Source organism: Murinocardiopsis flavida (assembly GCF_003014485.1).
Taxonomy (GTDB): Bacteria; Actinomycetota; Actinomycetes; order Streptosporangiales; family Streptosporangiaceae; genus Murinocardiopsis; species Murinocardiopsis flavida.
Window position 1 is genome coordinate 171,445 of the sequence record NZ_PYGA01000010.1, and the last position, 56,323, is coordinate 227,767.

The window sequence follows — 56,323 nt, forward strand, 5'->3', positions numbered from 1 at the left end:
CCGAGGGGACCGAGCGGGCGCTGCTGCGGGTGCCCCGGGGCGACGCCCGCGCGCTCACCGCCGCGCTGAAGGCCGCCGCGGTGGCCCGCACCGCGCGCAGGCAGGAGCACCTCGCCCAGGTGCGGGTCGACCCCACGGCGCTCATGTGAGCCCGCCGCCGTAGGGTGTGGCTGTCCCGGGGCCGCCGGCCCCTCGACCACGGCGGGCGCGCCCCGCCGGCGCTCCAGAGAGGGCACGATGCGCCACTCCTCCCCCGAGTTCGCCGCGCTGGCGGAGAACGGGACGATCCTGCGCTGCCTGGTCGGCTCCACCGTGCACGGCACGGCGGTCGACGACCAGGGCGACCGCGACGAGATGGGGATCTGCGTCGAGCCCAAGGAGTACGTGGTGGGGCTGCGCCGGTTCGACCAGTACATCCACCGCACCCGGCCCGACGGGGTCCGTTCCGGGCCCGGCGACCTCGACCTCACCGTCTACTCGCTGCGCAAGTGGATGCGGCTCGCCCTCGACGGCAACCCGACGGTGCTGCTGCCGCTGTTCGTGCCCGACTCCCAGGTCGTGCGCCGCACGCCCCTCGCCGACGAGCTGCGCGCGCAGGCGCACCGGTTCGCGACCCGCGCCGCTGGCCGGCGGTTCATCGGGTACCTGCGGTCGCAGCGCGAGAGCATGCTCGGGCTGCGCGGCGGGCGCAAGGCCAACCGGCCGGAGCTGATCGAGCGGTTCGGCTTCGATGTCAAGTTCGCCCACCACATGGTCCGGCTCGGGATCCGGGGCGTCGAGCTCATGGAGACCGGCCGCATCACCCTGCCCATGGCGGAGCCGTGGCGGTCCTGGCTGGTCGCGCTGCGCACGGGCGGGCACACCCGGGAGGAGGCGCTCGACGAGGCGCGCGCACTGGAGGACCGGCTGCTGGCCCTCGTGGCGGCCGTCGACCTGCCGGATGCGGCCGACCGCGAGTGGGCCGACCGCTGGCTGGTCGACGCCTACGAGCGGGTGTGGAGCGGCGGGGAACCCGGCGCGGGCGTCACTCCGCGACCGGCCGCGCGGGGTCCGGCCCGCTGAGGCCCGCCCGGTACAGGTCGCGCAGCAGGGCGACCTCCGCGCCGTGGTGGATCAGCTCCCTGTTGATGTGCAGGGCGAGCATCGCGAAGGGGAACTCGGCCCACTGCTCCGGCTCGGCGGCGCCCACGGGCGCGGCGAGCGCCTCGGGGCCCAGTTCGCGCACGCCCGCGCACCAGGCGCGGTAGGCGTCGCCCAGGCGGGTGAGGGCTTCGTCGGCGCTACCCGGCCACGACACGGTGTCGAGGCGCATGGACCGGTCGCCGAAGTGGTGGTCGACCCGCAGTTCGAGCACTCCCACGGCCATGTGGCCAAGCCGCCAGCCGATGGTGGTGACGGGCGGCGGCGACGGCTCCGGCCACGTCCAGTCGACGGTGTGGCCGCCGTCGCCGCGCGGCCGCACGGTCCAGCAGCCCTCGACCGGCTCCCAGTAGAACTCGCGGTCGCCGAGGCCGCGCAGCCGCGGCCACAGCGACACATCCCAGTAGAACTCCAACTGCCCCAGCAGCTCATCGGTCCAGTTCAGCGCCATGGCCCCCCGCTATTCGCACCGTCAGGCCCGGCCGGCGACACCGGCCAGCACCCCCACGCCGGAGCCGGTGACCTCGGCGTCGGGGTACGGCCACCATGCCATGTCGGCGAGGCCGGGATCGAGCACCGTGAACGGCGCGAACAGGCGCGTTGCGGCACGGGCGCCCGCGCCGTCGCCGGGAGCGGGGCGGCAGATGACGACGTGGCTGCCCGGCGCGGTCGCCGCGTGGGCGTCGCGCACCAGCGCCGCGACGGCGGTGTCGGTGAGGTCGCCGGTGTCGACCAGCAGCAGCGCGATGGGCGCGGCGGGGTCGAGCGCGCCGCTGCGCAGGACGGTGCCGAGCGGGCCGCCGGACAGGTGGACGGCCGACGCCTCCGGCCGGTGCTCGCGCGCCGCAGTGTGGACCGCCTCGGCGGTGGCCGGGCGGGCGCCGACGTTGACGAACTGGCGGACGCCGAGGTCGGCGGCGAGGTAGCCGACGACCCGGCGGACGAAGCCGCGCCGCGCGCGGGCCAGCGCGAGCGCCTCGGGCGGGGCCGCGCGGGGCCGCGGCGCGCGGGGCGGTGCCGCCCCGAACCGCAGGACGTGCGGGCCGCCGGTCTCGGGCGCGCCGACCGGCCGAGGGCCGCTGAGTTCCTGCTCCTCGGACAACCGCGCTCCCCATTCACCGCCGGCTCGCGCGGGTGCGCCGGCGGCAGCACCGCACCGCCGTGACCCGCGTCACTGCGGGTCGATGCTACCGCCCGTCGCGCGGCGCGGGTCGGGGACCGGGGCGATCCGGCCGTCTTCGAGCTCGTAGTCCCACCGGGGGCCGCGCTCGGCGAGTTCGGCGACCGCGGCGACGAGGCGGTCGACGTGCGCCGCCGTGGTGCCCAGTCCGAGGCTGGCCCGCACCGCCTGGGCGTGGCCCGGCGGCAGGAGTTCGCGGGTCAGCAGGTGCGCGCAGAACAGTCCGTCGCGCACCCCGATGCCGTACTCGGCGGACAGGGCCGCGGCGAGCAGGTCGGCGGCGATGCCGTCGACAACGAACGACACGATCCCCACACGCGGCCCGCCGGCGTCCCACAGGCTCAGATCGTGGACGCCGGGGATCGCGGCGAGACCCGCGCGCAGCCGGTCCAGCAGCGCCTGCTCCTCGGCGTGCAGCAGCTCCTGGCCCGCCGCGCGGAGCGTGTCGCAGGCCGCGGCGAGGCCGACGGCGCCCAGGACGTTGGGGCTGCCGGCCTCGTGCCGGGCGGGCAGGTCGTTCCAGCGCACGTCGTCCTCTGTGACGGAGGCGGTGGCGCCGCCCCCGGCGAGGTAGGGCACCGCGGCGCGCAGCCAGTCGGTGCGCCCGGCGAGCACGCCCGCGCCGAACGGGGCGTACAGCTTGTGCCCGGAGAAGGCGACGTAGTCGACGCCGCTGCGGCTCAGGCTGAACGCCTGGTGCGGCACCAGCTGGGCTGCGTCCACCACGATGCGCGCCCCCGCGGAGTGCGCGACGGCGGTGAGCTCGTCGACGGGCCAGATCTCCCCGGTGACGTTGGAGGCCGCGGTCACGCACAGCAGCCGCGGCCCCTCGGGGGCGTCGAGCAGCGCGGCCCGCGCGGCGGCCACGGCGTCCTCGGGCCCGGCGGGCAGCGGCAGCCGCACGACGCGGCCGGCCCGGGCGCCCCGGTGCTGCCACGGCAGCAGCGCGGCGTGGTGCTCACCGGCGAACACGACAACGGTGCAGCCGTCGGGCACGGACCGGGCGAGCAGGTTCAGGGCGTCGGTGGTGCTGCGGACGAACAGCACCGCGTCGTTGCCGCGCGCGCCCACGAACCGCGCCACCGAGCGGCGGGCCGCCTCGTAGGCGTCGGTGCTCACCTGCGAGTGGTAGCCCGCCCCGCGGTGGACGCTCGCGTAGTAGGGCAGCGCCTCCTCCAGCCGCCGCCGCACGGCGCCGAGGCAGGGCGCGCTCGCGGCGTAGTCGAAGTTGGCGTACTCGACCTGCTCCCCGGTGACGAGCGGGATGCGGACGTCGGCACCGACGATGCCGACGTCGACGGCGGAGGGGGTGGCGGCGGGGTTCGCGGCGACAGTGGTCACAGTGCACCTCTCATGGGTCTCGGGGGACCCCATGGGACGCACACGCAGTGCTGCCGTGGCCGGATAGGGTCCGCGCTTGCCTGACACGTAGCTGATAGACGGTCGTGTCTCGACCTGGTCCTCACCCGGGGCACCCCACCGCGGAACAGAGGGTTGCCGGCCAGCAAGCCGGGGCTTCGCGCTGGCACTCATGACCTGGGGACGACTGTAGCGCACTCGCCGACGCCGCTGCCGCCCGGCCCGCCTCCCGCGAACCGGTGGGCCGCGCTGGCCGGTGCCCGGCGGGGGTGCCTAGAGTCGCCCCTAGGGCGTTCTCCGCGGACCGTTCCTGGCTCGCGCCCGGACGCGGCCACGTGACACGCCCCGGTAGGTCCGCGGCAATCGCGCGACCGGCGACCACTGCCACGGAAAGGACCCAATGAGCGAGCGACGCAAGGCAGCACCGCCCGACCCGCACGACTTCCTCGCCGTCGACGCCGAGCTGGCCGCGGAGGAGCGCGACATCCGCGACTCCGTGCGGGCCTTCGCGGCCCGCGAGCTGGCGCCGTCGGTCGCCGACTGGTTCGAGGCCGGCACCATCCCCGACCCCCGCGCCCTGGCGAAGGCGTTCGGGGAACTCGGCGTGTTCGGCATGCACCTCGACGGGTACGGCTGCGCCGGGGTCAGCGCCACCGCCTACGGGGTCGCCTGCCGCGAGCTCGAAGCGGTCGACTCCGGGCTGCGCAGCTTCGTGTCCGTCCAGGGCTCCCTGGCGATGGCGGCGATCCACAAGTTCGGGTCGGCGGAGCAGAAGCAGGAGTGGCTGCCGCGCATGGCGTCCGGCGACGCCATCGGCTGCTTCGGGCTGACCGAGCCCGACTCCGGCAGCGACCCCGGGTCGATGCACACCCGGGCCCGGCGCGACGGCGCCGACTGGGTCCTCGACGGCACCAAGATGTGGATCACCAACGGCACCGTCGCCGACGCCGCGGTCGTGTGGGCGGCCACCGACGACGGCATCCGCGGCTTCCTGGTGCCCACCGCGACCCCCGGGTTCGCGGCGAACACCATCCACCGCAAGCTGTCGCTGCGCGCGTCCATCACCGCCGAACTGGTCCTCGACGGGGTGCGGCTGCCCGATTCGGCCCGGCTGCCCGGCGCAGCCGGGCTCGGCGCCCCCCTGGCGTGCCTGAACGAGGCCCGTTACGGCATCGTGTGGGGCGCCGTTGGGGCCGCGCGCACCTGCTACGAGGCGGCGCTCGACTACGCAGGCACCCGGGTGCAGTTCGACCGGCCCATCGCGGGGTTCCAGCTCACCCAGCGCAAGCTGGCGGACATGCTGGTCGACGTCAACAACGCGCAGCTGGCGGCGCTGCGCATCGGCCGGTTGAAGGACGCGGGCGCGTGCCACCACACCCACGTCAGCTACGGCAAGTTCGCCAACGTCGCCGCAGCCCAGCGGGTCGCGGCCGCGGCGCGCGCGATCCACGGCGCCAACGGCATCACCCTGGAGTACCCGGTGCTGCGGCACATGCTGAACCTGGAGACGGTCGCCACCTACGAGGGCACCGAGGACGTGCACGCGCTCAGCCTCGGCCAGGCCGTGACGGGGGTCTCGGCGTTCCGGTAGGCCCGTGTACCTGCGCACGCGCGCGAGCCGCCAGAATGGAAGGGACCGGACTTAGGGAGATGGCGATGGCGAACGGCACGGGCCGATTCCCGACCACCAGGGTGCGGCGGACCCTCAACACCGTCCTCGGCGGGCTCGTCAAGTACGGTGTCGCCGCCCCGCAGCTCCACCTGCTCACGACCAGGGGGCGTACGTCGGGCTTCCTGCGCAGCACGCCCATCATCCTGGTCGAGAACGCGCAGGGCCGGTTCCTCGTCGCCCCCTACGGCCCCGTCGGCTGGGTGCGCAACATCCGCGGCGACGGGTTCGGCACGCTGCGCCGGGGCGGCTGGATCGAGCTCATCAGCGTGACCGAGGTCGGCCCCGAGCGCGCGGCCCCGGTCCTGCGCGAGTACCTCGATCACCCCCGCGCGGCCTGCGTCGGCGACCACTTCGAGGTCTCCCCGCACGACCCGATCGGCGCCTTCGAGAAGATCGCCGCCAACCACCCCGTGTTCGAGATCGTGCGCAGCACGACCGTCCGGCTGTAGCCGGGCGCCGCCGGGCCGCCGCCCGCCGTTGGGCGCGGGCCCGGGCGGCCCGGTGACGCCTGCCGCCACCGATCCCGGCCTCGTCCCCTGGGGGCGCGGCCGTCCGCGTGCCGTCCTTCCAAAGCACCATGCCGGGCTCCGCACAGCGCAGGATCCGCGGACGGCCTCTGACCGGCCACGATGGTCGTAGCCGCCGGAACCGGCGGCCGCGACGCCGATCAGGGGAGCCCGCACCCATGGACGCCATCCGCGCGCCCGCGACCGAGACCGACGCGCCGCCCGCGCCGCGGCGCCTGCCGCTCCTCGACGTCCTGCGGGGTGTCGCGATCCTCGGCACGCTCGGCACCAACATCTGGATCTTCACCCACCCGGGCGGCGAGCTGGGTTTCTTCGCCGACGCGTCCGCAGTCTCGCCGCTGCCGGACCCCGGCGCCCCCGTGACCGCGGCCGCGCTGGTCGAGGCGGCGGTGCGCTTCGCCGCCAACGGCAAGTTCCTGGCCCTGCTCACCGTGCTGTTCGGGGTGGGGGTCGCCATCCAGTACCGGTCGGCGGCCAAGCGCGGGCTGCCGTGGCCGGGACCCTACAAGTGGCGGGCGCTGCTGCTGTTCGCCGAGGGCACCGTGCACTTCGTGTTCGTCTTCGCGTTCGACGTGCTCATGGGCTACGCGGTGGTGGCACTGGTGGTCGCCTGGCTCCTCGGCCGCTCCGACCGGGCCCAGCGGGTCGTGATGTACACCGCCGGCGCGGCCCACGTGGCGCTGATGGCGCTGCTCTCCGCCGGCGCGGTGGCAACGGGCGCCATCAGCGGGAGCCCCGAGCCCGACCCCTCCGTCAACGCGCTGTTCGCGTCGGCGGACTACCCGGGTCAGATCATGTCCCGGCTGGACAACGTGGTCGGGCTGCGCACCGAACCGGTGCTCTGCTTCCTGCTGCTGCTCTTCCTGTTCCTGCTCGGCACCCGGCTGCTGCGCGCGGGGGCGTTCGAGCCGGGCGAGCGGGGCCGGGCGCTGCGCGCGCGGATGGCGCTGATCGGTATCGGCGCGGGCCTGCCGCTGAACATCGCGACCACACTGGCAGGGCCCGACATGATGGTCCTGGACCGCTGGGCCGCCGCACCGGTACTCGCGGTGGGCTACATCGGGGTCGTCGGCCTGGTGCTGGACCGCGTCCGCACACCCGGCCCGGCGAGCCGCGCGCTGGCGTCCCTCGGCCGGTGCGCGCTGAGCGGCTACGTCCTCCAGAACGTGCTGGGCGCGGTGCTGTGCTACGGGATCGGGTTCGGCCTGGCGACGACCTTCGCCGGGAGCGGGCCGTGGTGGGTGCTGGCGCTGCTGGCCGGGATGTGCGCGGCGCTGCTCGCCGGGGCCACACTCTGGCTGCGGTTCTTCGAGCAGGGCCCGCTGGAGGCCGGCCAGAAGTGGCTGCTGGCGCGGGTCCCGCGGCGCGGGTCCCGGGCCTGACACGAGACCGGGCCCCGGCGCCCCCTCGCGGGGACGGCCGGGGCCCGGTCGTGCGCGTGTATCCGGGTCAGGCGCCCACGGCCGCCTTGAGCGCGGCGGCGCGGTCGGTCTGCTCCCAGGTGAACTCGGGGATCTCGCGGCCGAAGTGGCCGAAGGCCGAGGTCAGCGAGTAGATGGGCCGCAGCAGGTCGAGGTCGCGGATGATCGCGGCCGGGCGCAGGTCGAAGACGTCCTGGACGGCCTTCTCGATGTTCTCCGGCGCGACGGCCTCGGTGCCGAAGGTCTCGATGAACACGCCCACCGGGTGCGCCTTGCCGATGGCGTAGGCCACCTGGACCTCGCAGCGGTCGGCGAGCCCGGCGGCCACGATGTTCTTGGCGACCCAGCGGGTGGCGTACGCGGCGGAGCGGTCGACCTTGGACGGGTCCTTGCCGGAGAACGCGCCGCCGCCGTGGCGCGCGTACCCGCCGTAGGTGTCGACGATGATCTTGCGCCCGGTGAGCCCGGCGTCGCCCATGGGCCCGCCGATCTCGAAGCGGCCGGTGGGGTTGACCAGCAGCCGGTAGTTGTCGGACTCCAGGCCGTAGCTCGCCACCACCGGGGCGATGACGTGCTCCTTGACATCGGGGGTCAGGAGTTCGAGCAGGTCGATGTCAGGCGCGTGCTGGCTGGAGACCACCACGGTGTCGAGGCGGACCGGGGTGTTGTTCTCGTACTCGACCGTGACCTGGGTCTTGCCGTCGGGACGCAGGTAGGGGACGGTGCCGTCGCGGCGGACCTCGGAGAGACGCTGGGAGAGCGCGTGCGCCAGCTTGATCGGCAGCGGCATGAGCTCGGGGGTCTCGCGGTTGGCGTAGCCGAACATCAGGCCCTGGTCGCCGGCGCCCTGCCGGTCGAGGTCGTCGGTGCCGGCCTCGGCGCGGGTCTCGTAGGCGGTGTCGACACCCTGGGCGATGTCGGGCGACTGGGCGCCGATGGACACCGAGACTCCGCAGGACCCGCCGTCGAATCCCTTCGCCGAGGAGTCGTAGCCGATCTCCAGGATCTTGGCGCGGATCAGGCTGGGGATGTCGACGTAGGTCTGGGTGGTGACCTCACCGGCGACGTGCACCTGCCCGGTGGTGATCAGGGTCTCGACGGCGACCCTGCTCTTCGGGTCATCCTTGAGCATCGCGTCGAGTACGGCGTCACTGATCTGGTCGGCCATCTTGTCGGGGTGGCCTTCGGTGACCGACTCGGAGGTGAAAAGGCGACGGGACACGTTGAGCGACTCCTTGCAGCGGCTGCTGGCTGACAGATGCGCGTGCGGCGGCCGGAGGAACGGTGGGGAAGTCCTCCTCGAATACCGACCTGCACGGTGGGTTTACGGGTCCACTGTAGGGGACCAGGGTGTTGCGGGGACGGCGGTGTCCCCGGGGTTCGATCGTGGGTAGCGTACCCACATTATCCGCGCGTCACCTTATCGCGGGCGCTGATCAGCTCAGACGCTCCGCCACCAGGTCCCACACCCGGTCGGCGAGATCCTCCTTGGGCCCGGTGGGGATGTCGGTGCTGGAGCCGTCGGCGCCGAGCACCACCGCCTGGTTGTCGGCGGTGCCGAACGCCAGCCCGTCGCCGACCTGGTTGACCACGAGGAGGTCGCACCCCTTGCGGGCGAGCTTGGCCCGCCCGTTCTCGACGACGTGGTCGGTCTCCGCCGCGAATCCCACGACGACCTGCCCGTCGTGGGCGCGCCCGCGGGTCAGCTCCAGCAGGATGTCGGGGTTCTCGACCAGTGCGATGGGCGCGGGGGCGCCCCCGGTCTTCTTGATCTTGCCGGGGGTGGTGGTCGCGGGCCGGAAGTCGGCGACGGCCGCCGCCATCACCACGGCGTCGGCGGCGCCGCTCTCCTCGTGCATGGCGTCGCGCAGTTCGGCGGTCGACCCGACGCGGCGCACCGCGGCGCCGGCGGGGTCGGGCAGCGCGGTGTTCGCCGAGACGAGCACGACCTCGGCGCCGCGGGCGAGCGCGGTGACGGCGAGGGCATAACCCTGGCGGCCGGAGGAGCGGTTGCCGATGAAGCGCACCGGGTCGATGGGTTCGCGGGTGCCGCCGGCGGAGACGACGACGCGCCGCCCCGCGAGGTCGCCGGGCCCCGAGCCGCGGCGCAGGACCCGGGTCGCCGCCGCGAACAGCGCGTCGGGGTCGGGCAGCCGGCCGCGCCCGGTGTCGGCCCCGGTGAGGCGGCCGACGGCGGGGTCGAGGACGACGGCGCCGCGCGCGCGCAGCGTCGCGACGTTCGCCCGGGTCGCGGGGTGCTCCCACATCTCGGTGTGCATCGCCGGAGCGAACACGACGGGGCACCGGGCGGTGAGCAGCGTATTGGTCAGGAGGTCGTCGGCCAGGCCGTTGGCGGCCCGCGCGAGGAGGTCGGCGGTCGCCGGGGCGACGAACACCAGGTCGGCGTGTTGGCCGATGCGGACGTGCGGGACGGCGTGCACGGCGTCCCACACACCGGTGGCGACCGGGCGGCCCGACAGCGCTGCCCACGTGGGCTCGCCCACGAACCGCAGGGCGTCGGCGGTGGGGACGACCTGGACGCCGTGGCCGGTCTCGGTGAAGCGGCGCAGCAGCTCGCAGACCTTGTAGGCGGCGATACCGGCGCCGACGCCGAGGACGATCTCGGGTGCTCGTGGCGTTTCCGTCATGCTCACTCGGCGGGCGCGCGGCGCGCCGGTCCCTTCCTGGAGATCGGATCGGCGGTCGCGGCCCTCAGGCGCGCGTCACGGCCGCGCGGCGGCCGGGAACGGGTGCCATGGGCGCGCCCGGAACGGAGTCGTCAGGGCGCGCGTGCGGATGCTCCGGGGGCGCCCGGAGCGGTCCGCGTGCGGCGGGGTGGGGCTCAGGCGCCTTCGAACGGCTCTGCGTGCAGCAGGCCCTCGTTGACCTCGCGCAGCGCGATGGACAGCGCCTTCTCCTGCACCTGGGTCTCGACGAGCGGGCCGACGTATTCGAGCAGGCCCTCGCCGAGCTGGGCGTAGTAGGCGTTGATCTGCCGGGCGCGCTTGGAGGCCATGGTGACCAGGCTGTACTTGCTCTCGACGGTGCTGAGCAGTTCGTCGATCGGCGGGTTGGTGATGCCTTCGGCGACGGGAAGCGTGCCAGCCACGTTGCGTACCTCTAGACCTTGGGCCGACCCCCTGGCGGGGCCGATGCTGTGCGGGTTCTGCCGCGCCCGCTATCACATCGTGGGCGCGGCCATCAACGCTAGCAGTTCACGGCAGACGTCGCGCACAGAGGTGTTGGTGAGCGTGACGTCGAACTCCTTCTCGGCGGCGAGCTCGATGCGCGCCGTGTCGAGCCTGCGCTGCACGACGTCGGGCGGTTCGGTACCGCGGCCGTTGAGCCGGCGCACCAGCTCCTCCCACGTGGGCGGGGCGAGGAACACGAGCAGGGCGTCGTCGAGGTTCGCGCGGACCTGGCGGGCCCCTTGCAGGTCGATCTCCAGCAGGACGGGGAGGCCCTTCTCGAGCCGCTCCAGGACCGGGGCGCTGGGGGTGCCGTAGCGGTTGCCGGCGAACTCCGCCCATTCGAGGAGCGCGCCGGAGGCGGCCATGTGGTCGAACTCGTCGGCGGTGAGGAAGTGGTACTCGACGCCGTCGGTCTCACCGGGGCGCGGGGCGCGGGTGGTGGCCGAGATCGACAGCCAGATCTCCGGGTGCGCCCTGCGCAACTCCTTGACCACCGTGCTCTTGCCCACACCGGACGGTCCGGACAGGACCGTGAGCCGTTTCGACGTGCTGGCGTCGGGTGCGGACTCGGCAGGCACTGAAGATCAGACCCTCGTTCTGGTCGGGGACTCGGCCGGCTGCACCGGACACTGGGCACCGCACCGGCGGAACGGACCCGCCGGCACACTGCCGGGCGGAGAGGCGGTCGCTGCGGCCGCGGCGCTCGGCGCGTGCAGGGAAACGCTGGTGGTGTGGGTCAGTTATACCACCACGGGCGGGCGCGCCTCCGCGCTGCCGAGGGGACGGCCGTCCGCCCCTCGCCGCCCGGCGCGTACGCCGGGCGGCGAGGGGACAAGGGCGTGTTCGGAAAGCCATTTCGGGTTCGCTGGCCCGAAAGCCCTTCCCGAACACGCCCAGGCGCGTTCAGCCTGCCGGGCGGGTGCGGCGTGGGGGCGGCGCCCACCCGGCGGTGTCGCGTGCTGCTACTGCTCGATGCCCCCGAACTCGCGCTCCAGCGCCGCGCGCTGGTTCGCGCCCAAGCCCCGGACGCGCCGGGACTCGGCGATGTTCAGACGCTCCATGATCTGCTTGGCGCGGACCTTGCCCACGCCGGGCAGCGACTCGAGCAGCGCCGACACCTTCATCTTGCCGATGACGTCGTCGGACTGGCCGTCGTTGAGTACCTCGGACAGCGAGACGCCGCCGTGCTTAAGCCGATTCTTGACTTCCGCGCGTTCTTTTCTGGCCTTGGCGGCTTTCTCCAGAGCCGCGGCGCGCTGTTCGGGTGTGAGGGGAGGAAGGGCCACGCCGGGTCACCTCGGTTTTCTCTCGTTTACGGAGGGCGGACGCTTGCGCAAGTTAGTAGGTTCCGACCCTGTTCGGCAACGCAAAGTGGCTTTTCAAGCGCTATTTCATTGAAGGAACTACACTCTGTTTCCGAATGGTTGCACTGTGATGATCAAATCGGGACTTTAGGCACGTTGCGGCGGCCGGACCCGCCGCCCACCTCCGCGGGCGGAAATGAAGCGGCGCAGGCCCTGGCACTGCATCCTCCCCCAGTTTCGGCCCGCCACCTACTCGAAGCCGCTTCTGTCCCAAATCTGCCCTATGGGTGGTGTTGGGCCGATCGCCCTGGGTGCTCCCGGCCCGGACCGCTACGCCGAAGCGGCCTCGGCGCGGCGCAGCGCGGCGGCGATCGACGCCGCAGCGGCACCCGGGTCGGCGGCCCTGGTGATGGGCCGCCCGATCACCAGGAGGTCGGCGCCCGCCGACACGGCCTCCTCGGGGGTCGCCACCCGCGCCTGGTCGCCGCGGTCGGCGCCCGCCGGACGCACACCGGGGGTGATCAAGGTGATGTCGGGGCCCACCTCGGCCCGCAGCGACGACACCTCGTGCGGGGAGCACACCAGAGCCGTGGCCCCCGACTCCACGCTGAGCACCGCCAGGCGCCGCGCGGCGTCGGCCGTGGTCCCGCGCATGCCGACGTCGTCGAGGGTGTCCTCGTCCAGCGAGGTGAGCACCGTGACGGCGGCGATCATGGTGTCGGGCGACGCCTCCACGGCCGCCTTGATCATGTCGCGCCCCCCGACCGCGTGCACGGTCAGGATGGAGGGCCGCAGCCGCGCCACCGCCCGGCAGGCTCCGGCGACGGTCGCGGGGATGTCGTGCAGCTTCAGGTCGAGGAACACCGAGACCCGGTTCGCCCCGCGCATGGTGCTGATGACCTCGGGCCCGTACCGCAGGTACAGCTCCAGCCCGACCTTGACCGTGCTGACGTGGGGGGCGACCGACGAGGCCCAGCGGGCGGCGGTCTCGATGTCGGGTGCGTCGATGGCGACGGCGATAGGCGCGGCCACGCTCTTCTCCTCAAATTCGGGTTTCCCGGCGAGGCGCCGAGATGCGGGTCATGTGCCCCGGGCGCTGTAGCGCGCTCGCGCACGGTGCTTGGCCGGCCTGATGCGGCCGGGCTGGTTGTCCGGGGCTGCGCCGACCCGGTGTGCCGCGGACAGTGCGGCGGTGACCGGCCCCAACAGCCTGCCATTGCAGCCTGCCATTGACCCCGGCGCCGCCCCGCCGCTGCCCCTTCGGCCTTGTCGGCCGACAACCCTGTGTTCCCCCTGCTATGCCCGGTATGCGTGCGGCGGCGGGGACGGCGCCGCTTCGTTATCCACCGGCGCGCCACCGGAGCGCAGTCCCGGCTACTCATCGTCACAAGACGCTCAGATGGATTCTGACGGGTGCGAAACCCGCTGGGGTGGTCCTGTGCACCCCCGCGCAATTCGGGGGCCGCACAGCGCGCCTGACCGGTTCGATGATCATCGTCCCAGCGCAGCGCCGATTGGACGGTGCGCGCCGCCCACGAGGTCGGCGGCGCGGGCGATCCCGTGCTCGTCCAGTGCCTCGGTGAACTCGCGCAGGATGCGCACGCAGGCGGACGGATCGTGGAAGTTCGCCGTGCCCACGGCCACGGCCGACGCGCCGGCGAGCATGAACTCCAGGACGTCGGTCCCCGCGTGCACCCCGCCCATGCCGATGAGCGGGACGTCGGGCAGCGCGGCGTGCACGTCGTACACGCACCCCAGCGCGATGGGCCGGATCGCCGGGCCGGACACCCCGCCCCCGCCGCCGGCCACGGCCGGGCGCATCGTGGCGGTGTCGATGGCCATGCCGCGCACCGTGTTGATGAGCGCCAGGCCGTCGGCCCCGGCCTGCACGCACGCCTTCGCCAGCGCCACGATGTCGGCGGTGTCGGGAGAGAGCTTCGCGAACACCGGGACGCCGCCGGACAGCCGGGCGCGGACCGCCGCCACCACCCCGGCGGCGGCGTCGGGGTCCACGGCGAAGTGCCGCCCCTGGTCGGCGGGGTTGGCGCACGACAGGTTCAGCTCGATCAGCGACGCCCCGCCCGCCTCCTCGACGCGGTGCGCGACCTCGGCGTACTCGGCGGGGGTGCCGCCGGCCACCGAGACGGCGGCCCTGCCGCCGCGCGAGATCAGCCAGGGGAGGTCGCGTTGCAGGAAGACGTCGACGCCCGGCCCTTGGAGCCCCACGGCGCTGAGCATCCCGCTCGGGGTCTCGGCCATGCGGGGCGCCGGCCGCCCGGCGCGCGCCTCCAGCATCACCGACTTGGTGGTCACGGCGCCGAGCCGCGCGATGTCGAAGAACTGCGCGAGCTCGCGCCCGCTGCCCGCGCAGCCCGCCGCCGTCAGGACCGGGTTGGGGAGGTCGGCGCCGCCGAGCGCGGTGCGCAGGTCGGGTGCTGCCCCGGGCATGCTCAGCTCACCTCCCGCTCGGCGACCGCGTCGTCCTGCGCGCCCTGCTCGACGGACTTCCAGCCGGGCGCGCCGAGCGCGTCGAAGGGGATCGCGCCGACGTCGTCGAAGCGCACCCGCTCGCCGCGGAACACCGGGCCGTCCACGCAGGAGCGCGCCATGCGCGTGATGCCGTCATCGCCCACGACCGGCAGCACGCACGACATGCACACGCCGACCCCGCACGCCATGGCCTCCTCCACCGACACCTGGACGGGCACCCCGAAGTTCGCCGCCAGGGCGCTGACCTCCCGGAGCATGGGCATCGGGCCGCACGCGTAGACCACGTCGGAGCGGGCGTCCTCGATCACCCCAGGCAGCGCGTCGACGACCGTCCCGCGCACCCCGAACGAGCCGTCGTCGGTGGTGAAGGTCGCGGTCTCGGCGACCCGGCGCGCGCCGATCGCGCCGAACACCCGGTCGGCCGACGCGGCGCCGATCACGAAGTCGACCCGGCACCCCCTCCGGCGCAGCGCCTGCGCCAGGGGGAACAGCGGGGCGCTGCCCGACCCGCCGCCGACCAGGACGCAGTTCACGGGGTCCCGGGGCAGCGGGAACGGGCGGCCGAGCGGACCGACGATGTCGAGCAGGTCGCGGGACCGGCGGTCGGCCAGCCAGGCGGTGCCCTGGCCGCGCACCGCGAACCGGAACTCCACGGTGCCCCCGTGGTCGGGCTTCACGTCGTGCACGGCGAACGGCCGCCGCAGCAGCATCGAGGACTGGTCGCCGCCGACGGCGACCGACACGAACTGGCCGGAGCGGAACCGCTCGGCGACGCCCGGGGCGACCACGGTGATGGCGACGTAGGCGTCCACCCGCCGCACCGTGAGCACCGGGCTGCGCATCTGCACGGGGCCGAGGTCGCTCACCGCCGGCCCCTGGACCCGCCCCGGCGCGCCGCACGGCCGCGCGCCGCCCTGTGCTGCCCACTCACCCGCGAGGCCCCCCTCTGACCGGGACCGGCGCCGCCCGTCCCGTGCCCTCGTCCCGACTTCGTCCTACCCGGCCCGCAGCGCCGCCTCGTGCTCCTGGAGTGAGCGCACACCGATGTCGCCGCGCACCAGCGCCTCGATGCCCTGGACGGCGGCAGCCAAGCCCTGCACCGTGGTGACACTCGGCACGCCCCGCACCACGGCGGCCGTGCGGATCTCGTAGCCGTCCAGGCGCGGGCCCGACTGCCCCGCGCTGCCGAACGGCGTGTTGACGATGAGCCCCACGGCGCCGTCGTGGATGAGTTGCACGATAGTGGGTTCGCCGCCCGTACCGGGACCTTCACTGTGTTTCCGGACGACCTCGGCCCGCACCCCGTTGCGGCGCAGGACCTGCGCCGTGCCCTCCGTCGCGAGGATGTCGAACCCCAGGTCGGCGAGCCGCTTGATGGGGAAGACCATGGTGCGCTTGTCGCGGTTGGCGACCGAGACGAACACCGCCCCCGACACCGGCAGCGACCCGTACGCGGCGAGCTGCGACTTGGCGTAGGCCGCGCCGAAGTCCGCGTCGAGGCCCATGACCTCGCCCGTGGAGCGCATCTCGGGGCCGAGCACGGTGTCGACGCCCTCGCCGTCCCTGTCGATGAACCGGTTGAACGGCAGCACGGCCTCCTTGACCGCGATGGGCGCGTCGAACGGCAGCGTCCCGCCGTCGCCGTGCGCCGGCAGCATCCCCTCGGCGCGCAGGTCCGCCACCGAGGCGCCCAGCATCACCCGCGCCGCGGCCTTGGCGAGCGGCACGGCGGTCGCCTTCGACACGAACGGCACCGTGCGCGACGCGCGGGGGTTCGCCTCCAGCACGTACAGCACGCCGGACGCGAGGGCGTACTGGACGTTGAGCAGGCCGCGCACCCCCGTCCCGCGGGCGATCGCCTCGGTGGAGTAGCGGATGCGCTCGATGTCCTCGCTGCCGAGGGTCACCGCCGGGAGCGCGCAGGCGGAGTCGCCGGAGTGGATCCCGGCCTCCTCGATGTGCTCCATGACGCCGCCGAGGTACAGCTCGGTGCCGTCGTAGAGCGCGTCGACGTCGATCTCGATGGCGTCGTCGAGGAACCGGTCGATGAGCACGGGGTGCTTGGTGGACACGTCGGCGTAGCGCTCGATGTAGTCGGCGAGCATCGCCTCGTTGTAGACGATCTCCATGCCGCGCCCGCCCAGCACGTAGGAGGGCCGCACGAGCACGGGGTAGCCGATCTCGTCGGCGACGCCCTTCGCCTCCTCGAACGACAGCGCCATGCCGCTCTTGGGCGCCGGCAGCCCGGCGCCGTCGAGGACCCGGCCGAACTCGCCGCGGTCCTCGGCGAGGTCGATCGCCTCGGGGCTGGTCCCGACGATGGGGACCCCGGCCGCCTTCAGCTCCCGCGCGAGTCCGAGCGGGGTCTGCCCGCCGAGCTGCACGATGACGCCGACGACCTCGCCGACGGCCTGCTCGGCGCGCACGACCTCGAGGACGTCCTCCAGGGTGAGGGGCTCGAAGTACAGGCGGTCGCTGGTGTCGTAGTCGGTGGAGACGGTCTCGGGGTTGCAGTTGACCATGACGGTCTCGTAGCCGGCCTCGGCGAGCGCGAACGAGGCGTGCACGCAGCTGTAGTCGAACTCCACGCCCTGCCCGATGCGGTTCGGCCCGGAGCCCAGGATGACCACCTTGGGCTTGGTCCCGGCGGGGACCTCGGTCTCCTCGTCGTAGCTGGAGTACAGGTACGGCGTCGTGGCGGCGAACTCCGCCGCGCAGGTGTCGACCGTGAGGTACACCGGGTGGATGCCGAGGGCGTGCCGCAGTTCGCGCACGACCTCCTCGCGCTTGCCGACGATCTCGCCGATCTGCCGGTCGGAGAAGCCGAGGCCCTTCGCCGAGCGCAGCACGCCGGCCTCCAGCTTCGGGGCCGCGGCGATGGCGCGGGCCGACTCCTCCAGCAGCATCATCTGGTCGGCGAACCACGGGTCGATCCGGGTCGCCTCGTGGACCTCGGCGACGGTCGCGCCGGCCCGCAGCGCCTGCTGGACCTGGCGCAGCCGGTGCTCGGTGGGGGTCGCCGCGGCGTCCAGCAGCTCCTTGGCGTCGCCCGGCTCCCCCTCCCAGGTGAAGCCGACGCCCTTCTTCTCCAGCGACCGCATGGCCTTCTGGAGCGCCTCGGGGAAGGACCGGCCGATGGCCATGGCCTCGCCGACCGACTTCATGGTGGTGGTCAGGCCGGGGTCGGCGCCGGGGAACTTCTCGAAGGCGAAGCGGGGCACCTTCACGACGACGTAGTCGAGGCTCGGCTCGAAGCTGGCCGGGGTCTCGGCGGTGATGTCGTTGGGGATCTCGTCCAGGGTGTAGCCCACGGCGAGCTTCGCCGCGATCTTGGCGATGGGGAAGCCGGTGGCCTTGGACGCCAGCGCGGAGGAGCGCGAGACGCGCGGGTTCATCTCGATGACGATGATCCGCCCGGACTGCGGGTGGACGGCGAACTGGATGTTGCAGCCCCCGGTGTCGACCCCGACCTCGCGGATGACCGCGATGCCGATGTCGCGCAGCTCCTGGTACTCCCGGTCGGTGAGGGTCATGGCCGGGGCGACCGTGATGGAGTCCCCGGTGTGCACGCCCATCGGGTCCAGGTTCTCGATGGAGCAGACGACGACCACGTTGTCGTTGCCGTCGCGCATCAGCTCCAGCTCGTACTCCTTCCAGCCGAGGATGGACTCCTCCAGGAGGACCTCGGTGGTCGGCGACAGCGCGAGCCCCTGCCCGGCGATGCGGCGCAGCTCGCCGGGGTCGTGGGCGAAGCCGGAGCCCGCGCCGCCCATGGTGAAGGACGGCCGCACGACCACCGGGTAGTCGAGCTCCTCGGCCGCGGCCAGGCACTCGTCGAGTGTGTGGCAGATCTGGGAGCGCGCGGACTCGCCGCCGATGCGCTCCACGATGCCCTTGAAGGTCTCGCGGTCCTCACCGGACTGGATGGCGTCGATGTTGGCGCCGATGAGCTCCACGTTGTACTTGGCGAGCACACCGGCGTCGTGCAGCGCCACCGCGGTGTTCAGCGCGGTCTGCCCGCCCAGGGTGGGCAGCAGCGCGTCGGGGCGCTCCTTGGCGATGATCTTCTCGACCATCTCGGTCGTGATGGGCTCGACGTAGGTGGCGTCGGCGAACTCCGGGTCGGTCATGATCGTGGCCGGGTTGGAGTTCACCAGGATGACGCGCAGGCCCTCGTCCTTGAGGACGCGGCACGCCTGCGTGCCCGAGTAGTCGAACTCGCACGCTTGGCCGATGACGATCGGCCCGGAGCCGATCACGAGGACGGATGACAGGTCAGTGCGGCGCGGCATTGGGACTTCCTTGCACGAAAGCGGTACTGGGAGCTGGTCAGGGCCTGGCGGCGCGCGCGGCCATGAGGTCGCAGAACGCGTCGAACAGCTCGGCGGCGTCGTGCGGGCCGGCGGCGGCCTCCGGGTGGAACTGGGCGCTGAACGCGGGCCGCTCCAGCAGCCGCAGCCCTTCGACCACGTTGTCGTTGAGGCCGACGTAGCTGACCTCGGCGGGCCCGTAGGCGGTGTCGAACGGGCCGTCGAGCGGCGCCTCGACGGCGAAGCCGTGGTTCTGGCTGGTGATGTAGACCCGGCCGGTGTGGACGTCGCGGACGGGCTGGTTGGCGCCGCGGTGCCCGAACGGGAGCTTGTAGGTGCCCAGGTCGAGCGCGCGGCCGAGGATCTGGTTGCCGAAGCAGATGCCGAACAGCGGGACGCCGGCGTCCAGGACGCCGCGCATGGCGGCGACGGGACCGTCGGCCGTGGCGGGGTCGCCCGGCCCGTTGCTGAAGAACACCCCGTCGGTGCCCAGGGCAAGGATCTCCTCTGCGGTCGCCGAGGACGGCAGGACGGTGACCTCGCAGCCGCGTTCGGCCAGCCGCTGCGGGGTCATGGCCTTGATGCCGAGGTCGACGGCGGCGACCGTGAACCGGCTCGGCACGCCCTCGGGCGGCGACACCGTGTAGGGCGCGTCGGTGCTCACCTCGGCCGCGAGGTCGGCGCCCGCCATCTCGGGGCTGGCGAGGACCCGCTCCAGCAGGCGCGCCGGGTCGTCCTCGACGGTGCTGACGGCGGCCCGCATCGCCCCGCGGTCGCGCAGGTGGCGGGTGAGGGCGCGGGTCCCCTGCATCGCGATCCCCACGACGCCCTGGCGGCGCAGTTCGTCGTCGAGTGTGCGCTCGGCGCGCCAGTTCGAGGGGATGCGGGCGGGTTCGCGCACCACGTAGCCGGCGACCCAGATCCGGCCCGATTCGGGGTCGTCGTCGTTCACCCCGGTGTTGCCGATGTGCGGCGCGGTCATCGCCACGATCTGCCGGTGGTACGACGGGTCGGTGAGGGTCTCCTGGTAACCGGTCATCCCGGTCTGGAACACCATCTCGCCGAACGTCTCCCCCTCGGCGCCGAACGAGGTGCCGCGGAACGTGCGGCCGTCCTCCAGTACCAACATCGCCGGAACCTGCACCGCGGACTCCCCCTCCGTAGGACGGCCGCCACCCATCTGGTCGCTCACCGCTCCTCACACCCAACTGCCGAATTGCCGCTCACTGCCGACACGTCCCCCACTGCTGACTCGTCACTCACTGCCGTACCCGCTGCCGCACCCACTGCCGCCCCGTCCGGCATGCGCCCCCCGCTCATTGCACCTTGCCGTCCAGGACGGTCGGCGTGCCGCGCAGGAACGTCGCCGCGACCCTGCCGGGCAGGGTGCGCCCCCGGAACGGCGAGTTGGCGCTCTTGGACGCCATGGCCGCCGGGTCGACCTCCCGCGACACCGACGGGTCGAACAGGACCACGTTGGCGGGCTCGCCCACAGCGAGCGGGCGCCCGTGCCCCGACAGGCGTCCGATGCGCGCCGGGGCCGCCGACATGCGCTCGGCGACCTGCGCCCAGTCCAGCAGACCGGTCTCGACCATGGCGGACTGGACCACGCTCAACGCGGTCTCCAGGCCGGTCATGCCCATGGCCGCGTTGGACCACTCGGTCTCCTTGGCCTCGATCGGGTGCGGCGCGTGGTCGGTAGCGACGATGTCGATCGTGCCGTCGGCGAGCCCGGCGCGCAGCGCCTCGACGTCGTCGGCGGTGCGCAGGGGCGGGTTGACCTTGAAGATCGGGTCGTAGCTCTCGGCGAGGTCGTCGGTGAGCACCAGGTGGTGCGGGGTGACCTCGGCGGTGACGTCGCAGCCGCGCCGCTTCGCCTCGCGGATGATCTGCACCGAGCCCTTGGTGGACACGTGGCAGATGTGCAGGCGGGAGCCGACGTGCTCGGCGAGCAGGCAGTCGCGGGCGATGATCGCCTCCTCGGCGACGGCCGGCCAGCCGGCCAGGCCGAGCCGGTCGGAGACCACGCCCTCGTTCATCTGGGCGTTCTCGGTGAGGCGCGGCTCCTGCGCGTGCTGGGCGACGACCCCGCCGAACGCCTTGACGTACTCCAGGGCGCGCCGCATGAGCAGCGCGTCGGACACGCAGTGGCCGTCGTCGGAGAAGACGCGCACCGCCGCGATGGACTCGGCCATGGCGCCGAGCTCGGCGAGCGTGGTGCCGCCAAGGCCGTGCGTGACCGCCCCGACGGGCTGCACGTCGCAGTACCCGGAGTCGCGGCCCAGCCGCCAGACCTGCTCGACGACCCCGGCCGTGTCGGCGACGGGGAAGGTGTTGGCCATGGCGTGCACCGCGGTGAAGCCGCCCATTGCGGCGGCGCGGGTGCCGGAGTACACCGTCTCGGCGTCCTCCCGGCCGGGTTCGCGCAGGTGGGTGTGGAGGTCGACCAGGCCGGGCAAGGCGACCGCGCCGCGGGCGTCGACCGTGGCGGCCCCGCCGCCGTCGAGGCCGGGGCCGATCTCGGCGATGCGCCCGCCGCGCAGCAGGAGGTCGGTCTCCTCGCCGCCGAGGACGCGGGCGCCGCGGATCAGGTAGGTGTTGGTGTCCGTCATCGTCGCTGTTCTCCCTAGTTCCCGATCGCGGACTCGGAGCCGCCGAGCAGCAGGTACAGCACCGCCATGCGCACGCTCACACCGTTGGCGACCTGCTCCACGATGGTGGAGCGCGGCGAGTCGGCGACCGCGGCGGAGATCTCCATGCCGCGGATCATCGGGCCGGGGTGCATGACGATGGCGTCGTCGTGCAGCTTGGCGAAGCGGTCGTCGTCCAGGCCGTAGCGGCGCGTGTACTCGCGGGCGGTGGGGAAGAACGCGTCCTTCATGCGTTCGGCCTGCACGCGGAGCATCATCACCACGTCGGACTTCGGCAGTACCTCGTCGAGCGTGTAGGACACGGAGCACGGCCAGGACCGCACGGACACGGGCAGCAGGGTGGGCGGCGCGACGAGCGTCACCTCGGCGCCGAGGGTGGCGAGCAGCAGCACGTTGGAGCGGGCCACCCGCGAGTGCAGGATGTCGCCGACGATGGCGACCCGGAGCCCTTCGACGCGGCCCATGCGCTCACGCATGGTGAAGGCGTCGAGGAGGGCCTGCGTGGGGTGCTCGTGGGTGCCGTCGCCGGCGTTCAGGACCGCGCCGTCGACCCAGGTCGACAGGCGTTTCGCGGCGCCGGACGAGGAGTGCCGGATGACCACGCCGTCGGCGCCCATGGCCTGGAGGGTCAGCGCGGTGTCCTTGAGCGACTCGCCCTTGGAGACGCTGGAGCCCTTGGCGGAGAAGTTGATGACGTCGGCCGACATGCGCTTGGCGGCGGCCTCGAACGAGATGCGGGTGCGGGTGGAGTCCTCGTAGAACAGGTTGACGACGGTCCGGCCGCGCAGGGTCGGCAGCTTCTTCACGGAGCGGTCGCCGACCTGCGCGAGCTCCTTCGCTGTGTCGAGGACGAGGGTCGCTTCGTCGCGGGAGAGGTCGCCCGCGCTCAGGAGATGGCGCATTACTTCGCTTCCTCCGTGCCGCCTGCGGCGGTGTCGGTGGGGCGGGCCCCGCGCGACCTGGCGGGGCCGACCACGACGGCGTCGCGCCCGTCGAACTCGTCCACCAGGACCGTCACGCTCTCGCGCAGCGAGGTCGGCAGGTTCTTGCCCACGTAGTCGGCGCGGATGGGCAGTTCGCGGTGGCCGCGGTCGACCAGGACGGCGAGCTGCACCGCCCGGGGGCGGCCGAGGTCGTTGAGCGCGTCGAGGGCCGCGCGGACGCTGCGGCCGGAGAAGAGGACGTCGTCCACCAGGACCACGGTGCGGCCGTCGATGCCTTCGGGCGGGATGTTGGTGGGGCTCAGGCTGCGGGCCGGCGCCATGCGGAGGTCGTCGCGGTACATGGTGATGTCGAGGGAGCCGCAGGGGACTTCGAGGTGCTCGACGTGTTCGATGCGCTTCGCCAGCCGTTCGGCGAGCGGGACGCCGCGGGACGGGATCCCCAGCAGTGTCACGTCGGCGCCGCCCTTGGTCCGTTCGAGGACCTCGTGGGCGATCCGGGTCAGCGCCCGGTTGATCTCCGGGCCTTCCAGGACGGTCTTGGCATCGGCCCCAATGTCACCTTCTGCGCGTTTTTGGGCACACACAGTGATGACCTCCTTCCCTGTCTCACGGAACAGGTCCTTAAAGGACGTCGGTGAAGATGTCTCGAATGCTCGCCCGGTCGACCAAGCGCCTACCGGTCGAGCTGCCCAGACGCTATCAGCGGGATCACCCTGAGGTGACTCGACTCTAGCGAGAGTGGTCGGCGAATATGACACTCATCACAGAAAAAGCTCTTGATTTATCTGTCCCAATGCTACTCAATCGGACTGCGCGCGCTCCGCGCGCATCCGGCCCATACCCCCGAAATGCCTATGGCGTCGGGCTTTGCGGGCCCCGACCCGGTGACGGTGTGTCCCATTCGGTCCTAGTATGAGAGCCCCCTCACTAACGCACGGTTTGGCGTCTGATTGGTCCCGTTTCCACCCAACAGCTTGACCTGGCGCCCTCACCGCTTTACCGTCACTGTCCGTAACCAATCTCTGGGCGGACCGAACCCGGGCCTCCCCCGCAGCGCTCCACAGGCCAGCAGACAGCCCAAGGGCGGGGCGGTACCCCACCGACTTCCGGGTTCCCCCGTCAACCAGACATTTCCACGGCCGGGGAGCGAACTAGAAGATGCCATCCGAATACGCGAAGTCGCTCGGTGCGCGCCTGCGCGCCATCCGCACCCAGCAGGGCCTGTCCCTGCACGGTGTCGAGGAGAAGTCCCACGGCCGGTGGAAGGCCGTCGTCGTGGGCTCCTACGAGCGCGGCGACCGCGCCGTCACCGTCCAGAAGCTCGCCGAGCTCGCCGACTTCTACGGCGTGCCGATGTCGGAGCTGCTGCCCGGCGGTGCCGCACCGACCCCGCTCGGCCCGACACCCAAGCTGGTCATCGACCTTGAGCGCATGCAGCAGCTCCCGCAGGACAAGGCGGGCCCGCTCGCGCGCTACATCGCGACCATCCAGAGCCAGCGCGGCGACTACAACGGCCGCGTGCTGTCCATCCGCCAAGAGGACCTCCGCTCGCTCGCGGTGATCTACGACCGCTCGCCGGGCGACCTCACCGAGGAGCTCATCGACTGGGGCGTCCTCGACCCCGAGGCGCGCCGCGCCGTCGACGCGTTCTAAGCCGCCCAAGGCCGCCGACGCGTCCCAGGCCGTCCGAGGACGTCGAGGTTCCACGTCGTCCGAGGGGCCGTCGACGTGTTCGAGGCCGCCCAAGGCTGTCTGCCGCGAAGGTGGCCGCGCCCATTGCGGGCGCGGCCACCTTCGTCGATCCATCACCTCGAACCGCACGGCCCCTTCGGGGGTCGCGGGCCCCGCTGCGCGATGATCGCGCAACGGCACAGCGGCGCAGCAGCGCAGTTGGGGCGTATGCAGCCGCCTGGCAGCCCAACCCCTCCGCAGGGGCACTTCGCGGTCTGATCGCTCACCCCTGCGACGGACACCTCCCAGAGCGCCATCGGCCCGAGCGGCGATCGGCACGGCTGCCGGGGAGCCTGCGCACGCCCCTACTGCGCCGCTGCGCGATTGTCGCGCAGCGGGGGCCCGCGACGGCCGAAGGACATCCCGGCCAGGGCCGCCAGACCGGTACCGGCCACGGCCCCTCCCCCGAACACGCCCGCTCCCCCGCGCGGACTCAGCCGATCTGCGCCAGCAACTCCCGCAACTCGGATTCCCCGGCGGCGGTGAGCCGCGCACGGTAGTCGTCGTCGGCCAGCCGCCGCGCGAGCGCCGCGAGGACCCGCAGGTGCTCGTCGCCCGCCATCGACTCCGGCACCGCGATGAGGAACACCAGCCGCACCGGTCCCCCGGCCGACCCGGGCCAGTCGATCCCGCCAGCCGAGCGGCCGAACGCGAGCACCGGCGCGCTCACCGCATCGCACTTGGCGTGCGGGATCGCCACGCCCGGACCGAGTGCGGTGGGCATCTGGGCCTCGCGCTCGTGCAGGGCCCGCACCAGCGCCGCGCGGTCGCGCACCCGGCCGCCGTCGGCCGCAAGCGCCGCCATCTCCTCGATCGCGGCGTCGCGCTCCGACGCCGCCAGGTCGACGGTCATGCCGCCCGCGTCCAAGTACTCGACGATGGGGCGCTCGGTCGGCTCCGGCGCGGCGCCCGCGCCGTCCTCCGCATCATCAGCGGGACGCCCGGCCGCCTCCGGCGGCGGTTCTGCGGTGGCGGCGGCCGGCGGCGCCGCGGTGCGAGGGGTCGGCGCCTCCGCAACGGCGGCCGGCGGCGCCGAAGCGGCGCCCGCGGTCCTCTGCGCGACTGGAGTCCTGTCCGCCGCGCCGCCGGTGCCAGCACCGGCGACGGGAGCACCCGCGGTAACCAGTCCGGGCCCGGTTCCGGAGGCGGGTGCCGCGGACTCCCCCGCGCGGCGCCGCCCCAGTCCGATGATGCCGAGCGCGACACCGGCGGTGACAGCGCTGCCCGCGACCACCGCGACGAAGAACATCGCGATGTTGTCCACCGCGCCGAGGATGGCGACTATCGGCCCGCCGTGCGCCACACTGTCGCCCACCCCCGCCACCGCGGCGATGCACGCCGCGACCGCGCCCCCGGCCATGTTCGCCGGGATGACGCTGCCGGGCCGCCCGGCGGCGAACGGGATGGCGCCCTCGGTGATGCCGAAGAAGCCCATGAACAGGGCGGCGTACCCGGCCTCCTGCTCCTCCTTCGCGAACCAGGTCCGCCGGATCAGCGACGCCGCGCCCATGCCCAGCGGGGGCACCGCGATCGCCGCGGCGGCCATGCCCATGACGGCGACGTTCCCCTCGCCGATGAGCCCGGCGCCGAACAGGAACGCCGTCTTGTTGACCGGGCCGCCCATATCGAACGCGATCATCAGCCCGATGATGACGCCGAGCAGCGCGGCGCTGGCGCCCTGCAAGCCGCCGAGGAAACCGGTCAGCGTGCTGAACACCCACGCGATGGGGGCGCCGAGGACGGCGATGAACAGCCCCACGACGACCAGCGTGCTCAGGATCGGGATGACGATGATGGGCATGATCGGCATGACGAACTTCGGCACCGGCAGCCGCGCGATCGCCAGCGCCACGTACCCGGCCAGGAAGCCGGTGATGATGGCGCCGATGAACCCGGCGCTGGTCTCGCCGTCGCCGTAGAGCAGCGGGCCGTTGCCCGCCCCGTACAGCGAGGCGTTCGCCGCGACGTAGCCGCCGAGCAGGCCCGGCACCAGTCCGGGGCGGTCGGCGATGGCGAACGCGATGTAGGCCGACAGCACCGGCACCATGAACATGAACGCGAGCGTGCCGATGGTGTTGACGGTCGCCCAGACCGAACCCTCGGGGATCTGGAGCCCTTCGGGGGTCGGCTCGCCGCCCAGCGACAGCGACACCGCGATGAGCAGCCCGCCGGTCGCGACGAACGGGATCATGTAGGAGACCCCGGTCATGAGCGCCGTGTAGCCCTTGCCGCGCCGCCGCCCCTTGGCGGTCGCGGCGGCGGTGAGCACCCCGCCGGCCCCACCGGAGCCACCCGCACCCCGCGGTCCGCCAGTGCCACCTGGTCCGCCCGGTCCGCCTGACCGACCCGCGCCACCCGGCCCACCAGCGCTACCCGGACCACCAGCGCTACCGGTGCCACTCGCGCCGCCCACGTCCGACGGGCCCTGCGCACCCGACCCGGCCGACGGACCCGCAGCGGTACCGCCCGCAGATGACCCGTCGTCCGAGGCACCACCCGCAGGTGACCCGTCCACCGCGATACCGCCCGCTGCGGGCCCGGCGGACTCGCGCTGCGCGGCGGCCTGCGCGATCAGCGCCTCCGGCTCGGAGATGCCCTGGGCGACGCTGGCGACGACGAGCGGCTTGCCCGCGAACCGGCGCTGGTCGATATCGGTGTCGGCGGCGATGATGACGCCGTCGGCGGCGGCGATCTCGGCGTCGGTGAGCGTGTCGCGGGTCCCGATGGAGCCCTGGGTCTCGACGCGCATCTCGTGGCCGAGGCGCGCGGCGGTCTGCACGAGCTTCTCGGCCGCCATGTAGGTGTGCGCGATGCCAGTCGGGCAAGCGGTCACGCCGACCAGCCGCAAGGGCCGGGCACGGCCCTCGGCTGCGGGATCAGGGGTACTGGGGGTTGCCATCGGGCCACCACTTCCCTCGTCGAGGTCGCCCCGCTGGTGCCCCCCGCCCGCAGGGGCATCGGTTACCCGATAGACCATCGCCCAGAACTGACAACGTTGTCAACGCCACCAGCCCAAGCAGCACGGCATATTCGGATCAGCGGGCATTCACTTCTCGTACCGCCAACTCCACCCGATGCCGCGATACTCCTCGACGGGAATCGGCACGACCCCAGGGTTCATGCGCTCCGTGTAAACGACGCCGTGCAGATGGTCGATCTCATGAGCGACCAGGCGCGCCAAAGCATCAGTGAACACGGTGATCACCACGCTGCCGTCCACCCCCGCGTGCTCCACCTCCACACGGCGCGAACGGGGCACCAGCCCTCTGACGTCGAAGAACGACAGGCACCCCTCGTAGTGGTCGTCGGTGTCCTGCGAGGATCCGATGATTCGCGGGTTGAGGAGGACGAGCGGCGCGGCGTCGGCGTCGGGGGGCAGCACAACAGCCGCCGCCCTGTCGATGCCGATCTGGGTTGCGGCCAATCCCATCCCCTTGCCGAACTCGTGATGCTCGCGGACCCGTTGCATAGCCCGATGAATCCGGTCCACGACCTCCATGGCCGATTCCGATTCAGCAGGAAGAGAGAACCGCGCGGCCGTGCGAGCCAGAATCGGATCCCCGTCCTGGACAATGCCCGAAGCACGCATCCGGTCACTGGAGGTACGCAGCGCAGGACGGGGTGCCTCCGGGGGCCCGACCCGCCAGCGCCATTCAAGCCGATAGCGGGCACCGATGTGCGGGCGGTGTGCCGACCAGGTGAAGACGGCGTCGTCCCCATCGACGCTGCGCTGTATGGGGTCGCGAAGGGGAACCGCTTCGGCGGTCGTGGAGGTCTCGGTGCCCCATACGTCGGGGGCGAGCTCGCTGGGAAATGCCAGCTCGACACCGACATCGTTGGTCGGGAGCCGGATCGCGCGCTGGAACCACTGGCCCCACTGCTCGGCACCCACGGCATAGGAGTACTCCAGTACAGCGCTCTGCCCCGGATACAAAGGGAACCTCGACTCCTCGTTGTCGAAGCACAGCCACACCTCTTTGAACGAGTCTCGGTCGTGTTTGGCGACCCAACGCATGGGATCGCCGTCGCACGTGGCCGTCAGACTCAACGCTTCCCAGGTCAGTGGGTGAGACCTGTACAGCTCATTGGACCTCTCGGGCTGGCCTGGGTAGCGATCCACGCTAATCCGCACCAAGTAGCGGCTGACAGGATCACTGCCTCCATTGACGATCCGGCGGCGCATCCGCGCCTTATAGCGGCCATCGCGATATACGAGCCGGGCGTGGTCGGAGTCGACGAACAGTTCCGCTGGGCCTTCAGGCTGCTGACGGATGGGTGTGGACCGCGTCCAGCTCCGCCATAGCTCCCCGCCCGCGGCGAGCTGACGTTCGGCCAGCCGGGCGAAGTCCTCGCTGGCGGGGTGCCGACCCGACTCAATGTGGCTGAGATACGAAGGGTCGAACCCCATCAGCGAGGCCAGCGCCTTCTTCGTCATCCGACGATGGGTACGCCAGCGAGCCAGCGCAGCGGGGAAGTCTTGAGGGGCCATGCCGACGATTCTCGCTCACCCTCGACATGAACACATGAGTGAATCGTGATTGACCTCCGCTCATCCTGTCCTCACCCGGTCGTTCCGTCGTTCCCTGGGAGGTAGCCGCCGAAGTGCGGACGAATACAAGCGAAGGAACGGAGATGCACGGACCGGATGGAGGAACCCGCAGATGAGAACGCCCGCTCACCCATTGCCACAGCAAGCGGTCCGAGAGCGAAAGCGCGCACGCTAGGACTCGAACGGAAATGACGCCATGGCACACCTCTCCCGCCGCGCCCAAACCCTCATTCTGCAACCGACGACCTTGTGCAACCTCAATTGCTCATACTGCTACCTGTGCCCCCAAAGCCGCAGGACGCGCGAAGAGATGGCCACACAGGTCGCCGCCTGCACCGCCGCTGGCATCACCGCCCAGGACACCACGAAGGCGGTTGACATCGTCTGGCACGGTGGAGAACCGCTAACCACCCGGCGCGCCCACTTCCATGCCCTTGTTGAGGTGTTCGAGCCGCTACGCCGTCGAGGCCTCATTCGCCACTATGTGCAGACCAACGCAACCCTTATCGATGACGCGTGGTGCGAACTCTTCACGTCCTATGACTTCCATGTCGGAGTCAGCATTGATGGCCCGGAAATCGCAAACCGCAACCGCGCCGACTGGTCGGGCGCACCGGTCTTCTCCCGCGTAATGCGCGGCGTCGCGGCGCTGAAGAGCCACGGGCTGGACTTCTCCGCGATCTGCGTCGTAACTCCTGAGACCATCACCGACCCCGACGCGTTGTTCGATTTCTTCGAACACCTCGGAGCCGCGAGCATCGGGTTCAATATTGAGGAGTTCGAAGGCGCCAACGACCATCGGCCGGCAGCCGGGCCGCAGCACATACGCCGTTTCTGGAAGCGCCTGTTCGACCGCATCGCAGAAGGGAGCCCACTGCGGGCACGCGAAGCGACACGGCTACTCGGATACCTTGCCGACGTCCGCGCCGGACGCAGGGCCCGCTGGACCGATATGGCCCATGACCCAATACCAACGATCGGCACTAACGGCGACGTTGTCGTTCTTTCACCCGAGCTCTACGGCGTGAAGGACGACGCCCACCACGACTTCGTGATCGGCAACGTGACCCGTGAACCACTTCCCGCCATCGTCGCCCGCGCATCGCAAGCGCCTTATGTCGCCCAGTTCCTCAGTGGCGTCGACCACTGCAAGGCCGTGTGTGGCATCTTCACTTTCTGCCAAGGAGGACAAGCCGGCAACCGCTACTTCGAAACGGGCGACTTCACCACCTCCGAGACCGCCTACTGCCGCAACACCAAGCAGGAACTTGTCCGCGCACTCAGCGAAACCATGGGAGTCTGAATGCTGACACTGGAAGCTCTGGAACAGTCGACCGCCGTTGCTGCACTGATCGAACTCACGGGGATCACCACCGCACCCGCGAGCAAGTTCGACAACCGCGACACCTGGGACAACAGGAGCGGCGGCGGATTCGACAACCGGCCGAGCTGGGACAACTGGAACAAGAAGTAGGGACGACCATGGACACCCACGAGGTTCGCGGAGTCAAGGTGCTCCTGCCTAGCGACGACGAACCGCCGGTGTCGTCATGGCCCTTCCCAGCCCCATTGGAACAAGAGCGGGTCACCAACACCGACTTCCACAACGTCGATTTGTCCTCGCATCGGCTTACCGACGTCACACTCAACCGGTGCCGTTTTGTCGGATCCCGACTCATGGGCGTCGTTCTCACACGGGTCACCATGGCCGATGTCCTCTTCCAGGGATGCCAGTTCGATTACGCCATGTGGGAGAATGTCCGGTTGACCGGGGATGTCGCGTTCATCGACTGCTCGTTCCGGGAAACGGCAATTGCCACCAGTGATCTCAAGAACGCCGTCTTCGACAACTGCACTTTGGCTGCCGAGATCACCTCAACGACGATGACCGGAACCGACATTCGGGGAAGTGACCTGTCGGGGCTCTCCGGGCTCACGTCACTCAGCGGCGCGAACGTCGCCGAATCCCAACTCCGCTCACTCATTGAGGTAATGGTGCGCGACCTCAATCTCACCGTTGCTGAGACCGGATAGGTCCGACCCACCGGACACGGTGTAGACGACGCCGTGCAGATGGTCGATCTCATGAGCGACCAGGCGCGCCAAAGCATCAGTGAACACGGTGATCACCACGCTGCCGTCAACCCCCGCGTGCTCCACCTCCACACGGCGCGCACGCGGCACCAGCCCTCTGACTCGGCACACTCACATGAACTGCCGGCCCCGCTGCTGGGCGGCCTTGTTGCTGAGCCGCATGCAGGTGACCTGGGGGAACAAGCAGCAGCGACGGCGGGCGAAGGGCTGGGGTCCGGTTGCTCCGGCCCGGGCGTGTGAGGCAAGGGTGGGGGGCGGTTCGTCTGCTGGGCGGCCTTGTGGCCGGACCGTGTGCGGGTGGTCTGTGGTCACAAGCAGCAGCGACGGCGGGCGGGGGTCTGGGCTCGGCGGGGTCGGGTCGGGTGCGCGGTGGGGCACCGCAGCACCAAAGGCGGCGAGGGGTCGGGGCCCGGTTGCGTCGGTCGGGATGCGCGGGGGCCGGGGTGGGCGACGGGGCGGCGAGGGCCGGTGGTGGGCCGGGGCAAGCGGTCGTGTGCGGGGTTCCTCCCGGGGCCACCCGCGGGTGTTTCCCGGGGCTGCCCGCGCCTCCCCGCGTCCCTGTGCAGCGAAAAGCACGGCTATCTGCGCAGAGCGCCACCCACGGAGGGTGATTGGCGGCGTATGTCCCCTTTGGTTGCGTGGTTCGCGGCAGAGGGGTGCCGGTTCGGGCTCCACGCCAAGATCATGTCCATCATGCGGACGGGTGATCGGGCGAGGCCGCCTTCACGCGCCTGGATTGCGGTGTGGTGTCCGATTTTGCGGGTGGGGCGGGCCTGCGGGGTGGCGGGGTGCCCATCCCGACGTCATTCGGGTGCTGTCTGGGTTGTCCCTCTCATCGAGTTCTCACGATGCGAGACGCCCGAGGTGGTGGGGCGCCGTCCCCGGGCTGCTGACCTGGTCTTTCGTGTGGGCTTCCGCTCCGCGGCGGCCCAACGCCCCCGGCCCCCTGCGAAAAGGTGGCCGATCGCGCACCCCGACCCACCACCGGCCATCGCCGCACCCGTCGCCCACCCCGGCCCCAGCGCACCCCCGACCGATACAACCGGAGCCAGGCCCTTCGCCGCCGTCGTTGCTGCTCTTCCCCGCAGACCACCGGCACGTGGCTCGGTGAGAAGGCCGCCCCGCAGACGGACCGTCCTCGAACGGACGCTCACGCGGGCCCGACCTCGGCGAACCGTCCCGCGAGTTCCTCGGGATGACGGTCACCCACGGGTCCGAGCGCCTGTGGCTGGACCGGCCCGGGACGCGACACATCACCCTGACCGCGTGACGCGCGGAAGGCGCCGCTTCCGGGGAGGAGAAGGTCCGAGCCGTCAACAAGGACAAGCGAAGTCGGCCGCCCGGGGGATCTCGCGAGCCGCGATGAGTGCTGCGGTGTCCGGCGGTCGTACCGAAGAACCTCAGTGGCATCGGCCAATACGGGCGTCGAGCGGGGCGGGACGTCAGGGGGTGCGCGGGGAACTGCGCGAGGGGAGGGCAGGCGGGTGGGACCGAGCCGCCCTGCCCGCCTGCCCGGTCTGTCAGCTCGCCTTGGACAGCGCCTGGCCGGAGCCGGTGTCGGCCTCGCCGATGGTGGACTCGATTAGGGCGGTGAACACCCGGGTGTCGCGCAGGAGGTCGTCGGCCTCGGCCGGGGTGACGGCGCCCGGCAGGCCCGCCTCGGCCGCCGAGCGTTTCGCGGCGCCTGCGGCGAAGAACGCCGACCATTCGGCGAACTCGGGCGATGACTCGCTGAGGAGATCCCACGCGGTGCGGGGGCGCCGGCCGCGGGCGGAGCGGACCGGCATCGCACCGCGGTGGGTGAGCAGCGCCGCAGTGGCGCGCAGCGCGGCGACGTGGGCGGCGGAGTAGCGCAGCGGGGCGGTAGCGGCCGCCGCTGCTTCGGCGAGATGAGCATGCGCGGAATCGAGTGCCGCCCACGTGGCGGGCGCGACGCGCCTGCGCGGGCGGGTGCGCGCTTCGTCGGGGGAGAAGAGTGGGTTCTGCGCCATGGTGGACCACCTCCGGATGATCCCCGCGCGGGGCGGGGCCGACATCCTGGTCGGGACCGCGGAGGACGTGGCCGGGCAAAAGGGCTTCCCCTCCCCCGCCCGGCCACGGCCCCGTGCCGGGCCGCTGCGAGGGCAGCGGCCCGGCTGACCTAGGAGGGGCATCCGCGGTCGCAAGTCGAACAGCAGTTCGACTTGATTCAGTAAAACCCATCGAACGCCTGTACGTCAAGCCCCGGGGGTCTGCGCGCAGGCCGGTGGCGACTCCCGGGTGTGCGGCGTTCCACCACCGCACCCGTCCAGGATCACCGGCGGCACCGCCGCCGCGCCACCTCCACCCGCCCGGCTGGGGATAACTCGGCGACCCAGGGTCCTTGCAGCGGCACCGCACCGCCGCGCCACCTCTCCCGGGGGCGACGGCGGACAACCCGCGCCTCGTCCTTCCTGCGGCACCACCGCCGCGCCGCCACTCCCCGGACGCCGGTGGACGGCCTGTGCCCCGTCCTTCCTGAGGCACCTTCCTGCGGCACCGCCGCCCCACTACCAACACGCCACCGCCGCGCCGCCTCCGCCCGGTCGGCCAGCTGTGAACGGCCCGACGCTCCACCGTCCCTACGACCCCGGCCGCCGGCGGACTCCCCAGCGCCCCGCCCCGTCCCTACCGCCCCCGGCCGCCCCTAGGGGCCCGGCGGCCGCCCGCCGTCCTTCCTGCCGTTCTACCGGCCCTCCCACCTGGTGTCCGGACATAGAATCGCCCGCATGCATCCGAACACCCAGAAGGTGGCGGCCCGCCTCGCTGAGTTGGGCGTCGCAGCGGAGATCCGCGAACTCCCCGAAGCCGCACCGACCGCCGCCATCGCGGCCGCCCAGGTCGGGTGCTCGGTCGGCGCCATCGCCAACAGCCTGGTCTTCGCCGCCGAATACCCCGATGCCGACGAACCGCGGCCCGTGCTGGTGCTCACCAGCGGCGCCCACAAGGTCGACACCGGTAAGGTCGCCGCCCTGCTCGGCGCCGCGAAGGTGCGCCGCGCGACACCGGACTTCGTCCGCGAGCACACCGGGCAGACCATCGGCGGCGTGGCTCCCCTGGGCCACCCCGCCCCGGTCCCAACCCTGGTCGACGAGTGGCTGCGCGACCACACCGAGGTCTGGGCCGCCGGCGGGCACGCGCACACGCTGTTCCCCACCTCGTTCGGCGAACTGGTCCGCATCACATCGGGCACACCGGCCATGATCGGAGTGGACTGAGTCGGATCCGCTCCGCAGGGGCGATCCGCCCCGCACCGGCAATGGACTTGGGGGCCGCGTGAGCACCGGCATCGGAACCGGGATCGAACTGTGGGACCTCAGCGCCCCCTCGTTCCTCCATGCCGTGCCCGCGTTCATGGAGATCTACCGGGCCGCCATGGACCCCCCTGCCGACCAGGTGCAGGGCCGCCGCGCGGTCATGGAGCGCCATAGCACGCTGCCGCGGTTCCACGCGGTCGCCGCCATCGCCCTCGGCGGCACCGACCCCGGTGGCACCGCCGTGGGGTTCGCCTACGGGTTCCACGGCCACGGCGGGCAGTGGTGGCACGATGTGGTCACCGAGGAGCTGCGGAGGCGCGACCCCACCGCTGTGTCGGCCTGGTTCGCCGATTCGTTCGAGATCGCCGAGGTCCACGTCCACCCGCGCTGGCAGGGGATCGGGGTCGGCCGGGCCGTCCTCGAACGGCTCGCGGCGGCGCGCACCGAGCGCACCGCCGCCTTGTCGACCCGCACCGGGCGCACCCCGGCGCACCGGCTCTACACGTCGGCCGGGTTCGTCGCCGTGCTGCCGGAGTTCTCGTTCCCCGGCAGCCCCGACCAGCCGTTCACGATCATGGCCGCGCGCCTACCGCTTCGGCGGTCCGATCCGGTGCCACCTGCTGGTAGATCTCGCGCGTGGCCGTGGACTGGTTGAACGTGATGAAGTGGATGCCGGGCACCCCTTCGTCCAGCAGCCGCTCGCAGAGCCGGGACGCCTGCTCGATGCCCAACTGGCGCACCGCCTCGGGGTCGTCGGCCACGCGCTCGAACTGCGCGGCCAGGCGCGGCGGGAACGGCGCGCCCGAGAGCTTCTCGGACATCTCCACGGTCGCGATCTTCACGACCGGCATGATCTCGGGGATGATGGGGACGTCGCAGCCACGCGCCGCCACCCGGTCGCGCAACCGCAGGTACTCATCGGCGTCGAAGAACATCTGGGTGATGGCGTAGTCGGCGCCGGCGCGGCACTTGCGCACGAAGTACTCGACGTCGGAGTCGACGTCGACCGACCGCGGGTGCTTGTAGGGGAACGCGGCGACGCCCACGCTGAAGTCGCCGCTCTCCTTGATGAGCCGCACCAGGTCCTCGGCGTACTCGACGCCCTCGGGGTGCTTGATCCACTCGCCCATGGGGTCGCCGGGAGGGTCGCCGCGCACCGCCAGCATGTTGGTGACGCCCGCTCCGGCGAACCGGCCGATGAGGTGGCGCAGTTCGCGCACCGAGTGGTTGACGGCGGTGATGTGCGCGACCGGCAGCAGGGTGGTGTCGGTGGCCATGTTCTCGGTGATGTCGACCGTGCGGTCGCGGGTGCCGCCGCCGGCGCCGTAGGTGACGGAGACGAAATCGGGCCGCAGTGCCTCGATCTCGCGGATGACCCGCCAGAGTTTCCGCTGGCCTTCGGGGGTTTTCGGAGGGAAGAACTCGAAAGAGAAAGTGGGGGTGCCCGTATGCAGGAGGTCGCGAATGCTGCGCGGCCGGGTCAGGGTCGCGGGCGCGGTCGTGGGACGTGTCGGTGATCCGAGCATGGTCTCAACCATAGGCCACCGGGCCCGGGCGTGGTCGTGTACTCAGGGCGAACGCCCCTCGGCGGCCCCGGAGCGCCCGCGCGCAAGGCGCCCGCCGGGCCGCCCGCAATCGGGCGCACATGCGCGATAGCCTGCGGTCATGAACCCCGCGAACCCTTCTCCCGTGTCTGCTGTGCGCCCTGCTGTGGACGCCGCGCTCGCCGAGTTCATGGAGCACCGCCGCAAGCTCATGGCGGAGATCGGCCCGGAACTCGTCCCCGTGATGGACGCCCTCGACCACATGCTCGCCGGGGGCAAGCGGCTGCGGCCCGCGTTCTGCTACTGGGGCTGGCGCGGGGCGGGCGGCGCCGAGATCCCCGAGATCGGGACTGCGGCGGCGGCGCTGGAGTTCCTCCAGGCGTGCGCGCTGATCCACGACGACGTCATCGACAACAGCGACACCCGCCGCGGCCGGCCCGCCACCCACCGGCGGCTCGCCGCGCTGCACGAGCGGTCCGGGTGGGACGGCGATCCCGCCGCGTTCGGGCGGGGCGCCGCTGTGCTCATCGGCGACCTGTGCCTGGCCTGGTGCGAGGAGATGTACTCGGCGAGCGGGCTCGGCGAGGCGGCGCTGCGCGCCGGGCGCGGCCCGTTCGACATGATGCGCACCGAGGTCATGGCCGGGCAGTACCTGGACATGATCGAGCAGGAGCGCGGCGGTGAGACCGTCGAGGCCGCGCTGCGCGTGATGCACTACAAGTCGGCGAAGTACACCGTCGAACGCCCGCTGCACCTCGGCGCCGCTCTCGCCGGCCGCCACGACGAGCTGGCCCCGGTGTTCACGGCCTACGGCGTACCCCTCGGCGTCGCCTTCCAGCTGCGCGACGACGTCCTCGGCGTGTTCGGCGACCCGGCGCAGACCGGCAAGCCCGCAGGGGACGACCTGCGCGAGGGCAAGCGCACCCTTGTCGTCGCCGAGACGCTGAGCCGCGCCCGAAGCGGGGACGCCGACCGGTTCCGCACCCTCCTCGGCGACCCCGCGCTGTCGGCGGAGTCCGTGGACTGGATGCGCGCGCTGATCACCGCCAGCGGCGGTCTGGCAGCCTGCGAGCAGCGGATCGACGACTACACCGCCCGCGCCTCTGCGGCCCTCGACACCGACGCGATCGCCCCCGAGGCCCGCGCGGCGCTCGCCGACCTCATCGTCGCGGCAACGGCGCGCGAGCGCTGACGGCACCCCGCCGTCCCCGACGAAAGCCGCCGTCCCCCGACGAAAGTAATAGGGTCCTCGGCCGGAGGGACGACGGCGGCCGCGCCGGAAGCAGGACCGGCGTTCGTCCGGCCGGGCGATTGAGGAGCGCCGCCGCCTGCCGGATCCTGGACGGGTGACGGTCCGGCGGGCGTACCCGGCCGGCGGAGTGCGGCTACGGGGGGCGGCAGGGCATGGCGAACAGCGCGACAGCGACACGGGGCCCGTCCGCTGTGGGTGAGCGCGCACTGGCGCCCGACCTCGCACGCGGCTTCATGCTGCTGCTCATCGCGCTCGCCAACACCAGCTGGTACCTGTGGGGCGCCAACCGGACCGCGGACAGCGTCCACCCCGCTGACGGCTCACTCCTCGACCGGATCACCCAGTTCGCCATCATCACCGGTGTCGACATGCGGGTGTACCCGATGTTCGCGTTCCTGTTCGGCTACGGCATCGTGCAGCTCCTCGACCGGCAGCAGCGGGCCGGGGTGCCGGAGGGCACGGCGAGGGCGCTGCTCAAGCGCCGCCACTGGTGGATGATCGCGATCGGCGGCTGCCACGCGCTGCTGCTGTGGATGGGTGACATCATCGGCGTCTACGGCGCGGTCGGCCTGGTCATGTGCTGGCTGTTCGTGCGCCGCACGGACCGCACGCTGCTCGTGTGGTCGGCGGTGCTCGTCGGCGTCCTGGTGGTGCTGTCGCTGCTGAGCGTCGCGGGCGGCGTCGGCATGGCCGCAGCGGGGGCCGCGCCCCAGAGCGGCGGGGAGGCCGACCTGTTGGGGGCGAACATCAGCAACCCCGACTACGTCGCCACACTCCTCCCCCGCGTCGGCGTGTGGCTGCTGCTGCTCGTGGCGCAGGGCTTCCTGATGCTGACGGTTCCCGCCGCGGTGCTCCTCGCCTTCTGGGCGGCGCGGCGCAAGATCCTGGAGCAGCCGCACCGCCACCTGCGCCTGCTGCGCACGACCGCCGTCGGGGGGATCCTCATCGGCTGGCTGGTCGGCCTGCCCTACGCGCTGTACCACGTCGGGGTCCTCGACGTGCCGGACTCCGCGGCGTGGGCGTTCAGTCTGCCGAACATCGCGAGCGGGCTGTTCGCCGGGCTGGGCTACGTGGCCCTTTTCGCGCTCATCGCGCACTGGCTGACCGTCCGGCGCGGCGCCGCGGCCGCCGGCCCGCGCGGGAGCACCGGGAACGGGAACACCGGGCACAGGAACACCGAGCACGGGCCACTCGTCACCGCCATCGCCGCTGTGGGCAAGCGGTCGATGTCGGCCTACCTCGCCCAATCGGTGCTCTGCGCCCCGCTGCTGGCGGCGTGGGGCCTGGGACTGGGGGGCTGGTTCGGCAGCTGGCAGATGGCGGCCTTCGCCGTCGCCGTCTGGCTGATCACCCTGGCCGGGGCCTACGCGCTGGAGATCCGCGGCAGGCGCGGCCCGGCCGAGGTGCTGCTGCGCAGGCTGGCCTACCGGACGCCGACCCGCACGCCGACCCGCGCCGCCACTCCCCCGTCCTGACCCCGCCCGGGGCCACCTCGGCGGGCCACGGACGCCGACCCGCCCGCCGGGGCCCACGGCCCGGCCCCGTTCCACCGGAACCCGCGACCCGATCCCCCTTCCGCCGACCCGCCCGGACACGCCCGGCGGGACACCGGCATTTGACCGGTTTTCCTGGCGCTTCACCCTCTTTCGGCGCGCCGGTCAGTGCGCCGCGCCGAAGGGGCGCCGAAGATGGTGACCCATGGGAGACGATCAGGCAGAGACGAAGATCATCGGCGTCACCGGTGCCACCGGGGCCGTGGGCGGCAGGGTCGCCACCCGGCTCGCACGGACCAGGGCGTCGCAGCACCTCATCGTGCGCGACATCAACCGCGCCCCCGAGTTCCAGGGTGCGAGCGCGTCCATGGCGTCCTATGAGGACGCCGCGGCGTTCGGCCGCGCCGCGCGGGGGGTCGACACACTGTTCCTGGTCTCGGCCCCCGAGTCGCCGGACCGGGTCGCCGCGCACATCAGCGCGATCGACGCCGCGGTCGCGGCGGGGGTGTCCCGGATCGTCTACCTGTCCTTCCTCGCCGCCGCGCCGGACGCCACGTTCACCTTCGCCCGCGACCACTTCCACACCGAGTCCTACATCCGCGCCACCGGCGCGGACTACACCTTCCTGCGGCCCAGCCTGTACCTGGACCTGATGCCGTCGTGGCTGGACGGCACCGGCGCGCTCCGGGGCCCCGCCGGGCACGGCTCGGTCGCCTGGGTGGCGCGGGACGACATCGCCGACGTCGCCGCGGCCGTGCTCACCGGGGGCGGCGAGCACGACGGCCGGATCTACGACGTCACCGGGCCCGAAGCGGTCACCCTCGGGCGCACGGTGGAGCGGCTTTCGGGGCTCACCGGGAAGACGCTGCGCTACATCCCCGAGACCTGGGAGGAGGCACTGGCCGCGCGCCGCCGCTCAGGGGCGCCCGAATGGGCGCTGGAGGGGTGGGCGAGCTCCTACGCCGCCATCGCGACGGGGGAGCTCGACGTCGTCAGCGAGACGGTGTCGGACCTCACGGGCCACCCGCCGCAGTCCATCGAGGGCTTCCTGCGCAAGAACCCCAGTGCCTTCGCGCACGTGCCGGTCTGAGGCGGCGGCCGCCGCCGTTCGGAGGGACCGGGGAAGCGGCGGCTACGGCGCACCGGCTCCGCCGCCCCGGTGCGCGGGCCGACTGCCGGGGCGACAGGGCCCGCCGGGCATGGGAACGGGACGCCCGCGGCCGGCGGCCCGCCCGGCGCGGCGACGCCGCTCAGTCGTGCACGGTGACGGCCTTCAGGCTGCCGTCGGCGTGGGCGCCGCGGATGCGCTTCTTGTCGAACTTGCCGACGCTGGTCTTCGGCACCTCCTCGACGAAGGCCCAGTGCTCGGGGATCTGCCAGCGGGCCATCGTGTCGGCGAGGAACGCGCGGAGTTCGGCGGGCTCGACCGTGGCGCCCTCCTTCAGGACGACGGCGACCAGCGGGCGCTCGGCCCATTTGGCGTCGGGGACCGCCACGACGGCGGCTTCGGCAACCGCGGGGTGCGCCATGACGTTGTTCTCCAGCGCGACCGAGGAGATCCACTCGCCGCCGGACTTGATGACGTCCTTGGCGCGGTCGGTGAGCCGCAGGTAGCCGTCAGGGCTGAGCGTGCCGACGTCGCCGGTGCGCAGCCAGCCGTTGTCGAACCGCTCGGGGTCTGCGTCGCGGTAGTACGCCTGGGCGACCCAGGGGCCGCGGACCTGGAGTTCGCCGACGGTCTCGCCGTCGTTGGGCGCGACCTTGCCGTCAGGGCCGACGATCCGGCCCCGCACCGACACGGGCAGCCGCCCCTGGCTGATGCGGTGGGACCACGCGTCGTCGCCGGTGCTGCCGGCGGGTGCGTGGGCGACGCTGCCGAGCGGCGAGGTCTCGGTCATGCCCCAGGCGTGCAGGACGGTGATCCCGTGGCGCTCCTCGAACGCCCGCATCAGCGACGGCGGGCAGGCCGAGCCGCCGATGACCACCCGGTGCAGCGAGGACACGTCGCGCGGGTTGGCGTCGAGCTCTTGGAGCAGCCCCTGCCAGATGGTGGGCACGGCGGCGGCGAAGGAGGGGCGCAGCGTCTCGATCATCTCCGCCAGCGGCGCGGGTTGCAGGAACCGGTCGGGCATGATCAGTGGGGCGCCCGCCATGAACGCGGCATACGGCAGCCCCCATGACATCGCGTGGAACATCGGGACGACGGCGAGGCAGCGGTCGCCCTGCGTCATGCCCATGCCATCGGTCGTCATGACCTGCATGGAGTGCAGCCAGATCGAGCGGTGGCTGTAGACGACGCCCTTGGGGTCGCCGGTGGTCCCGGAGGTGTAGCACATGGCGGCGGCGTCGCGCTCGTCGACTTCTGGCCAGTCGAAGGTGTCGGGCTGCCCGTCGAGCAGCGCGTCGTAGCGGTGCACCTCGACGCCCTCGGCCGCGAGGCCGCCCGGGTCGCCGCCCGCCACGATGACATGGCGCACCGTGCTCAGGCTGGGCAGCAGCGGCGCGAACAGCGGCAGCAGCGAGGCGTCGACGATGACGACGTGGTCCTCGGCGTGCCCGGCGATGTATGCGATCTGGTCGGCGGGGAGGCGGATGTTGAGCGTGTGCAGCACGGCGCCCATCGCGGGCACGGCGAGGTACGCCTCCAGGTGCTCCTGGTTGTTCCACTGGAACGTCGCGACGCGCTGGTCGGCGTCGACCCCGAGACCGCGCAGGGCGTGGGCGAGGCGGGCGGCCCGCCGACCCGTGTCGCGGAAGCTCACGCGCCGCGGCTCCGCGCCGGTCCAGGTGGTGACGGCCTCGCCGCCGTGGACGGTGCTGCCGTAGCGGACCAGATCACCAATGGACATCGGTGCGTCCTGCATGGTGCTGCGCATGTGTCCTCGCCCCTTACCTGGTTGTGACGTCGATCACATCAGACTAGAGGGAAGCACCGCGCCCCGTACAGCGAAGCGGATCCCCCAATGTGAACGCCGGAGATCCACATGCTGTTGAGGTGCCGGGCCGGGCGGACCCCGGACGGGACATGCTTCGGCGGTCCAATGCCCGACCGGCATCGACGCGGGCGCAGCGCCCTCGCAGTCGCTCAGTCGTTCCCGGTGCCATCGGCGGCACGGGCGAGCGCGGTGATCGCCGCCCCCTGCATGCGGTGCAGATCGCCGACCTCCCGGCGCAGCGCCCTGATGTGCGCGGGCCGCATCGGCCGGGACCGCAGCGGGTGCCATAGCGCCCGGAAGAGCAGCTGGGCCGTCGCCTGCCGGTAGCCCTCGGCCGCCGCTGCGAGTTCAGCGGCGCGCGCACCCAGCACCCCGCCGTCGCGCCGGTCGACGAGCCCGACCACCTCGCACTGCAAGGCCCGCACCTCGGCGCCGCCCGCGAAGTCCAGCACGCGGCGGGGGATCCCGGCGGACAGCGCCGCGACGACGAAGTCCGCGAGCACCTGCTGCTGCACCTGCTCGGCGTCGCGGCCGTCGTCCAGCCTCGCTGTGACACCCAGCTCCGCCGTGGCGAGCAGGCGCGGACCGACCAGGTACTGCGCCGGGCGCCCGCCGGTGCGCGGCGCCACCTCCGCGAGTGCGGCGCGGACCGCCGCCATCCGGTGCAACTCCGCCATGACGGCGGCGCGCAGCTCCCGCCGCTGCTGGTTCCCCGCGACATAGGTGGTGACCGCGGCGCCGATGACGCCTCCGCCCGTTGTGTACGCCAACTCCAGCCAACCCGCCATCCGGGTGCTCCTTCACACGTCAACGGGCCTCAGGCCCGCCGGGGCGGCGAGCACCGCGGCGGTGGAGGCCCTGAGGGGAGGACGGCGCCGCCCCGGCTGCTGCGGGGCGCCGCGGGAGACCGCGGAGCGCGGACGGCGGTCCGGCGGAGTGCCGACGACGGACAGCGGACCACGCAGGGCGGGCCGTGACCAGCGGACCGCGCACGGCTACACGTGGTCAGGCCGCCGCTGCGAGGCGCTTGGCGAACTCGGCCGCTGCCGCTCGCGGATCGGGTGCCTCGGTGATGGCGCGCACCACGACCACCCGGCGGGCGCCAGCGGCGAGCACCAGGCCGAGGTTCGCGAGGTCGATCCCGCCGATGCCGAACCACGGGCGCGGGGGCGCCAGCGCAGCGGTCGACTCCAGCAGGCCCAGCCCGGCAGCGGGCCGTCCGGGCTTGGTCGGGGTGGCCCAGGCCGGGCCCACGCAGAAGTAGTCGACACCGTCCTGCTCCGCTGCCGCCGCAGCCATCGCGGGGTCGCTGTTGGAGCGGCCGATGAGCGGGTCGTCGCCGATGATGGCGCGCGCGGCGGGCACCGGAAGGTCGTTCTGGCCCAGGTGCAGGATGTCGGCGCCTGCGGCATAGGCGATGTCGGCGCGATCGTTGACGGAGAGCAGCGCCCCGTGGGTGTCGCACACCTCGCGCATGGCGGCGAGGCACGCCAGCTCCTCGCGCGCCTCCAGGGTCTTGTCGCGCAACTGCACGATGTCGACCCCGCCCGCGAGGGCGGAGTCGAGGAACTCCGTGAGGTCGCCGCGCTCGCGCCGGGCATCGGTACACAGGTACAGCCGAGCGGACCGCAGCCGCTCGCGCACGTCGGTAATCACGCGGCCCACCGTAATGCAGGCCGCGATCGGCGCCCCGCGAAGCCCCTCGGGCAAGGGGGTCCGGGGGTCAGATGGCGAGGGCCTGCGCTCTGCGGCGGACCTCGGTGCCGCGGTTCTGCGCCAGCGCCTGGACCGGCGACCCGGGCAGGCTGGGGTCCTCGGTGAACAGCCAGCGCAGGGCCTCATCGGCACTGAAGTGGCAATCTGCCAGCAGCGTGAGGGTGCCCGGCAGGCCCTTGATGACATCGCCGTCGGCGATGAACTCCGCGGGCACCGAAACCTCGCCGCGGCGGGTGACTCCGATGAGCTTGTGGTCCCTGATGAACTGCTTGACCCGGTTGGGGCTGGTGTCGAGCGCCTTCGCCGCCTCGCGGAGGGTCAGCCATTCGCCGACCAGGGTGTCGGTCTCGTGATCGATCTCAGTCACGGAACCAATCTCCCACAAATCCCCCTGCGCAAAACCAGTTCGGCGCGGCATATCGCTGATGGCGAAGCGGCGCGGGCCGGGCGCCCGAGCGGAGTCCCGCCCAAGGGCCGCGAATCCGGCGCGGCTAGACTGGCAGGCGCAGAACCTGAGAAAACCCCGCGGGAGCCCGGTGCCACCGGGCTGAGAGTGAGGCTGCGGAGCCTCTGACCGCATGAACCTGATCCGGGTAATTCCGGCGAAGGGAGTGGAGCCCGCCATCATGGATTCCCCGCACACCCGCGGCGCCGACGTCGTCGTTGTCGGCGACGGCCTCATCGGCCTCGTCACCGCCTGGCGCGCTGCGCAGCAAGGACTCAAGGTCGCCGTCGTTGCGCCCGACCCGCCGGTCGACGGCTCCGCATCCGGCACCGCGGCGGGCATGCTGACCCCCGCCACCGAGGCGACCTTCGGCGAAGAGCCCCTGATGCGGTTCGGCATCGCCTCGCGCGACCGCTACCCCGCCTTTGTCGAGGAGCTGCGCGCCGACAGCGGAACCGACCCCTGCTTCCGCACCGGGGGCACCCTCCAGGTCGCGTTCGACACCGACGACCTGTCCAAGCTCACCGAACTCGGCGAGCTCCAGACCCGCCTGGGCCTCGACTGCGCGCGCCTCACCGGCCGCGAGGCCCGGCGCATGGAACCGATGCTGGCGCCCTCGGTGCGCGGCGGGCTGTTCGCGCCGGACGACCACTCGGTCGACCCCAGGGAGCTGCGCAGGGCGCTCGGCGCCGCCGCCGGGCGCCGCGGCGTCGCGCGCGTGCCCGAAGCGGTCGCCGAGGTGCTGGTCGACGCCGACCGCGCAATGGGCGTCCTCCTGGCGTCCGGCACGCGCATCGACGCCGACCAGGTGGTCCTCGCCGCCGGCGCCTGGACCGCCGCCCTCGGCGGGGTGCCGGCCGGGGTCGTCCCGCCGCTGCGCCCGGTGAAAGGCCAGCTGCTGCGGTTGCGCACCCCCGACGGCGAACCGCCCATCGTCGGCCGGACAGTGCGCGGCCTGGTCCGCGGCTCGCCCGTCTACCTGGTGCCGCGCGCTTCGGGCGAGGTCGTCCTCGGCGCCACGCAGGAGGAGCTGGGCGGCGACACCCGGCTGACCGCGGGGGGCCTGTGGGAGGTGCTGCGCGACGGCAGGGAGCTGGTGCCCGGCGTCACCGAACTGGAGGTCGCCGAGGCGTGCGTGGGGCTGCGCCCCGGCTCCCCCGACAACGAACCCCTGCTCGGCCCCACCCGCATCGCCGGACTGCACCTCGCCGCCGGGCACTTCCGGCACGGAGTGCTGTTCACCCCCGCCACCGGCGACGCCATGGCGGCCGTGCTGACCGGCAAGGCGCTGCCCGAGTTCGCCCGCCGGTTCGCCGCCGACCGAGTCGACCGGACCGCAGACCGGACCGCAGACCGGGCCACCGGCCGGGCCGTAGACCGGACCACCGGCCGGGCCGACCGGGCCGCCGGTACCCGTCCCGACCACGCCCCCATCGGAGGAGGAGCCGCGTGCTGAACGTCATCGTGAACGGCGAGAACCGCGAGATCGCCCCCGGCAGCACCGTCGCCGACGTCGTCCGCTCGCTCACCGAGGCGACGCGCGGAGTGGCCGTCGCCGTCAACGACGAGGTCGTGCCCCGCACCGGCTGGTCCGGGCGGCACGTGACCGACCACGACCGGGTCGACGTCCTCACCGCAGTCCAAGGAGGCTGACCGCCATGACCACAGCACCCGCCCACGCCGAAACCGCGCCGGCAGCCGACCACGACCCGCTGGTCATCGCCGGGGAGCCGTTCGGGTCGCGGCTCATCATGGGCACCGGCGGCGCGCCCTCCCTGAGCGTCCTCGGCGACGCCCTCGTCGCCTCGGGGACCGAGATGACCACCGTCGCCATGCGCCGTGTCGCCCCCGGCGCGGACGGCTCGGTGTGGGACGTGCTGGAGCGCAACGGCATCCGGCCGCTGCCGAACACCGCCGGATGCTTCACCGCGGCCGAGGCGCTGCGCACCGCCCGCCTCGCCCGCGAGGCGCTCGACACCTCATGGGTGAAGCTGGAGGTCGTCGCCGACGAACGCACCCTGCTGCCCGACCCGGTCGAGACCCTCGACGCCGCCGAGCAGCTCGTCGACGACGGGTTCACCGTGCTGCCCTACACCAACGACGATCCGATCCTGGCCCGCCGGCTGGAGCAGGCCGGGTGTGCCGCCGTCATGCCGCTGGGGGCGCCCATCGGCTCGGGGCTCGGCATCCGCAACCCGCACGCCATCGAGCTGATCGTCGCCGACGCCGGGGTGCCGGTGATCCTCGACGCCGGGATCGGCACCGCCAGCGAGGCGGCGCTGGCGATGGAGCTGGGGTGCGACGCCGTGCTGCTGGCCACCGCTGTCACCCGGGCGAAGGACCCCGTTCGCATGGCGGGGGCCATGCGCGCCGCCGTGGCCGCCGGCCGGTCGGCGCGGCTCGCCGGGCGGATCCCGGTCCGCCGCTACGCGCACGCCTCCTCCCCCGCGGCCGACCAGTAGCCCTGCCGGCCCTACCGGTCCTGCCGGCCTCGCGCCGATCTCGACGAAGCGGTTCCCTCGCCGGCGGGCGAGGGGCGCGGGGCGGGTGGGAGAGGGCTCTGGGGGCCGCGGGCCCGACGGGACCGCGGGCGGGAGCGGCGTCCGGCGCGGCGCTTTTCAGTACCCCGCCACACCGGGAGTACTCGGTCCCATCACAGTTATCCGCATTCCCCCCTAAACTCAGCACCGTGGACATGACAACAGCCGACTCCCTCGTCGGCGCGACCCTCGACGGCCGCTACTTCGTCGAGTCGCGCATCGCCGGTGGCGGCATGGCGACCGTCTATGTCGCGCACGACCAGCGCCTTGGGCGCCGCGTGGCGCTCAAGGTCATGCATGCTTCGCTGGCGGCCGACCCCCAGTTCGTGCGGCGATTCATCAACGAGGCGCACTCGGTCGCCAAACTCTCGCACCCCAACGTCGTCCAGGTCTTCGACCAGGGGACCGACCAGGGGCACGTCTACCTCGCGATGGAGTACATCGAGGGCCGCACGCTGCGCGACCTCCTCGACGGCCGCGGCCGGCTCGCGCCGCGCGACGCGCTCCAACTCCTCGCCCCCGTGCTCGCGGCGCTGGGCGCTGCGCACCGCGCCGGAATGGTGCACCGCGACGTCAAACCCGAGAACGTCCTGCTGACCCCCGATGGCAGGGTCAAGGTGGCCGATTTCGGCCTGGCCCGCGCCACCGAGGGCGCCAACCAGGGCATGACCAGCACGGGCGCCCTCATGGGCACGGCGGGCTACCTCGCGCCGGAGCAGATCACCGACAGCACCGCCGATGCCCGCAGCGACGTCTACGCCGCCGGGATCCTGCTGTACGAACTGCTCACCGGCAGCCAGCCCTACCAGGGCGACAGCCCCATCGCCGTCGCCTACCAGCACGTCAACGACGACGTCCCGGCGCCGTCGGCGAAGGTCGGCGGCGTCCCGCCCGAGGTCGACGCCCTGGTGGTCGCCGCCACCCGGCACGACCCCGCCGAGCGGCCCGCCGACGCCGGGGGGTTCCTGGCGCGGCTGCTCGAAGTCCTCGGCCCCATGCCGGAGACCGGCCCGAACATGCCGCTCACCTACGCCACCGCCGCGATGGGACACGACTCCCCCGGCGGCAGCGGCGGCAGCGGCGGCAACCAGACCCTCGTGGTCGACATCGACCCCGCCGACCTGCAACCGCGCGAGGGCCCGCCAGCACGCCGCACCCGCAACTACCCGATGATCCTCGTCGGCGCGGTCGTCGCCGCGGCGCTGCTCGCGTTCGGCTGGTGGATGCTGATGGGCCGCTACGCGGAGGTGCCCGAACTCGTGGGCATGAGCGAGGACCAGGCCCTCGGCGCGCTGCGCGACTCCGGCCTGAAGATGAAGGTCAGCGACGACCGCCGGTACAGCGACGACGCCGACGACGGCGAGATCGCGGCGGCCGACCCCGGTGTCGGCGCCAGCATCCTGCCCAACGAGATCGTGACGGTCACCCTGTCCAAGGGGCCGCAGAACGTGCCGATGCCCGACGTCGTGGGCGAGTCCGCCGGCGACGCACGCAAGACCCTCGAGGACGCCGGCATCACCGACATCAAGGAGAAGAAGGAGGAGTCCTTCGACCAGCCCTCCGGGACCGTCCTGTCGACCGACCCGCCCGCCGAGGAGGAGGCCGACCGCGAGGGCACCGTCACTCTGTCCGTCGCCGCCGGGTTCGAGGCGCCCAAGGTCGTGGGCATGAAGGAGGGCGACGCGCGCAGCGCGTTGGAGGACAGCAAGCTGAAAGTCGACGTCGTGCAGGAGTCCAGCGACGACGTCGCCAAGGGCCAGGTCATGAAGCAGGACCCCAAGGCGGGCGGCAAGGTCGACTCCGGCGACACCGTCACCATCACGGTGTCCACGGGGCCCGAGCAGGTCAAGATCCCCGACATCCGCGGCATGAAGGTCGGCGCCGCGAAGAAGAAGCTCGAAGATCTCGGTTTCAAGGTGAAGGTGAACCGGGTCATCGGCGACCGGGTCGGCGAGTTCAACCCCAAGGGCGAGGCGAAGAAGGGCGCCGAGGTCGAGATCTGGACCTCGCCGTTCGGCGGCCGCGACGGCGGCAGGGGCGGCAACCGGGGCAACGACGACGACGATTGAGGCGGGCCCCGCCCGGCAGCGCGGTGCGTAGTCGTCGCCCGGAGCCGCCGCACCTGGGTGCGGCGGCTACCGGGCGACAATCCGATGCCGCTCCCCTCCACCGGCGGTCCCGGACCTTCGCCCGAATAACCGCCGACCTGCGACATCGGCTCTCCCCCCGCGGGCGGTACCGCCGGATCGACCGTTCGGCCCCACCCTGCGGGTCCGATCCGGCTTGAGCGCCTGCCGTTCACCCTAGAACCTCGTGGCGCACTGTCGCCTCGCGAATACCATCCGGTTCGCCGGATGGCACGAAAGCGGCGCCGATCGGCGTCCGCCGTTCGGTGAACGGCGCATTCCGCGCGACGAGCGGTCGTCAATCCGCGGGGCGCGTCCGCGCTGCCGCAGCGGGGCGTGCCACGTGCATCCGGTCCAGCATCGCCTCGACGGCGCCGGGGCGGCTGCGCGGCGTCGCGAGGGACACCAGCACCATCGCGGCGGTGACCAGCAGCAGCATCGGCGGGACGGGCGCGGCGGGCAGGTCGGCCAGCGGCCCCGGCAACCGGAGCAGGTCCGCCTCCGCCGCGAGGCACACCGCCATGCCCGCCAACCCGGTGATGAGCCCCACCGCGACACCGGGCGCGGTCAGGCCGCGCCACCACAGGCCCAGCAGCAGCATCGGGGCGACGGTCACCGCCGTCAGCGCGAGCGCGGGCACCACCGGCGTCAGCACGCTCCACTGGGCGACGCCGGGCACCAGGGCGAGCACCAGGACCGGTATCCCCATCGCCAGGACGACGCCAAGGCGGAACATCCCCGCGCCCCCGCCGAGCATGCACTGGGTGATGGTGCCGCCGAGCGCCCTGCACAGCGCTGCGGACACCGACAGGACCGCGACGGCGGCACCCAGGCCGATGAGCACCGTCAGCACGTCGCCGTACGGTCCGGGCAGCAGGCGCTGCGGCAGAATCAGCAGGGCGGCGTCGGCCTGCCCGGCGGCGACCACGTCGGAGGCCCGGTCGCGCGCCAGCCAGCCCAGGACCAGCGGGGCCGGCATCGCCGCGCCGAGCAGCCCCGCCACGGCGAGCACGGTCCGGCGCGCCTCGCGCGCGCCCCGCGCCGCCGAGAGGCGCCCGATGAACTGCGGGATCCCCACGATGCCGAGCGCGAGCGCGACGTGCAGGGACAGCACGCCCGCCGGTGTGTCGAGCCGCGGCGGGCCGACCCCCGCGATCCCGTCGCCCGGCGGCTGGTGGGCTGTCAGCGGTGCGGCCGACAGGTCGGGGGCGCGTTCCGGTGCGCCGAGGAGCCACACCGCCGCGAGCACCGCGGCGGGCACCGCCAGGGCGAGGAGTTTGATCCAGAACTGCGCGGCCTGGAACCCGGTCGCGCCCCCGCCGCCCAGGACGATCACCAGCGTCACCCCGAACAGCACCGCCCAGCCGAGCCACGCCGGCAGCCCCGCCAGCCGGTCCACCAGCAGCCCCGCCGCCAGGTACTGCGCGACGAGGTACAGCCACCCGGCGAACACCACGCAGGCGCTGACGATGCGGCGGACCTTGCGCGAACCCAACCGCCACTCCGCGAAGTCCGACGGGCTGTACACCCCGGAGCGCCGCAGCGGGGCCGCGACCAACGTGGTGAGCAGGCAGAATCCGATGCACAGGCCCGACGCCACCCAGATCGCGCCGGCACCGTGGACCAGCACGACCACGGCGGCGCCGAGGAACGCCACGGCCGAGAACATCTCGCCGCTGACGCAGGCCGCCGAGCAGAGCGCCGAGACCGGCCGGGCGGCGGCGCTGAAGTCCGAGCGCCCGGCGGAGCGCGAATGCATGCCGCCCGCCACCGGGACCGCGATGGCGACGAGCCCGAGTAGCGCCCCGCCGACAACGTGGTCGATCACGGCGGGCCCCCGTTCCGCGGGGCGTCAGCCACGGCCGTCCCCCTCCTCCCGCCGTTCGACGCGCCGGACGTAGCCCACCAGGACGAGCAGGGACGCGGCTGGCAGCAGCGCGAGCAGCATCAGCCGCGCCGCCTCGGGCAGGCCGCCGCCCCCGCCGGGCCGCACGGCCGGCAGCGCCGGGAGGACGGCGGTGAGCACGACGACGGCGCCCAGCACCGCCAGGCCGCCGAGCAGCTGGCACCGGATCGCGCGGCGGGCCGCGCGCCGTTCGGACGGGCCGCCCGCCATCGCGGCGGCGCCGCCCTCGCGGGCCGCCAGCGCGCGCCGGGTCGCCGGTGCGACCACGACGGCGCGCTCCGGTGGGCGGGGACGGGCGTCCTCTGGCTCGGGCATCAGGGGTTCTCCTCCCGCCATCCGCCGCGGACGAGCTGGTCGCGGACCTCGCGGTGCTGCCTGCGGCTGACCATCAGCAGTTCGCCGCCGACCCGCACCCGCATGCGCGCCCCCTCGACCAGCAGTTCGGAGACGTGCCGCGACGCGACCAGCACACTGCGGTGGATCCGCACGAACCCGGCACCGGACCACTGGGTCTCCAGCGCGCCCAGCGACGCGCGCACCAGGTGCCGGGTGTCGGCCGTGCGCAGCCGGACATAGTCGCCCTGCGCCTCGGCGTAGTAGATGTCGCGGATGTCGATGAGCTGGGTGCGCCCACCCAGTTCCACGGCGACGCGGCGCGGCTCCGCTGTGCCCCCGTGCAGCGCCGCCAGCCGCCCGATGGTCTCGGCGAGGCGCTCCTCCCTGAGCGGCTTCAGCAGGTAGTCGACCGCGCGCAGGTCGAAGGCCGTCACCGCGAAGTCGTCGTGCGCCGTGACGAACACGACGGACGGCGGGTCGGCCAGCGCCGCGACGAACCGGGCGAGGTCGATGCCGCTGGGGCCGGGCATCCGGACGTCCAGGAAGAGGGCGTCGAACGGGGCGCCGGCCTCGACGGCGTCGCTCACGCTGCGCAGCGCGCGGGCGGCGTCGACGGCCGTGGCGACCTCGGCGACGCGGGGGTCGGCCTGCAACAGGAAAGCGGTCTCTTCGAGGGCAGGGGGCTCGTCGTCCACAGCGAGGACGCGCAACATGGGTCGAGGATGTCCGAGCCGGGCGCCGCGCGCAAGCGGTTCGCCGCAAACCGCGCCAAACCCCCAGGGGACCGGCGCCGGGGCGCCGGAATGCCGCCTGCGCCGCCCTTTCCGGCCGATGCGGACGGTGCTGCCGGTGCTGCCGGTGCGCCTGGTCCACCCGATGCGCCCGGTGCGGTCGATCAGTGCCCGCCGTGGCGGAACTTGGGGATGCGCAGGTTGACCTTTGTGCCCGCGTCGCGCTCGGTCTCCACGACCAGCCCGTAGGCGTCGCCGAACATGGCGCGCATCCGCTCGTCGACGTTTGCCAGGCCGATGCCGTCGGAGCCGGCGGCGCGCCCCGCCAGGATGGCGCTGACGTGGTCGGGGGCGATCCCGGCGCCGTCGTCCTCCACGCTGATGCGCGCCTCGGCCCCCGCGTCGCGCGCGATGACGCTGATGCTCCCGCCGCCGGGGCGGCCCTCCAACCCGTGCCGGACGGCGTTCTCCACCAGCGGTTGCAGGCACAGGAACGGCACTTCCACGTTCAGGACCTCCGGGGCGACCCGCACCGTGAGCCGCAGCCGGTCGCCGAACCGGGCGCGTTCGAGCGCCAGGTAATGGTCGATGGCGCGCAGCTCCTCGTCCAGCGTCGTGAGGTTGCGGGCACCGCGGAACGAGTAGCGGGCGAAGTCGGCGAAGTCCAGCAGCAGCCCCCGCGCCCGGACCGGGTCCGTGCGCACGAAGGACGCGATGGTGGTCAGGCAGTTGTAGACGAAGTGCGGCGAGATCTGGAGGCGCAGCGCCCGCAGCTTGACGTCGGCGAGCCGGGCCCGGGTCTCCGCGAGTTCGGCGAGTTCGAGCTGGCCGGACGCCCAGTGCGCGAGCTCCGTCGCCGCGTCGACGAGGGAGGCGGTGGCGAACTCGGTGAACACCAGCAGGGCGCCGACCACGGTCCCGTCCACGACCAGGGGGACGGTGATCACCGCGCGCACCGGGCACCCCGGCACCGCGCAGTCGAGCCGGTCGTCCACGTGGGGCCGGGCGTCGCGCAGCGAGGCCGCGGCGAACTCCATCGACGCCGCGGCGTGCCCGGCGTCCGGCCCGCTCCAGGCGAGCAGGGACTCGGTGTCGACCAGCGCCACGGCGCGGCCGCCGACCAGCGCGCGCAGGTGCCGCACCGCGAGGCGGGCGGAGTCGCGGCTCAGGCCCTTGCGCAGGTCGGTCGCTGCCAGGGCGGCGGTCCGCAGGATCGTCCGGGTCGCCTCGGTGTCGACGGCGCGCCGGGCCCGCAGCCGCCACAGCACCGCGGCCGCGCAGCAGAGCGCCGTGAGGGCGCTTGCGGCGGCGGTCGCGACGTAGAGCATGCGCCTCAAGGTAAAGCAGCGGGGGCGGCGCGGCACCAGGGACCGCCGCATTGCGGCCGCCGGCGGTGGGTCCCCGGGGCGGGCCGGCCGCGGGCGGGCGCAGACGGGGGTTCAGCCGAGCGGCGGGCCCTCGCCGGGTTCCTCCTGGTAGGAGTAGCGCTGCTCGGCCCAGGGGTCGGCGCGATTGTGGTACCCGCGCTCCTCCCAGAACCCGCGCCGGTCGGCGGTCAGGTACTCGACCGCGCGCAGCCACTTCACGCTCTTCCAGCCGTACAGGTGCGGCACGACCAGCCGCAGCGGGTAGCCGTGCTCGGGCGGCAGGCGCGCGCCGTCGCGGTGGGTGGCCAGCATGACGCCGGACCGCAGGAAGTCGTCGATGCGCACGTTCGCGCTGTAGCCGTACTCGGCCCACGCCATGACGTGGGTGGCGTCGGGGTGCGGCGGGGCCAGCTCGACCAGCAGGGACGCGGCGACACCCGTCCACCGGGCGTCGTGGATGGTGAACTTGGTCACGCAGTGGAAGTCGGAGACGGACTCCGTCGCGGGCAGCGACTCGAACTCCGGCCAGGTCCACCGGTGCGCCCCCGCCGACTCGGTCGCGCCGTAGACCTGGAAGTCCCACCGCTCGGGGCGGAAGCGCGGAACGGGACCGTAGTGCATGGTCGGCCATTCGCGGGGGACATGCTGGCCTGGAGGCAGTCGCCGGTCCGGCACGCGCCCTCCTTCGTCGCCTCGTCGCAATGGTCCGTCGATCCTGTCAGTGCGCCGCGCGGGCGCCGCCGCGGCCCCGCCGCGACGGTGCGGCGCCGACCGTGCGCTATAGTCACTCACATGCAGCGGAATTTTTGGCGCTTTTATGGCTACCGGCCCTTGGGTTGGACGGTTGCCCGTAAAGCGCTGCGCTGATACGGACGACTTCCGAAGAGCCCCGGGCCGACAGGCCCGGGGCTCTTTTGCGTCTGCACCACCCCCGCCGCTCACCGCGGGCGAACCGCTCCACTCTCTCAACCGCCGACTCAACCGCAGACTCAACCGCCGATAGGAACACTCCATGGTCATCGTGCTGGGGCCCGAAGCCACACCCGACAACATCGTCGCCATCGTCGACCTCGTCAACGACGCGGGCGGCGAAGCCTATGTGACGCGCGGTGTCAGCCGCACGATCGTCGGCCTCGTCGGCGACGTGGAGCGTTTCGAGAACCTCAACCTGCGCACACTCCCGGGGGTGCACGACGTGCTGCGAATCTCGGCGCCCTACAAGCTGGTGAGCCGGCAGAACCACGACAGCCGGACGGTGGTGAGCGTGGCGGGCGTGCCCATCGGCGGCGACTCCGTCACCCTGATCGCCGGGCCGTGCGCGGTGGAGACCCCCGACCAGACCATGGAGGCGGCCCGCATGGCGCAGGCCGCGGGGGCGGCGCTGCTGCGGGGCGGCGCGTTCAAGCCGCGCAGCTCCCCCTACGCCTTCCAGGGCCTCGGCGAGGTCGGCCTGAAGATCCTCGCCGACGTGCGCGCCGAGACCGGCCTGCCCATCGTCACCGAGGTGGTCGACGCCGCGGACGTCGACCTGGTCGCCTCCTACGCCGACATGCTCCAGGTCGGCACCCGCAACATGCAGAACTTCGCACTGCTCCAAGCGGTCGGCGCGGCCGGCAAGCCGGTCATGCTCAAGCGCGGCATGTCGGCCACCATCGAGGAGTGGCTGATGGCGGCCGAGTACATCGCGCAGCGCGGCAACCTCGACATCGTGCTGTGCGAGCGCGGGATCCGCACCTACGAGAAGGCCACCCGCAACACCCTCGACATCAGCGCGGTGCCGGTGGCGCAGAACCTCACCCACCTGCCGGTGATCGTCGACCCGTCGCACTCGGGCGGCAAGCGCGACCTGGTCCTGCCGCTGTCGCGGGCGGCGGTCGCGGTGGGCGCCGACGGGGTGATCATCGACGTGCACCCGCACCCCGAGACAGCGCTGTGCGACGGCCCGCAGGCGCTGGTCGGCTCGGACCTCGCCGAGCTCGCCGACCTCATGGACACCCTCCCGGCGCTGCTGGGCCGGACCCGCACCAAGGGCCCGGTCGCGGCACCCGCCGGGGTGTGACCGCCACCGGCGCTCCGGGTCGCCCCGGAGCGCCGGTGCTCACTGCTCCTGCTCACTGCTCCTGCTCACTGCTCCCTGCTCACTGCTCCCTGCTCCCTGCTCCCTGCTCCTGCATCGACTCGGCGCCCAGGAAGCTGGGCTTGTGCAGCTGCGCGGTCGACACCAGGTACTCGGCGAGCTCCTCGGCGTCGAGGCGCTTCTCGATCTGGCGCAGGTCCGGGATCTTCGCTGCGGTCTCGACCTGGCGCGGGGTGAGCATGGTGCAGCAGTCCTCGTCGGGCAGCTCCGAGATGGCGAGCGTGCCGATGCGGCGCGCCTGGTCCATGATCTCGGTCTTGTCCATGCCGATGAGCGGGCGCATGATCGGCAGGTCGACGGCGTCGTCGAGCGCGGTGATGTTGGTCAGGGTCTGGCTCGACACCTGACCGAGGGCGTCGCCGGTGACCAGGGTCTCCGCGCCGAGGTTGTCGGCCATGGCCTCGGCGGTCTTCAGCATCAGCCGGCGCTGCGCCACGATCTGGAGCCGCTCGATGCCGGCGCTCTTGATCTGCTGCTGGGCCTTGCCGAACGGCACCACGAACAGCCGCGACCCGCTCTGGTAGCGGTCGAGCTGGCGGACCAGGCTGTACGCCTTGTAGATGGACTCCGGGCCGGTGAACGGCATGCCGGAGAAGTGCAGGTAGTCGACCTTGAGCCCGCGGCGCATCATGCGGTGCGCCGCCACCGGGGAGTCGATGCCGCCCGACATGAGCACCAGGCCGCGCCCGCTCATGCCCACCGGCAGGCCGCCCTGGCCGGGCATGCCGTCGGTGAAGACGAACACCTCGTCCTTGTCGACCTCGATGAACACGGTGTTGTCGGGGCGCTTGAGCCGCACCGGGTAGTCGTAGGCGTCCTTGATGGCGGACCCCACGTGGATGGCGATCTCGGACGAGCTGAGCGGGAACCGCTTGTCGCGGCGGCGGGCCCGGACGGCGAAGCTGCCGTGGCGGTCGCCCATGGAGCGCACCGCGACCTCGGTGACGGCGTCGATGTCCTTCGGGACCCGGCGCACCAGGTGCACCCACACGACGCCCATGACGTTGGTCATGCGCTCGCCGAGTTCGGCGACCCGGAGGTCGGATGCGTCGTCCATGCGGATGACGATGACGCCCTTGCGCTGCGAGATGCGGATCTCGCCGAGGCCCCGCGCCGCGGCCCTGATGTTGTTGTGCAGCCGCCGCTCGAAGAGCTGCCGGTTGCTGCCCTTGAGCACGATCTCGCCGAGCTTCATGAGGACGCACAGCTCGCCGAGCCCACGGGCGGCGCCACCGGCGGGCTCGGCGACTGCGGTGGTCTGCGGCGTAGCGGACATGGCGGTACCTTCCAGGGTTCTGCTCCGGCTCGACCTGCCCTCGCGCGCGTCGGGCGGGGGCATCAGTCAATTATCGGTCACCCGCCGAACCCGTCGGACCGTCGCCCCCTCCCCCGCGCACCGCGTCCGGCTCGCTCAAGCCCAAGACCCCGGAGGAGATCGGGCCCCTCCCCGCGCACCGCGTCCGGGCCTCCCCTGCCGGGCGGCTGCCAGGCGGCTGCTAGGCGGCGAGCCTGCGGCGCAGCAGCGCCGAGCACTGGTCGACCGCGATGATCAGCACGAGGACCACGGTGATGTGCGTCAGCATTTCGTCGAACTGGAACGACTTGATCGACTGGTTGATGAGCAGGCCGATACCGCCGGCCCCCACCAGTCCGAGCACCAGCGAGGAGCGCACGTTGACGTCGAACCGGTACAGCAGCAGGCCGACGAGCTGGGAGGTGACGGTCGGCAGTGTGGCGTGCGCGACGACCTGGGCCCGGCCCGCCCCGGCGGTGCGCAGCGCGTCGCGCGGACCCTGGTCGGCCTCCTCCATCGCCTCGGCCCACAGCTTGCCCATGACCCCGGTGTTGTGGCAGATGAGGGCGAGGACCCCGGCGAACGGGCCGAGTCCGACGGCGGTGACGAAGATCAGCGCGAACACGATGTCGGGCACCGCCCGCAGGAACGACAGGACCGAG

At 72.7% G+C, this 56,323-nt stretch carries 51 protein-coding genes and 2 riboswitches (2 of these 53 running past the window's edge); of the genes, 19 read left to right on the plus strand and 32 right to left on the minus strand.

The window, feature by feature from the left end; all coding sequences use genetic code 11:
• Together CLV63_RS15530 and CLV63_RS15535 are read left to right on the plus strand one after the other, a co-directional pair.
• On the plus strand, window positions 1-149 hold the final stretch of the coding sequence (locus CLV63_RS15530) for a primosomal protein N' (RefSeq protein ID WP_106583801.1). 1,930 nt of this gene lie to the left of the window's left edge; only the last 149 of its 2,079 coding nucleotides appear in the window; its start codon lies off the left edge, out of view; its stop codon occupies window positions 147-149.
• 88 nt (window positions 150-237) lie between these two features.
• Window positions 238-1,062 (plus strand): nucleotidyltransferase domain-containing protein, encoded by an 825-nt coding sequence (locus CLV63_RS15535; protein ID WP_106583737.1) that lies wholly within the window; start codon window positions 238-240, stop codon window positions 1,060-1,062.
• On the opposite strand, the gene CLV63_RS15540 is transcribed toward CLV63_RS15535, so the two are convergent.
• The 3 genes from CLV63_RS15540 to CLV63_RS15550 form a co-directional block, all read right to left on the minus strand.
• Window positions 1,025-1,591: a DinB family protein gene (locus CLV63_RS15540; RefSeq protein WP_106583738.1), complete on the minus strand. Its 567-nt coding sequence runs from the start codon at window positions 1,589-1,591 to the stop codon at window positions 1,025-1,027. The genes CLV63_RS15535 and CLV63_RS15540 overlap by 38 nt on opposite strands.
• A gap of 21 nt (window positions 1,592-1,612) precedes the next feature.
• Complete coding sequence (locus CLV63_RS15545; protein ID WP_106583739.1) at window positions 1,613-2,242, minus strand: SAM-dependent methyltransferase; 630 nt, start codon at window positions 2,240-2,242, stop codon at window positions 1,613-1,615.
• 69 nt (window positions 2,243-2,311) lie between these two features.
• Window positions 2,312-3,661, minus strand: coding sequence for an aminotransferase class V-fold PLP-dependent enzyme (locus tag CLV63_RS15550; RefSeq protein WP_245928840.1), 1,350 nt, complete (start codon window positions 3,659-3,661; stop codon window positions 2,312-2,314).
• Window positions 3,662-3,728: 67 nt separating this feature from the next.
• Window positions 3,729-3,857, minus strand: a riboswitch (SAM riboswitch).
• 222 nt (window positions 3,858-4,079) lie between these two features.
• On the opposite strand from CLV63_RS15550, the gene CLV63_RS15555 reads away from it, so the two are divergent.
• The 3 genes from CLV63_RS15555 (at window position 4,080) to CLV63_RS15565 (ending at window position 7,260) form a co-directional block, all read left to right on the plus strand.
• Window positions 4,080-5,270: an acyl-CoA dehydrogenase family protein gene (locus tag CLV63_RS15555; RefSeq protein ID WP_106583741.1), complete on the plus strand. Its 1,191-nt coding sequence runs from the start codon at window positions 4,080-4,082 to the stop codon at window positions 5,268-5,270.
• Between the two features lie 65 nt (window positions 5,271-5,335).
• Window positions 5,336-5,800 carry a nitroreductase/quinone reductase family protein gene (locus CLV63_RS15560; protein ID WP_106583802.1) on the plus strand — a complete coding sequence of 155 codons (465 nt, stop codon included), beginning with the start codon at window positions 5,336-5,338 and terminating at the stop codon, window positions 5,798-5,800.
• 236 nt (window positions 5,801-6,036) lie between these two features.
• Complete coding sequence (locus CLV63_RS15565) at window positions 6,037-7,260, plus strand: DUF418 domain-containing protein (RefSeq protein WP_106583742.1); 1,224 nt, start codon at window positions 6,037-6,039, stop codon at window positions 7,258-7,260.
• Window positions 7,261-7,327: 67 nt separating this feature from the next.
• On the opposite strand, the gene metK is transcribed toward CLV63_RS15565, so the two are convergent.
• From metK to pyrR, 13 genes are all read right to left on the minus strand, one after another.
• Window positions 7,328-8,521, minus strand: coding sequence for a methionine adenosyltransferase (gene metK / locus CLV63_RS15570; protein ID WP_106583743.1), 1,194 nt, complete (start codon window positions 8,519-8,521; stop codon window positions 7,328-7,330).
• Window positions 8,522-8,735: 214 nt separating this feature from the next.
• Complete coding sequence (coaBC, locus tag CLV63_RS15575) at window positions 8,736-9,947, minus strand: bifunctional phosphopantothenoylcysteine decarboxylase/phosphopantothenate--cysteine ligase CoaBC (protein WP_211301322.1); 1,212 nt, start codon at window positions 9,945-9,947, stop codon at window positions 8,736-8,738.
• A 194-nt stretch (window positions 9,948-10,141) separates the two neighbouring features.
• Window positions 10,142-10,408, minus strand: coding sequence for a DNA-directed RNA polymerase subunit omega (rpoZ, locus tag CLV63_RS15580; protein WP_106583744.1), 267 nt, complete (start codon window positions 10,406-10,408; stop codon window positions 10,142-10,144).
• 72 nt (window positions 10,409-10,480) lie between these two features.
• A complete protein-coding gene (gene gmk / locus CLV63_RS15585) occupies window positions 10,481-11,068 on the minus strand; it encodes a guanylate kinase (RefSeq protein WP_106583745.1) in 588 nt (195 codons plus the stop codon).
• A gap of 384 nt (window positions 11,069-11,452) precedes the next feature.
• A complete protein-coding gene (gene mihF, locus CLV63_RS15590; RefSeq protein WP_106583746.1) occupies window positions 11,453-11,776 on the minus strand; it encodes an integration host factor, actinobacterial type in 324 nt (107 codons plus the stop codon).
• Between the two features lie 348 nt (window positions 11,777-12,124).
• On the minus strand, window positions 12,125-12,826 hold the full coding sequence (pyrF, locus tag CLV63_RS15595) for an orotidine-5'-phosphate decarboxylase (protein ID WP_106583747.1): 702 nt from the start codon (window positions 12,824-12,826) through the stop codon (window positions 12,125-12,127).
• Window positions 12,827-13,285: 459 nt separating this feature from the next.
• Complete coding sequence (locus tag CLV63_RS15600) at window positions 13,286-14,242, minus strand: dihydroorotate dehydrogenase (RefSeq protein WP_106583748.1); 957 nt, start codon at window positions 14,240-14,242, stop codon at window positions 13,286-13,288.
• Between the two features lie 2 nt (window positions 14,243-14,244).
• Window positions 14,245-15,150 (minus strand): dihydroorotate dehydrogenase electron transfer subunit, encoded by a 906-nt coding sequence (locus CLV63_RS15605; protein WP_106583749.1) that lies wholly within the window; start codon window positions 15,148-15,150, stop codon window positions 14,245-14,247.
• Window positions 15,151-15,279: 129 nt separating this feature from the next.
• A complete protein-coding gene (gene carB / locus CLV63_RS15610) occupies window positions 15,280-18,576 on the minus strand; it encodes a carbamoyl-phosphate synthase large subunit (RefSeq protein WP_106583750.1) in 3,297 nt (1,098 codons plus the stop codon).
• A 37-nt stretch (window positions 18,577-18,613) separates the two neighbouring features.
• Window positions 18,614-19,723 carry a glutamine-hydrolyzing carbamoyl-phosphate synthase small subunit gene (carA, locus tag CLV63_RS15615; RefSeq protein WP_211301323.1) on the minus strand — a complete coding sequence of 370 codons (1,110 nt, stop codon included), beginning with the start codon at window positions 19,721-19,723 and terminating at the stop codon, window positions 18,614-18,616.
• Window positions 19,724-19,910: 187 nt separating this feature from the next.
• Window positions 19,911-21,206, minus strand: a complete 1,296-nt coding sequence (locus CLV63_RS15620) for a dihydroorotase (protein ID WP_106583751.1) — start codon at window positions 21,204-21,206, stop codon at window positions 19,911-19,913.
• A gap of 14 nt (window positions 21,207-21,220) precedes the next feature.
• Window positions 21,221-22,147, minus strand: coding sequence for an aspartate carbamoyltransferase catalytic subunit (locus CLV63_RS15625; protein WP_106583752.1), 927 nt, complete (start codon window positions 22,145-22,147; stop codon window positions 21,221-21,223).
• Window positions 22,147-22,773 (minus strand): bifunctional pyr operon transcriptional regulator/uracil phosphoribosyltransferase PyrR, encoded by a 627-nt coding sequence (gene pyrR, locus CLV63_RS15630; RefSeq protein WP_106583753.1) that lies wholly within the window; start codon window positions 22,771-22,773, stop codon window positions 22,147-22,149. Before pyrR ends, CLV63_RS15625 begins: the two co-directional genes overlap by 1 nt.
• Window positions 22,774-23,347: 574 nt before the next feature.
• On the opposite strand from pyrR, the gene bldD reads away from it, so the two are divergent.
• A complete protein-coding gene (gene bldD, locus CLV63_RS15635) occupies window positions 23,348-23,842 on the plus strand; it encodes a transcriptional regulator BldD (RefSeq protein ID WP_106583754.1) in 495 nt (164 codons plus the stop codon).
• Between the two features lie 511 nt (window positions 23,843-24,353).
• On the opposite strand, the gene CLV63_RS15640 is transcribed toward bldD, so the two are convergent.
• Both CLV63_RS15640 and CLV63_RS15645 read right to left on the minus strand, forming a co-directional pair.
• On the minus strand, window positions 24,354-26,819 hold the full coding sequence (locus CLV63_RS15640; RefSeq protein WP_211301324.1) for a fructose-specific PTS transporter subunit EIIC: 2,466 nt from the start codon (window positions 26,817-26,819) through the stop codon (window positions 24,354-24,356).
• Between the two features lie 147 nt (window positions 26,820-26,966).
• Window positions 26,967-28,409, minus strand: coding sequence for a peptide deformylase (locus CLV63_RS15645; protein WP_106583755.1), 1,443 nt, complete (start codon window positions 28,407-28,409; stop codon window positions 26,967-26,969).
• Window positions 28,410-28,665: 256 nt separating this feature from the next.
• Here CLV63_RS15645 and amcB point away from each other — a divergent pair, with 256 nt between their 5' ends.
• From amcB to CLV63_RS15655, 3 genes are read left to right on the plus strand one after another with little or no spacing between them, the layout of a single operon-like run.
• Window positions 28,666-29,772 (plus strand): cyclophane-forming radical SAM peptide maturase AmcB, encoded by a 1,107-nt coding sequence (gene amcB / locus CLV63_RS15650; RefSeq protein ID WP_106583756.1) that lies wholly within the window; start codon window positions 28,666-28,668, stop codon window positions 29,770-29,772.
• Window positions 29,773-29,943, plus strand: a complete 171-nt coding sequence (gene amcA / locus CLV63_RS33575) for a multiple cyclophane-containing RiPP AmcA (protein ID WP_170134231.1) — start codon at window positions 29,773-29,775, stop codon at window positions 29,941-29,943.
• An 8-nt stretch (window positions 29,944-29,951) separates the two neighbouring features.
• A complete protein-coding gene (locus CLV63_RS15655; protein ID WP_106583757.1) occupies window positions 29,952-30,503 on the plus strand; it encodes a pentapeptide repeat-containing protein in 552 nt (183 codons plus the stop codon).
• On the opposite strand, the gene CLV63_RS15660 is transcribed toward CLV63_RS15655, so the two are convergent.
• Window positions 30,447-30,674, minus strand: coding sequence for a peptide deformylase (locus tag CLV63_RS15660; protein WP_106583758.1), 228 nt, complete (start codon window positions 30,672-30,674; stop codon window positions 30,447-30,449). The two genes, CLV63_RS15655 and CLV63_RS15660, sit on opposite strands and share 57 nt — an antisense overlap.
• 1,409 nt (window positions 30,675-32,083) lie before the next feature.
• On the minus strand, window positions 32,084-32,554 hold the full coding sequence (locus tag CLV63_RS15665; RefSeq protein WP_106583759.1) for an SAV_6107 family HEPN domain-containing protein: 471 nt from the start codon (window positions 32,552-32,554) through the stop codon (window positions 32,084-32,086).
• Between the two features lie 756 nt (window positions 32,555-33,310).
• Here CLV63_RS15665 and CLV63_RS15670 point away from each other — a divergent pair.
• Window positions 33,311-33,799 (plus strand): YbaK/EbsC family protein, encoded by a 489-nt coding sequence (locus tag CLV63_RS15670; RefSeq protein ID WP_106583760.1) that lies wholly within the window; start codon window positions 33,311-33,313, stop codon window positions 33,797-33,799.
• A 70-nt stretch (window positions 33,800-33,869) separates the two neighbouring features.
• Window positions 33,870-34,493: a GNAT family N-acetyltransferase gene (locus CLV63_RS15675; RefSeq protein WP_245928845.1), complete on the plus strand. Its 624-nt coding sequence runs from the start codon at window positions 33,870-33,872 to the stop codon at window positions 34,491-34,493.
• Here CLV63_RS15675 and metF read toward each other — a convergent pair.
• A complete protein-coding gene (metF, locus tag CLV63_RS15680; protein ID WP_106583761.1) occupies window positions 34,411-35,364 on the minus strand; it encodes a methylenetetrahydrofolate reductase [NAD(P)H] in 954 nt (317 codons plus the stop codon). The two genes, CLV63_RS15675 and metF, sit on opposite strands and share 83 nt — an antisense overlap.
• Window positions 35,365-35,503: 139 nt before the next feature.
• On the opposite strand from metF, the gene CLV63_RS15685 reads away from it, so the two are divergent.
• From CLV63_RS15685 to CLV63_RS15695, 3 genes are all read left to right on the plus strand, one after another.
• Complete coding sequence (locus CLV63_RS15685) at window positions 35,504-36,574, plus strand: polyprenyl synthetase family protein (RefSeq protein WP_106583762.1); 1,071 nt, start codon at window positions 35,504-35,506, stop codon at window positions 36,572-36,574.
• A 212-nt stretch (window positions 36,575-36,786) separates the two neighbouring features.
• Window positions 36,787-38,109, plus strand: a complete 1,323-nt coding sequence (locus CLV63_RS15690) for a DUF418 domain-containing protein (protein ID WP_106583763.1) — start codon at window positions 36,787-36,789, stop codon at window positions 38,107-38,109.
• Window positions 38,110-38,332: 223 nt separating this feature from the next.
• On the plus strand, window positions 38,333-39,217 hold the full coding sequence (locus CLV63_RS15695; RefSeq protein WP_106583764.1) for an SDR family oxidoreductase: 885 nt from the start codon (window positions 38,333-38,335) through the stop codon (window positions 39,215-39,217).
• 160 nt (window positions 39,218-39,377) lie between these two features.
• Here CLV63_RS15695 and CLV63_RS15700 read toward each other — a convergent pair whose 3' ends face one another.
• The 4 genes from CLV63_RS15700 to CLV63_RS15715 form a co-directional block, all read right to left on the minus strand.
• Window positions 39,378-41,003 (minus strand): long-chain fatty acid--CoA ligase, encoded by a 1,626-nt coding sequence (locus tag CLV63_RS15700; protein ID WP_106583765.1) that lies wholly within the window; start codon window positions 41,001-41,003, stop codon window positions 39,378-39,380.
• 209 nt (window positions 41,004-41,212) lie between these two features.
• Entirely contained in the window at window positions 41,213-41,851 is a 639-nt protein-coding gene (locus CLV63_RS15705) for a hypothetical protein (RefSeq protein WP_211301325.1), read from the minus strand.
• A gap of 217 nt (window positions 41,852-42,068) precedes the next feature.
• Window positions 42,069-42,719 carry a thiamine phosphate synthase gene (gene thiE, locus CLV63_RS15710; protein WP_106583766.1) on the minus strand — a complete coding sequence of 217 codons (651 nt, stop codon included), beginning with the start codon at window positions 42,717-42,719 and terminating at the stop codon, window positions 42,069-42,071.
• A 67-nt stretch (window positions 42,720-42,786) separates the two neighbouring features.
• Window positions 42,787-43,146, minus strand: coding sequence for an Rv2175c family DNA-binding protein (locus CLV63_RS15715; RefSeq protein WP_106583767.1), 360 nt, complete (start codon window positions 43,144-43,146; stop codon window positions 42,787-42,789).
• 148 nt (window positions 43,147-43,294) lie between these two features.
• Window positions 43,295-43,407: riboswitch (TPP riboswitch) on the plus strand.
• Here CLV63_RS15715 and thiO point away from each other — a divergent pair.
• The 4 genes from thiO to pknB all read left to right on the plus strand — a co-directional run bounded on the left by thiO (window position 43,406) and on the right by pknB (window position 47,833).
• Entirely contained in the window at window positions 43,406-44,680 is a 1,275-nt protein-coding gene (thiO, locus tag CLV63_RS15720; RefSeq protein WP_106583768.1) for a glycine oxidase ThiO, read from the plus strand. Its footprint overlaps the riboswitch before it by 2 nt.
• The gene (thiS, locus tag CLV63_RS15725; protein WP_106583808.1) at window positions 44,677-44,877 is read left to right on the plus strand and encodes a sulfur carrier protein ThiS; all 201 of its coding nucleotides are present in this window, start codon (window positions 44,677-44,679) and stop codon (window positions 44,875-44,877) included. Before thiO ends, thiS begins: the two co-directional genes overlap by 4 nt.
• Before the next feature lie 5 nt (window positions 44,878-44,882).
• A complete protein-coding gene (locus CLV63_RS15730) occupies window positions 44,883-45,686 on the plus strand; it encodes a thiazole synthase (protein ID WP_106583769.1) in 804 nt (267 codons plus the stop codon).
• A 227-nt stretch (window positions 45,687-45,913) separates the two neighbouring features.
• Window positions 45,914-47,833: a Stk1 family PASTA domain-containing Ser/Thr kinase gene (gene pknB / locus CLV63_RS15735; protein WP_106583770.1), complete on the plus strand. Its 1,920-nt coding sequence runs from the start codon at window positions 45,914-45,916 to the stop codon at window positions 47,831-47,833.
• A 355-nt stretch (window positions 47,834-48,188) separates the two neighbouring features.
• On the opposite strand, the gene CLV63_RS15740 is transcribed toward pknB, so the two are convergent.
• The 5 genes from CLV63_RS15740 to CLV63_RS15760 form a co-directional block, all read right to left on the minus strand.
• Window positions 48,189-49,718, minus strand: coding sequence for a sodium:solute symporter family transporter (locus CLV63_RS15740; RefSeq protein WP_106583771.1), 1,530 nt, complete (start codon window positions 49,716-49,718; stop codon window positions 48,189-48,191).
• Window positions 49,719-49,742: 24 nt separating this feature from the next.
• The gene (locus CLV63_RS15745; protein WP_106583772.1) at window positions 49,743-50,111 is read right to left on the minus strand and encodes a hypothetical protein; all 369 of its coding nucleotides are present in this window, start codon (window positions 50,109-50,111) and stop codon (window positions 49,743-49,745) included.
• Window positions 50,111-50,845 carry a LytR/AlgR family response regulator transcription factor gene (locus tag CLV63_RS15750; RefSeq protein ID WP_106583773.1) on the minus strand — a complete coding sequence of 245 codons (735 nt, stop codon included), beginning with the start codon at window positions 50,843-50,845 and terminating at the stop codon, window positions 50,111-50,113. The genes CLV63_RS15745 and CLV63_RS15750 overlap by 1 nt, the downstream gene beginning before the upstream one ends.
• Before the next feature lie 182 nt (window positions 50,846-51,027).
• Window positions 51,028-52,191: a sensor histidine kinase gene (locus tag CLV63_RS15755; RefSeq protein ID WP_106583774.1), complete on the minus strand. Its 1,164-nt coding sequence runs from the start codon at window positions 52,189-52,191 to the stop codon at window positions 51,028-51,030.
• Between the two features lie 111 nt (window positions 52,192-52,302).
• Complete coding sequence (locus CLV63_RS15760; protein WP_106583775.1) at window positions 52,303-52,905, minus strand: sulfite oxidase-like oxidoreductase; 603 nt, start codon at window positions 52,903-52,905, stop codon at window positions 52,303-52,305.
• 337 nt (window positions 52,906-53,242) lie between these two features.
• On the opposite strand from CLV63_RS15760, the gene aroF reads away from it, so the two are divergent.
• Window positions 53,243-54,289: a 3-deoxy-7-phosphoheptulonate synthase gene (gene aroF / locus CLV63_RS15765; RefSeq protein ID WP_106583776.1), complete on the plus strand. Its 1,047-nt coding sequence runs from the start codon at window positions 53,243-53,245 to the stop codon at window positions 54,287-54,289.
• Between the two features lie 79 nt (window positions 54,290-54,368).
• Here aroF and thiI read toward each other — a convergent pair whose 3' ends face one another.
• Both thiI and phnE read right to left on the minus strand, forming a co-directional pair.
• A complete protein-coding gene (thiI, locus tag CLV63_RS15770; protein ID WP_106583777.1) occupies window positions 54,369-55,643 on the minus strand; it encodes a tRNA uracil 4-sulfurtransferase ThiI in 1,275 nt (424 codons plus the stop codon).
• Between the two features lie 220 nt (window positions 55,644-55,863).
• Window positions 55,864-56,323 carry the end of a phosphonate ABC transporter, permease protein PhnE gene (phnE, locus tag CLV63_RS15775; protein ID WP_211301326.1) on the minus strand. Its footprint extends 491 nt past the window's final position, so the window shows 460 of its 951 coding nt (coding positions 492-951); the start codon falls outside the window, past its right edge — the gene reads right to left on this strand; the stop codon is at window positions 55,864-55,866.

What these genes read in the sequence shown, in the direction of transcription:
- CLV63_RS15535 (WP_106583737.1), top strand. Translation starts at nt 238, where the DNA reads ATGCGCCACTCCTCCCCCGAGTTCGCCGCGCTGGCGGAGAACGGGACG.
- CLV63_RS15540 (WP_106583738.1), bottom strand. Translation starts at nt 1,591, where the DNA reads ATGGCGCTGAACTGGACCGATGAGCTGCTGGGGCAGTTGGAGTTCTAC.
- CLV63_RS15555 (WP_106583741.1), top strand. Translation starts at nt 4,080, where the DNA reads ATGAGCGAGCGACGCAAGGCAGCACCGCCCGACCCGCACGACTTCCTC.
- CLV63_RS15560 (WP_106583802.1), top strand. Translation starts at nt 5,336, where the DNA reads ATGGCGAACGGCACGGGCCGATTCCCGACCACCAGGGTGCGGCGGACC.
- CLV63_RS15565 (WP_106583742.1), top strand. Translation starts at nt 6,037, where the DNA reads ATGGACGCCATCCGCGCGCCCGCGACCGAGACCGACGCGCCGCCCGCG.
- coaBC (WP_211301322.1), bottom strand. Translation starts at nt 9,947, where the DNA reads ATGACGGAAACGCCACGAGCACCCGAGATCGTCCTCGGCGTCGGCGCC.
- CLV63_RS15600 (WP_106583748.1), bottom strand. Translation starts at nt 14,242, where the DNA reads ATGCCCGGGGCAGCACCCGACCTGCGCACCGCGCTCGGCGGCGCCGAC.
- carB (WP_106583750.1), bottom strand. Translation starts at nt 18,576, where the DNA reads ATGCCGCGCCGCACTGACCTGTCATCCGTCCTCGTGATCGGCTCCGGG.
- carA (WP_211301323.1), bottom strand. Translation starts at nt 19,723, where the DNA reads ATGTTGGTACTGGAGGACGGCCGCACGTTCCGCGGCACCTCGTTCGGC.
- CLV63_RS15620 (WP_106583751.1), bottom strand. Translation starts at nt 21,206, where the DNA reads ATGACGGACACCAACACCTACCTGATCCGCGGCGCCCGCGTCCTCGGC.
- CLV63_RS15625 (WP_106583752.1), bottom strand. Translation starts at nt 22,147, where the DNA reads ATGCGCCATCTCCTGAGCGCGGGCGACCTCTCCCGCGACGAAGCGACC.
- bldD (WP_106583754.1), top strand. Translation starts at nt 23,348, where the DNA reads ATGCCATCCGAATACGCGAAGTCGCTCGGTGCGCGCCTGCGCGCCATC.
- CLV63_RS15640 (WP_211301324.1), bottom strand. Translation starts at nt 26,819, where the DNA reads ATGGCAACCCCCAGTACCCCTGATCCCGCAGCCGAGGGCCGTGCCCGG.
- CLV63_RS15645 (WP_106583755.1), bottom strand. Translation starts at nt 28,409, where the DNA reads ATGGCCCCTCAAGACTTCCCCGCTGCGCTGGCTCGCTGGCGTACCCAT.
- amcB (WP_106583756.1), top strand. Translation starts at nt 28,666, where the DNA reads ATGGCACACCTCTCCCGCCGCGCCCAAACCCTCATTCTGCAACCGACG.
- amcA (WP_170134231.1), top strand. Translation starts at nt 29,773, where the DNA reads ATGCTGACACTGGAAGCTCTGGAACAGTCGACCGCCGTTGCTGCACTG.
- CLV63_RS15655 (WP_106583757.1), top strand. Translation starts at nt 29,952, where the DNA reads ATGGACACCCACGAGGTTCGCGGAGTCAAGGTGCTCCTGCCTAGCGAC.
- CLV63_RS15665 (WP_106583759.1), bottom strand. Translation starts at nt 32,554, where the DNA reads ATGGCGCAGAACCCACTCTTCTCCCCCGACGAAGCGCGCACCCGCCCG.
- CLV63_RS15670 (WP_106583760.1), top strand. Translation starts at nt 33,311, where the DNA reads ATGCATCCGAACACCCAGAAGGTGGCGGCCCGCCTCGCTGAGTTGGGC.
- metF (WP_106583761.1), bottom strand. Translation starts at nt 35,364, where the DNA reads ATGCTCGGATCACCGACACGTCCCACGACCGCGCCCGCGACCCTGACC.
- CLV63_RS15685 (WP_106583762.1), top strand. Translation starts at nt 35,504, where the DNA reads ATGAACCCCGCGAACCCTTCTCCCGTGTCTGCTGTGCGCCCTGCTGTG.
- CLV63_RS15690 (WP_106583763.1), top strand. Translation starts at nt 36,787, where the DNA reads ATGGCGAACAGCGCGACAGCGACACGGGGCCCGTCCGCTGTGGGTGAG.
- CLV63_RS15695 (WP_106583764.1), top strand. Translation starts at nt 38,333, where the DNA reads ATGGGAGACGATCAGGCAGAGACGAAGATCATCGGCGTCACCGGTGCC.
- CLV63_RS15700 (WP_106583765.1), bottom strand. Translation starts at nt 41,003, where the DNA reads ATGCGCAGCACCATGCAGGACGCACCGATGTCCATTGGTGATCTGGTC.
- CLV63_RS15705 (WP_211301325.1), bottom strand. Translation starts at nt 41,851, where the DNA reads ATGGCGGGTTGGCTGGAGTTGGCGTACACAACGGGCGGAGGCGTCATC.
- thiO (WP_106583768.1), top strand. Translation starts at nt 43,406, where the DNA reads ATGGATTCCCCGCACACCCGCGGCGCCGACGTCGTCGTTGTCGGCGAC.
- CLV63_RS15730 (WP_106583769.1), top strand. Translation starts at nt 44,883, where the DNA reads ATGACCACAGCACCCGCCCACGCCGAAACCGCGCCGGCAGCCGACCAC.
- CLV63_RS15745 (WP_106583772.1), bottom strand. Translation starts at nt 50,111, where the DNA reads ATGCCCGAGCCAGAGGACGCCCGTCCCCGCCCACCGGAGCGCGCCGTC.
- CLV63_RS15750 (WP_106583773.1), bottom strand. Translation starts at nt 50,845, where the DNA reads ATGTTGCGCGTCCTCGCTGTGGACGACGAGCCCCCTGCCCTCGAAGAG.
- CLV63_RS15755 (WP_106583774.1), bottom strand. Translation starts at nt 52,191, where the DNA reads ATGCTCTACGTCGCGACCGCCGCCGCAAGCGCCCTCACGGCGCTCTGC.
- aroF (WP_106583776.1), top strand. Translation starts at nt 53,243, where the DNA reads ATGGTCATCGTGCTGGGGCCCGAAGCCACACCCGACAACATCGTCGCC.
- thiI (WP_106583777.1), bottom strand. Translation starts at nt 55,643, where the DNA reads ATGTCCGCTACGCCGCAGACCACCGCAGTCGCCGAGCCCGCCGGTGGC.